Here is a 55620-nt window from a genome sequence, read left to right as displayed (position 1 = left end):
GCAACCGGCTGCAGACGGTGACGCTGCTGCGGGCGATCCGCGAGGGCGGCTTCGACGCCGTGTTCGGCGGCGCCCGCCGCGACGAGGAGAAGGCCCGCGCGAAGGAGCGCGTGTTCAGCTTCCGCGACGAGCACGGCCAGTGGGACCCGCGGGCGCAGCGCCCGGAGCTGTGGAACCTCTACAACGGGCGGCACCGCCGCGGCGAGCACATCCGCGTCTTCCCGCTGTCGAACTGGACCGAGCTGGACGTCTGGCAGTACATCCGCGACGAGCGGATCGCGCTGCCGCCGCTGTACTACGCGCACCGCCGTCCGGTGGTCCAGCGCGACGGCATGCTGCTCGCGGCCACCCGCTTCCTGTCCCTTGTGGACGGCGAGACCCCGTACGAAGCCACCGTGCGCTTCCGGACCGTCGGCGACGCCACCTGCACCGGCTGCGTCGAGTCCTCGGCGACGACTCCGTCCGAAGTGGTCGCCGAGGTGGCCGCCACCCGCGTCACCGAGCGCGGGGCCACGCGCGCCGACGACCGGATTTCCGAAGCAGGCATGGAAGACCGCAAGCGAGAGGGCTACTTCTGATGCAGCTGCTGCGGATCGCCACCGCCGGGAGCGTCGACGACGGCAAGTCGACGTTGATCGGGCGGCTGCTGTTCGACTCGAAGGCGATCTTCACCGACCAGCTCGCCGCCGTCGAACGCGCCAGCCGGGACCGCGGCGAGGACTACCCGGACCTCGCGCTGCTCACCGACGGGCTGCGGGCCGAGCGCGAGCAGGGCATCACGATCGACGTCGCCCACCGCTACTTCGCCACGCCCAAGCGCAAGTTCATCATCGCCGACACGCCGGGGCACCTGCAGTACACGCGGAACATGGTGACCGGCGCGTCCACCGCCGACCTGGCGCTGATCCTCGTCGACGCGCGCAAGGGCGTGCTGGAGCAGTCGCGACGGCACGCGTTCCTCGCCTCGCTGCTCGGGATCGGGCACCTCGTGGTGTGCGTGAACAAGATGGACCTCGTCGAGTGGTCCCAGGAGCGGTTCGACGAGATCCGCGAGGACTTCCGCCGGTTCGCGATGAAGCTCGACGTCGCCGACCTGACGTTCGTGCCGGTCTCGGCGCTGCACGGCGACAACGTCGTCCACCGCAGCGCGAGCATGCCGTGGTACGAAGGCACTTCGCTGCTGCACCAGCTGGAGGAGGTGCACGTCGCTTCCGACCGCAACCTCATCGACGCGCGGTTCCCGGTGCAGTACGTCATCCGCCGGTCCGACTTCCGCGGCTACGCGGGCACCATCGCGGGCGGGGTGTTCAAGCCGGGCGACGAGGTCGTGGCGCTGCCGTCGGGCTTCACGTCGAAGGTGCGCGCGGTCTGGGGACCCGGCGGGCAGCCCCTCGAAGAGGCGTTCACCGGGCAGGCGGTGGCCGTGGAGCTGGCCGACGACCTCGACCTCGGCCGCGGGGCGATGCTGTGCCGCCCCGGCAACCGCGCCGAGTCGGCCCGTGAGGTGGACGCGCTGGTCTGCTGGTTCTCCGAGCGGGCCGCCCTGACGCCGGGCGCGACCTACGCGGTGCGCCACACGACGACCGAGACGCGGGGCACGGTCGAGCGGCTGGAGTACCGCCTCGACGTCACCACCCTGCACCGCGACGAGACGGCGGAAGCGCTGTCCCTGAACGACATCGGCCGCATCCGGCTGCGCACCCGGTCGCCGCTGCTGTTCGACCCCTACCGCCGCAACCGGGCCACCGGCGGCTTCCTGCTGGTCGACGAGCACACCGGCGACACGGTCGCGGCGGGCATGATCACCGGCGCGGTCGCCTCCCCGGTCGTCTGGCACACCGCGGCGGTGCGGCGCGAGGACCGCCCGACCCGCGGCGCGACGGTGTGGCTCACCGGGCTGTCGGCGTCGGGCAAGTCGTCGGTGGCGGTCGAGCTGGAGCGCCGGCTGGTCGCGGCGGGCCGCCCGGCCTACCTGCTGGACGGCGACAACCTGCGGCACGGGCTCAACGCCGGGCTGGGGTTCAGCCCGGCGGACCGGGCGGAGAACGTCCGGCGGGTGGCGGAGGTGGCGCGGCTGTTCGCGGACGCCGGCGTGGTGGCGATCGCGTCGCTGATCAGCCCGTACTCGGAGGATCGCGCCCGGGCGCGGGCGATCCACGACGGGCTGCCGTTCGTGGAGGTCTTCGTCGACACGCCCCTGGAGGTGTGCGAGGCGCGTGACCCGAAGGGCATGTACGCGAAGGCTCGCGCCGGGGAGATCACCGGGTTCACCGGCATCGACGCGCCCTACGAGCGCCCGTCGTCACCCGATCTCGTGCTGCGACCCGGCGACGGCGACCCGGCGGCGATGGCGGCGGCGATCCAGGCCCTGCTCGACGACCTCGGCTGAATTCGGTTGCTCACGCCCCCTAGGGTGGGCCTCATGACGTCGGTCAGGCAGGTCCAGGTCACCTTCGACTGCGCGGATCCGGAGCGGGTCGCCCGGTTCTGGTGCGAGGTGCTCGGTTACGAGCTCCACAGCAGCGGCGTCGCCTGCACCGACCCGACCGGGGTGGGCCCGCGGCTGTACTTCCAGCAGGTACCCGAAGGCAAGGTCGTCAAGAACCGCGTGCACCTCGACGTCCGGGTCGGCACGGGGCTCGTCGGCGAAGAGCGGCTGGCGGCGCTGGAGGCCGAGTGCGCGCGGCTGGAGAAGCTCGGCGCGGTCCGCGGGCAGCTCCTGCTCGCCGACGAGGAAAACGAGTCGTGCCAGAACATGCAGGACGTCGAGGGCAACGAGTTCTGCCTCGACTGACGCCTACTCCGCTGCCAGGACGAAGAACAGGAAGCTCGGGAAGGTGTCGAGGATTTCGAAGTCGCCCGGGAACAGCTCCCGGGCGGCCGGCACCGGGTGCGGCTCGCTGATCACCGCGATCCGGAAGCCGGCCGCGGTGAAGGCGTCGGTCATCGCGTGCAGCGGCTTGTTCCAGAACGTCATGCGCGCCTTGTGGCCGCGCAGCTCGAACTCGTCGGTCCAGGTGTACTGCGCGAAGTAGTCCGGCCGGGGCCCTTCGTGGCGGTGCGTCAGGTTGACCATCATCGGGTGGTTGACCGAGGCGATCAGCCGGCCGCCGGGCTTCAGCACGCGCCGGAACTCGGCGAGCACCGGCTCCCAGTCGCGCAGGTAGTGCAGCACCAGCGACGCGACGACGTCGTCGAACTCGGCGTCGGGGAACGGCAGCGGGTCGGCCAGGTCGGCGACCCGCAGGTCCGCGTCCGCCCCCAGCAGCCGCCGGGCGTGCTCGATCATCCCGGCGCTCTGGTCGAACCCGCTGACGACCGCGCCCTTCGCCCGCAGCTCCGCGAACAGCGGCCCCGACCCGCAGCCGGCGTCGAGGATCCGGCGGCCCGCCACGTCACCGGCGAGCGCGAGGGTCGCGGGCCGCTCGTAGTAGGCGTTCATCAGGCTGGCTTCGTTCTCGGCCGTATAGGCCGCGGCGAACTCGTCGTAGGCGGCAGTCATGCCGACCATGCTGCCCGAATCAGCGGGCCGGTGCCACGAAGCCCGAGCCGTCCCGTCATCGCTCCACAATGGATAGTCCGCGCGGTGGGCGCCTTCCTCTTGCGGTGGAACCGGATGCGGCCTCCGGCGCCGGAGGCCGCATCCGGGTCAGCTCAGTGCGCGGTGCGAGTCTCGGCCGTCGCCGCCGTCAACCCGTTGACCCACAACGACTGCACCTTCGCCGCCTCGGCGGAGGACGGGTTCGCGTTCTTGCACGCCGTTCCCGGGCCGTGGCCCGACATCAGTTCCGTGCACGGGCCGCTGTAGTGGTCCGGGAGGCCCAGGTTGTGGCCCAGTTCGTGGGCCGCGATGCGGGTCGGGTCGAAGCCCTCCGCGACCTGGCTCGTGTCCAGGTAGATCTGGCCGCGGCCGTGGCCGTTCGTGTTCGTGTACGAGCCGCCGCTGTGGACCTCGTGGAACACGATCGTCGCGCTCGTGGTGCGCTTGACCAGCTTCACGTCGGTGACCGCCGCGTTCCAGTTGGCCGCGCCCTGGTCGATCTGCGCCAGGTAGTCCGGGGCACCCGAGGAGCTGTAGTACAGCGTCGTGACGGCGGCCGCCGAAGCAACCGGAGCCAGCACCAGCGGGGCCGCGACGGCCGTGGCCACCGCCACGATCCGGCCGAGCACGCGTCCGTTCATCGTGTCTCCTTTGTCGGATTAAGAGAGCACTTCACCGTGGTTCGCGCGATCAGGTTAGAAGGTCACCACCACCCCGGCCACGGCCGAAAGTCGGCCCCCTGCGGTGTTACCCGCCGCGCGGCCCGGACATGATCACCGCGACGAACACCCCGCCGTACGCGGCGAGGGTGCGGCCGAAGGGGGCGTCGGGCCGCAGGGTCGCCACGAACCCGTAGACACCCAGGGCCGGCACTCCGCCGATCTCGCACACCGCCGTGGCCAGGAACAGGACGATCGACCGCAGGACCACCCCGGGATACTGGCTCCCGTGCCGTTCACGCTCAGTCATCCCGCCGCCGTGCTGCCCTTCGCGAAACGGCCGCTGGTGCCCTCGGCGCTCGTCGCCGGGTCGGTCGCGCCGGACGTCTTCTGGTTCGTCCCGCGGCTGCTGCCCGACGTCGGCCTGAGCAAAACCCACGAATTCGCCTCGGCCCTCTGGCTCGACCCGCTCATCGCCCTGCTCCTGCTGGCCGTGTTCCACATCGTGTTCAAGCGGCCGCTGCTGGCGCTGGCGCCGAGACCGCTCGCCGAACGGCTCCCCCGCCACTTCGGCTGGAGGCGGCCCGGCTGGATCGCGCTGTCGCTCGTCCTCGGTGCTTTCACGCACGTCGGCTGGGACGCGTTCACCCACGAAAGCGGCGGGTTCGCGTTCCTCCGGGTCCCGCTGGTCACCGGCGTGGACGTCGGGCGGCTGATCCAACTGGTCAGCACGATCGCCGGTGCCGCGGTGCTCGCGTGGTGGCTGGTGCGCTGGTACCGCGGCGCGCCCACCCGCCCGGTCCCGCCGGGCACCCGCCACCGCACGGCCGTCACGGTGTCCCTGGCGGCCGGCGCGCTCGCCGGCGCCCTGGCGCAGGTGCTGCCGTTCCTGGCCCACCACGACCCGATGACCCGGGCCGGCGTGGCCGGGAACGCGACCTACCTGGCGGTCACCGGAGCCGGTAGCGGGTTCTTCGCCGCACTCACGCTCTACGCCGTCGCCTGGTATATGTCGTTATACGCGAAGCGGGCCACCCGGAAGGGTGACCCGCTCGGCGAAAAAGAAGAACTCAGACGGTGAAGCCGAGGGCGCGCAGCTGCTCGCGGCCGTCCTCGGTGATCTTTTCCGGGCCCCACGGCGGCATCCAGACCCAGTTGATCCGGAAGTCCTTGACCAGGCCGCCGCTGGTCAGCGCCGCCGACGTCTGGTCCTCGATGACGTCGGTCAGCGGGCAGGCCGCCGAGGTGAGCGTCATGTCGAGGGTCGCGGTGTTGTCCGGCTCGACGCGGATGTCGTAGACCAGGCCGAGGTCGACGACGTTGATGCCGAGCTCCGGGTCGACGACGTCGCGCATGGCCTCTTCGACGTCCTCGATCTTGGCGAGGTCGAGGTCCTGCTTCGCGGTGGTCTCGGCGTCGAGGTCGGCGGCGGTGCGCCCCTCACGAGTGGCGGTTTCTTCGGTCATGCCTGTTCAGCTCCACTGCTCGTCCGGGCGACGGCGTCCTTGAAAGCCATCCAGCCGAGGAGGGCGCACTTCACGCGGGCGGGGTACTTGGCGACGCCCGCGAAGGCGACCCCGTCCTCCAGCACGTCCTCGTCCGGCTCAACCTTTCCTTTGCCCTGCATCAATTCCACGAAGGCGTCCATGGTGGTGAACGCCTCCTCGATCGTGTGGCCGACGACGAGATCCGTCAAGACCGACGTCGACGCCTGGCTGATCGAACAGCCCTGGCCGTCGTAGGAGACGTCGGCGACCTTCCCGTCTTCGAGCTTGACCCGCAGCGTCACCTCGTCGCCGCAGGTCGGGTTGACCTGGAACGACTCGGCGTCGAACGGGTCGCGGAGGCCGCGCCCGTGCGGGTTCTTGTAGTGGTCCAGGATGATCTCCTGGTACATGCTCTCCAGGTTCACTGGCCCACCCCGAAGAACTTCTGCGCCTCGCGGATCCCGGCCACCAGCGCGTCCACTTCGGACAGGTCGTTGTAGAGGTAGAACGACGCGCGCACGGTCGCCTGCGCATTGCAGGCCCGGTGCAGCGGCCACGCGCAGTGGTGGCCGACGCGCACGGCGATGCCGAGGCTGTCGAGCACCTGGCCGGCGTCGTGCGGGTGCACGCCGTCGATCACGAACGACACGGTCGCGCCGCGGTCCTTCAGGTCGGTCGGCCCGATGATCCGGACACCCGGGATCGCGCCGATGCCCTCGATGGCGGCCGCGGCGAGCTGGTGCTCGTGCGCCGCGATCCGGTCCATGCCGATGGCCGAGAGGTAGTCGACGGCCGCGCCGAGGCCGATGGCCTGCGACGTCATCGGCACGCCGGCCTCGAACCGCTGCGGCGGCGGCGCGAAGGTCGAGCCCTCCATCCGCACCATCTCGATCATCGACCCGCCGGTGAGGAACGGCGGCATCGCTTCGAGCAGCTCGGTGCGGCCGTAGAGGACGCCGATGCCGGACGGGCCGAGCATCTTGTGGCCCGAGAACGCGGCGAAGTCGACGCCGAGGGCGTGGAAGTCGACCGCGAAGTGCGGCACCGACTGGCAGGCGTCCAGCACGGTGAACGCGCCGACGGCCTTGGCCTTCTCGACCAGGAGCGAGACCGGGTTGACCGTGCCGAGCACGTTCGACTGGTGCGCGAACGCGACCACCTTGGTGCGCGGCGTGATCAGCTCGTCCACATCGGACAGATCGAGGCGGCCCTCAGGGGTCACCTTGAACCACTTCAGCGTCGCCCCGGTGCGCTGGCACAGCTGCTGCCACGGCACGAGGTTCGCGTGGTGCTCCATCTCGGTGACGACGATCTCGTCACCCGGCCCGACCACAAACCGCGCGGCTTCGGGGCCCGCGGTGGCGGCGTTGCCGAACGAGTAGGCGACCAGGTTGATGCCCTCGGTGGCGTTCTTGGTGAACACCAGCTCCTCGGCGTCGGCGCCGACGAACTCGGCGATCTTCGCCCGGGCGGACTCGTACGCGTCGGTCGCTTCTTCCGACAGCTGGTGCGCGCCGCGGTGGACGGCCGCGTTCGACGTCACGACGTAGTCGCGTTCGGCGTCGAGCACCGCCGTCGGGCGTTGCGAAGTCGCCCCGGAGTCCAGGTACACCAAGGGTTTCCCGTCACGAACCGTGCGTGACAGGATGGGGAAGTCGGCCTTCAGGGCCGCCACGTCCAGTGGCAGAGAACCGGCCGAGGTGGTGGTCATCGGGCCGACTCCTCTCTTCTCGGTGTAGTACGGGAAAAAGTCAGAGCGCGGCGGGCTCGGGCTTGCCCACGTACTTGACGTAGCCGTTCTCCTCCAGCTCGTCGGCCAGCTCCTTGCCGCCCGACTCGACGATCTTGCCGCCGGCGAAGACGTGCACGAAGTCCGGCGTGATGTGCCGCAGGATCCGGGTGTAGTGCGTGATCAGCATGACGCCGACCTCGCTCGAAGCCTTGTACGCGTTGACACCCTCGGACACGACGCGCAGGGCGTCGACGTCGAGACCGGAGTCGGTCTCGTCGAGGATGGCGAACTTCGGCTTGAGCAGCGCCAGCTGCAGGATCTCGTGGCGCTTCTTCTCGCCGCCCGAGAAGCCCTCGTTGACCGAGCGCTCGGCGAACTCCTGCGAGATCTCGAGCTTGCCCATCTCCTCCTTGACCTCCTTGACCCAGTGGCGCAGCTTGGGGGCCTCGCCACGGACCGCGGTGGCCGCGGTGCGGAGGAAGTTGGACATGGACACGCCGGGCACCTCGACCGGGTACTGCATGGCCAGGAAGAGACCGGCGCGGGCACGCTCGTCGACGCTCATCTCGAGGACGTTCTCGCCGTCGAGGAGCACCTCGCCCGAGGTGACTTCGTACTTCGGGTGCCCGGCGATCGCGTAGGACAGCGTGGACTTGCCCGAGCCGTTCGGGCCCATGATCGCGTGCGTCTCGCCCGACTTGATGGTCAGGTTGACGCCCTTGAGGATCTCCTTGGCGCCCTCGTCGGTCGTGACCGAGGCGTGGAGGTCCTTGATTTCCAGGGTAGCCATTCTTCGTTTTCCTAAGTCAGAGAGGGCGGTCAGGCGCCAACGGCTTCAAGTTCGGCTTCGATCGCGGCTTCGAGGCGCTCACGCACCTCGGGCACGTCGATCTTCACCAGGATCTCGTGGAAGAACCCGCGCACGACCAGGCGCCGCGCGGCTTCTTCGGCGATCCCGCGCGACTGCAGGTAGAACAACTGCTCGTCGTCGAACCTTCCCGTCGCGCTCGCGTGGCCGGCGCCTTCGATCTCGCCGGTCTCGATCTCGAGGTTCGGCACCGAGTCCGCGCGGGCGCCCGGCGTGAGCACCAGGTTGCGGTTGAGCTCGTAGGTGTCGGTGGCCTCGGCAGCCGCGCGGATCAGGACGTCGCCGATCCACACCGTGTGCGCGTCTTCGCCCTGCAGCGCGCCCTTGTACATCACGCGCGAGCGGCAGTTCGGGACCGCGTGGTCGACGAAGAGGCGGTGCTCCTGGTGCTGGCCGGCGTCGGCGAAGTAGACACCGAGCATCTCGACGTCGCCGCCCTTGTCGGCGAAGGTCGCCGTCGGCGAGACGCGGACCAGGTCACCGCCCAGGGTGATCACGGTGTGCCGCAGCGCGGCGTCGCGGCCCAGCTTCAGGTGCTGCTCGGAGACGTGCACCGCGTCGTCGGCCCAGTCCTGGACGCTGACCACGGTGACCTTGGCGCCGTCGCCGATGACGAACTCGACGTTGTCGGCGTAGGTGCCGGAGCCGACGTGGTCGAGCACGATGACGGCTTCGGCGAAGGCCTCGGCGCGGACCTGCAGGTGCCCGTACGCGACCTGGCCCTCGCCCGGGCCGTGGATCCGCAGCACGGACGGCTTCGACGCCTTCGTCTCCTTCGGCACCGTCACGACGGTGGCCTTGGTGAAGGACGAGTACGCCTGCGCGGCGATCCGGTCGCTCGGGACGCCCGCGGCGCCCAGCCGCTCGTCGTCCCGGCCGACCGACTCGATCTTCAGCTCGGGCGCGGCCTCGGCTTCGAGGGTGATCTCGCCGGTGGCGACGGCGCTGCCGTCGTGCAAGCCGCGAAGGCGCTTCATCGGGGTGAAGCGCCAGTTCTCCTCACGACCACCGGGGACCTCGAAGGCCTCGACGTCGTAGGAGGTGAAGCGCTCCGCGCGGGAGGCCGCCGGAATGACGGCCCCCTCGCGAAGAGCTTCGGAAACGTTGTTCTCGGTAACCGACATGACTAGCCGACGGACCCTTCCATCTGGAGCTCGATCAGGCGGTTCAGCTCGAGCGCGTACTCCATCGGCAGCTCACGGGCGATCGGCTCGACGAAGCCGCGCACGATCATCGCCATCGCCTCGGCCTCGTCGAGGCCGCGCGACATCAGGTAGAACAGCTGGTCCTCGCTGACCTTGGACACCGTGGCCTCGTGGCCCATGGACACCTCGTCGTTGCGGATGTCCACGTACGGGTACGTGTCCGAGCGCGAGATGGTGTCCACCAGCAGCGCGTCGCAGACGACGCTGGAGCGCGAGTGGTGCGCCCGCTTCGCCACGCGGACCAGGCCGCGGTAGGAGGTGCGGCCGCCGCCGCGCGCCACCGACTTCGACACGATGGTCGAGGACGTGTGCGGCGCGAGGTGCTCCATCTTGGCGCCCGCGTCCTGGTGCTGGCCCTCGCCCGCGAACGCGACCGACAGGACCTCGCCCTTGGCGTGCTCGCCCATGAGGAACACCGACGGGTACTTCATCGTCACCTTGGAACCGATGTTGCCGTCGATCCATTCCATGGTCGCGCCCTCTTCGCACTTGGCGCGCTTGGTGACCAGGTTGTAGACGTTGTTCGACCAGTTCTGGATGGTCGTGTAGCGGCAGCGGGCGCCCTTCTTGACGATGATCTCCACGACCGCCGAGTGCAGCGAGTCGGACTGGTAGATCGGCGCCGTGCAACCCTCGACGTAGTGCACGTACGCACCTTCGTCGACGATGATCAGGGTGCGCTCGAACTGGCCCATGTTCTCGGTGTTGATCCGGAAGTAGGCCTGCAGCGGGATCTCGACGTGCACGCCCTTCGGCACGTAGATGAACGAGCCGCCGGACCACACCGCCGTGTTCAGCGCGGAGAACTTGTTGTCACCGGCCGGGATGACCGAGCCGAAGTACTCCTGGAACAGCTCGGGGTGCTCGCGCAGGCCCGAGTCGGTGTCCAGGAAGATCACGCCCTGCTCCTCCAGGTCCTCGCGGATCTGGTGGTAGACGACCTCGGACTCGTACTGCGCGGCGACCCCGGCGACGAGGCGCTGCTTCTCCGCCTCGGGGATGCCGAGCTTGTCGTAGGTGTTCTTGATGTCCTCGGGCAGTTCCTCCCAGGAGGTGGCCTGCTTCTCCGTGGACCGCACGAAGTACTTGATGTTGTCGAAGTCGATCCCGGAGAGGTCGGCCCCCCAGTTGGGCATGGGCTTCTTCTCGAAGAGCTTGAGCGCCTTCAGTCGCGCTTCGCGCATCCACTCCGGCTCGGACTTCTTCGAGGAGATGTCGGTGACGACGTCCTCGTTCAGCCCGCGACGGGCGCTGGCGCCCGCCTCGTCGGAGTCCGCCCAGCCGAACGCGTACTTGCCAAGGGACTCGATGGTCTCTTCCTGGCTCAGTGGCGCGGTGGTGGGAGTGCGCTGCTCGGCAGCGGCAGTCATGCGGGTTTCCCTCCATTCGGGATCCGTGCTGTGTGCCCCTCGGGGGACACCGTTCTCGCCGGCTCGGGATGGGCCGGCTGACCCGCCGTGACGGGTACGTGGGTGGTGCACGCGGAGTCCCCGCGCGCGATGGTCGCCAGCCGCTGGACGTGGGTGCCCAGCAGCTGCGCGAACGCCTCCGTCTCGGCCTCGCAGAGCTGCGGGAACTCCGCGGCCACGTGGGCGACCGGACAGTGGTGCTGGCAGAGCTGCGCGCCCACGTTCTGACCAGGAGCCGGGGCACCGACCTGGCGGGTCGACGCAGCGTAGCCTTCCCTGCTCAGCGCGGCCGCGAGGGCCTCCGCGCGCGCCGCGGGATCACCCGGTGCGGTGATCGCGGAGCGGTGCGGCCCGACCAGCTTCTCGATGCGCCGCTCGGCGAAGGCGCGCACGGCGTCCTCCCCGGCGTGCTCGGCCAGGAAGCGGATCGCGGAGACGGCCAGGTCGTCGTAGGCGTGCCCGAAGCGGGCGCGGCCCGGCTCGGTCAGCAGGAAGAGCTTCGCGGGCCGGCCCCGGCCCCGTGGCCCGCGGCGGGGTGCGTCGCGCGTCTCGGCTTCGCCATCCGCGAGAAGCGCGTCGAGGTGCCGCCGGACGGCGGTGGGGCTGATCCCGAGCTGCTCGGCGACCACGACGGCGGTCATGGGACCCTGTTCCAGCAGCAGCCGGGCGACCTCGTGCCGGGTCTTGCCCTCGGCGCTGACCTGCGACGGGACGTGCGGGTGTGCGGCGCGGGGCATGTCGCCGCCCGCCTGGTCACTCGCCTCCGTCTTTTTCACAACACAAGTGTGTCTTATTTCGGGGTGACCCGCAAAGGCGGGGTGTCCGGCAGTGATCCGACTCACTCGCCGGCGGGCCCGATACCCTGCACCCGTGGCAGTGGGTGAACAGGAGCAGCAAGTGGCACGGCTCGAAACCGGCAGTGCCCACCCCGTGACGCTCTCGCCCGTCCGCCCCCGCGAACCGCTTCCCCTGGAGGCCGACGAGCAGCGCGGGCTGAACGTCGTCCGCCGCTTCGGCACCGTCGGGTCGCTGTTCCTCGCGCTCGGCTCGCTCGGCGCGGGCGCGGCCCCGGTGATCAACCCGGTGCAGGAGATCCCGGTGCTGCGGCTGTTCACCCGGATCCCGACGGTGTCGCTCGCCATCGCCATCTCCGGGATGGGCATCCTGGTGCTGAGCTGGCTGATGCTCGGCCGGTTCGCCCAGCCCAGCCGGGAGCGGCTGGCGTCGCAGGGGCAGCTCGCGCGCACCATCGCGCTGTGGGTGCTGCCGCTGCTGGTCATCCCGCCGCTGTTCTCCCGGGACGTCTACAGCTACCTCGCGCAGAGCGAGATCGTGCACCGCGGGATGGACCCGTACGTCCTCGGCCCGGCGCAGGCGCTCGGCGTCGCGGACCCGTTCACCGCGGGCGTGTCGAACATGTGGCGCGAGACGCCCGCGCCGTACGGGCCACTGGTGCTGCGCCTCGGCGGCTGGCTGGCGCCCTTGGCGGGCAACAGCATCGCGGTCGGCGTGCTGCTGCAGCGGCTGCTCGCGCTCGCCGGCGTGGTGCTCATCGTCTGGGCGCTGCCCCGGCTGGCCCGCCGCTTCGGCGTCCAGCCCGCGACCGCGCTGTGGCTCGGCGCGCTGAACCCGCTGCTGATCTTCCACTTCGTGGCCGGTGCCCACAACGACTCGCTCGCCGTCGGCCTGATGCTCGCCGGGCTGGAGATCGGCATCCGGCGGCTGCCGATCCGGGTGAAGGGCGACACACCGCCCCCGCTGGCCCGCGGCGAGCTGCTCTACATCGGGCTCGGGGTCGCGATCATCACCCTCGGTGTGGCGGTGAAGCTGCCCGCGGTGTTCGCGCTGCCGTTCTTCGCGGTGATGGTGGCGCGGCGCTGGCACGGGCGGCTCAAGGACCTGTTCGTGGCCGGCGCCCCGATGGCGCTGTGGTTCGGCGTGGTGCTGGTCGTCGTCTGCTTCGGCACCGGGCTCGGCTTCGGCTGGGTCGGGGCGACGTTCAACACACCCGGGCTGGTCCGGTCCTGGATCTCCCCCACCGCGGAGCTGGCCAACCTCGCCGGCGTCCTCGGCATCGCGCTGGGCCTGGGCAACCACACGAACGCGCTGGTGCCGATCCTCGGCGCGCTCGGCTACCTCGTGGCGGTCGGGATCACCTTCAAGTTCCTCTGGGACAGCTTCAAGTGGCGCTACCGGCCGATCATCGGGCTCGGCGTCGCCCTGGGCGCGGTCATGCTCCTGCAGATCAACCTGCAGCCGTGGTACCTGCTGTGGGCGGTCATCCCGCTGGCCGCCGCGGCCGGGACGTCGAGGTTCCGGGTCGCCGCGACGGTGATCAGCGCGGCCCTGCCGTTCCTGCTCCCGCCGACCGGCAGCACCTTCGACGGCCGCCCGTACGTGCTGCCGTTCGCCTACGTCGCGGCGATCGTCGTCTGCGGCACCGGGATGCTGGTCGTGCGGCGGCTCGCTCCCGTGTTGCTCTCCAAGCCGTCCCCGCGGGTGCCCGAGCCGGTCGACGCCGTATCGTGACCCGATGTGAGTGCCCCTGCCGTCGAGATCACCGGGCTGGTCAAAAGCTACGGCTCCACCCGCGCGGTCGACGGTCTCGACCTGCGGATGGAGCGCGGCAGCCTGCTCGCCCTGCTCGGCCCGAACGGGGCCGGCAAGACCACCACCGTCGAGCTCTGCGAAGGGTTCTCGAAACCTGACGCGGGTTCGGTGCGCGTGCTCGGCCTCGACCCGGTCCGCGAGTCTTCGGCGCTGCGCCCCCGCGTCGGCATCATGCCCCAGGGCGGCGGCGCGTACCCGGGCGTCCGGGCGGACGAGATGCTCCGCCTGGTGGCCTCGTGCGCGGCGTCCCCGCTGGACCCGGCGTGGCTGCTGGACGTCCTCGGGCTGGCTTCGGTCCGCCGCACCCCGTTCAAGCGCCTGTCCGGTGGGCAGCAGCAGCGGCTGTCGCTGGCCTGCGCCCTGGTCGGGCGCCCGGAGCTGGTGTTCCTCGACGAGCCGACGGCGGGCATGGACCCCCAGGCCAGGCGCCTGGTGTGGGACCTGCTGGGCGCGCTGCGCGCCGACGGCGTCTCGGTGCTGCTGACCACGCACCTGATGGAGGAGGCCGAGGCGCTGGCGGACACGGTGGTGATCGTCGACCACGGCAAGGTGGTGGTCTCGGGGGCGCCACAGACGCTCACGGTGGACGAGACGGGCAACGCGGGCCTGCGCTTCAAGGCCCGCACGAGGCTCGACACGGCCCTGCTGGAGGCGGCGCTGCCGGAGGGTTACGCGGTGCGCGAGTCGGCACCGGGGACGTACGTGGTGGTGGGCTCGGTCGACCCGCAGGTGGTGTCGACGGTGACGGCGTGGTGCGCGCAGCAGGGCGTGCTGCCGGAGGAGCTGCAGGTGGGCAAGCGGACGCTGGAAGAGGTCTTCCTGGAGCTGACCGGACGGGAGCTGCGGGCATGACTTTCGCGCCTGGGACGTTCACCCCCGCACCCGGCCGGGGTTCGCTGGGCCGGATGCTGCGCACGCACGCGCGCGTCGAGGTCAGCTTGACGTTGCGCCACGGCGAGCAGGTGCTGCTGACGCTGCTGATCCCGCTGGCGCTGCTGATCGGCCTGTCCCTGCTGGACATCCTGCCGGCGTCGTCACTGGGCCCGGTTCCGCGCGTGGACTGGATCACGCCCCGGATCCTGGCCCTGGCGGTGATGTCCTCGGCGTTCACCGGCCAGGCGATCGCACTGGGCTTCGACCGGCGCTACGGAGTCCTGAAGCGCTTGTCGGCGACGGCGCTGCCCCGCTGGTTGCTGGTGGCGGGCCGTCTCGCGGCGGCGCTGGTGGTGGTGGCCCTGCAGTCGGTGATCATCGGCGTGGTGGCGGCGTTCCTGGGGTGGTCGCCGTCTCTCGCGGGTCTGCTGTCGGCCGTGGTGCTGCTGGTGCTCGGCACTTTGGCATTCGGCGCGCTGGGCGTGTTGCTGGGCGGAGCGTTGCGGGCCGAGGCGGTGCTGGCGCTGGCGAACATCGTGTGGTTCGTGCTGCTGCTGGCGGGCGGGATCCTGCTGGCGCCTTCGTCGTTGCCGTCGGGACTGGCCCGGGTGGTGGAGCTGCTGCCGTCGGGGGCACTGGCGGAGGGGATGCGGGCCGCTTTGGTGGACGGTTCGTTCGCTCCCGGGCCCATGCTCGTCTTGACGGTGTGGGCGGTGGTCGCGGGGGCGGTGGCCTCGCGGACCACGAAACTCACCTGAGTCCCGGTCTTCGCGTGACCTAGGTCCCTTGCGGCCGTCCCCGCGCTCTGAGCGTCCGGACCTGCCGGAAGCGTGATTTCCGCGCGCTCTACCATCGATGCCGTGCCGTTCACCAGCCTCGTCGCCCGTCTGCCGTTTCCCTCCGCCGCCGTGCAGCGGGCCGTCGGGATTGCCGCCGTCGTCGCGCAGGCGCTGATCGGCGTCACCGGGTCCATCGTGCGCGTCACCGGGTCCGGGCTCGGCTGCCCGACCTGGCCGCAGTGCGTGGCCGGCAGCCTCGTCCCGAAGCACGACTCCGGGATCGACGCGCTCAACCAGTGGATCGAGTTCGGCAACCGGCTGCTGACCTTCGTCGTCGTCCTGGTCGCCGCCGTCGCGGTCGTCACCGCGTGGCGCGTGCAGATCGACCACCCGGAGCGCAAGCGCCTGGTCAAGCTGGCCTGGACGATGCCCGGCGGCGTCGTGCTGCAGGCCGTCGTCGGCGGCCTGACCGTGCTGGCGAAGCTGGAGTGGTGGACGGTCGCGATCCACTTCCTGGCGACGACCCCGCTCGTCTGGCTGGCGGTCCTGCTGCTGCACGCGTTCCGCGAAGGCGACGAGACCCCGCGCCTGCTGGTCCCGCCGGCCGGCCGCACGATCCTGGTCCTGCTCGCCGCCGTGATGTGGCTGGTGCTGGCGGCGGGCACCACGGTGACCGGCGCGGGCCCGCACAGCGGCGACATCAACACCCACCGCCTCGACGCCCCGGTCGAGGCGCTGGCCCAGGTCCACGGCGGGCTGCTGGTGCTGTACTTGCTGCTGCTGGCGGTGTTCGGGCTGCAGCTGCTGCGCATCGGCGCCCCGAAGAGCCTCTGGCGGCGCTACACGGTGGTCTGGGTGGTCGCCGTCGCGCAGGGTGGGCTGGGATCGCTGCAGTACGCGCTGGGCGTGCCGGAGGCGATGGTGTCGTTCCACGTGCTGGGCGCAATGGCGGTCATCATCGCGACGGCATCGCTGTGGACGGGCAGCCGCGACCGCGGCCCGGTGACCTCGCTGACAGCGGCGCCTCGCGAACTCACGGCCGCCTGACGTCAACGCGGCCTTAACTCCGCGTCGGCGTGGCCGTCCGGCGCGTGAGCTACTGTTCGCGCCATGACGTCGCGCACCGCGCCCAAGCCGCTGATCTCCCACCGCCGCGGCACCGGCGAGATGATCGTGCTCAAGACCTTCCTGCTGGTGCCGTTCGCGGCGCTCCTGATCGCGGTCCCCCTGGTGTGGGGCTGGGGCATGACCTGGATCGACCTGATCCTCGCGGCGGCGTTCTACGTGTTCGCCACCCTCGGCGTAACGGTCGGTTTCCACCGCTACTTCACCCACGGCGCGTTCAAGGCGTCCCGGCCGCTGCGGGTGGTCCTGGCGATCGCGGGCAGCATGGCGGTCCAGGGGTCGGTGATCTTCTGGGTGGCCAGCCACCGCAGGCACCACGCCTTCGCCGACCGCGAGGGCGACCCGCACTCGCCGTGGCTGTTCGGCACGTCCCCGTCGGCGCTGGCGCGCGGCTTCTGGCACGCGCACATGGGGTGGATGTTCGGCCGCGAGGTGACGAACGCGGACCGCTTCGCGCCGGATCTCGTGGCGGACTCGGACGTGCGGTGGGTGAACCGGTACTTCTGGCTGTGGATCACGTTGAGCTTGGCGCTGCCTGCTGTGTTGGGCGGACTGATTTCGTGGTCCTGGTGGGGCGTGGTGACGGCGTTCTTCTGGGCGGGGTTGGTGCGGATCGCGTTCCTGCACCACGTGACGTGGTCGGTGAACTCGGTGTGCCACCTGATCGGGGAGAGGCCTTTTGCCAGCCGCGACAAGGCGGCGAACTTCTGGCCGTTGGCGTTGTTGTCGATGGGTGAGTCTTGGCACAACTCTCACCACGCGGATCCGACTTGTGCGCGGCATGGGGTGTTGCGGGGGCAGGTGGATGTTTCGGCTCGGGTGATCTGGGCTTTCGAGCGGTTCGGGTGGGCGACGAACGTGCGGTGGCCGCGGATGGAGAAGCTGGCCGCCAAGCGCAGCCAGGCGGTCGAAAGCTAACGACGATCCACGTCGGGGCAGCCGCATCGCACTTCGTGACCGCTCACTCGCGTGGCCACTTGAACGCAATTCCGTAGCTCCCACCCGGTTGACATCGCTCCGCGAAAGTGTGTTCCACGAAGCCGTCGCCAACCTCGAGTACGCGGGGGTCACCAGCCGCCGGCGGAACTATCCTTTCGATCTCGGTCTGCTCTACGTACCACCAGCAAGCCTGCGGTAGGCAATGCTCCTCGAAGGCCACCTGCATGGTCAGCCCGGCGATCGGTCGACCGTCGCCATCGACGATTCCCGGAGCGATGCCTTGGTGGTCTACATCCACGTTGATCCAACATCGCCGTTCTTCTAGCTCGTCGTCCCAGGTCTCGGAGACGAACGAGTACCGGTCACCACGGCGGAGCACTTTCCGGAATCGCAGCCGCGCCGCGGTGGGATCATCGGATCCGGCAGCACGCCGGAGTACGAGACGGCAAGCCCAGATCGCCTTCACCGGCAGTTTGGTCGGGTCAGCAGCCCATCCTGTCGCAGCGAGGGCATCGAACGCGTCGACACCGTCCTCGCAAGCGATGATGTCGCGTTCTGTGGTCCGACGCAGCACCGTCGTGCGGTGCATGACGACCCGGACGAGCATGCGCTCGACGAACACCTGTTGCGCCTCAGGGGCCGGTGCCCGATACCCTGATCCGAAACCGAGGTGCCGATCGCGAGACGGCTGCCCGGTGCTTCCCCTGCCGATCTCGACGTAGTTCTGCCAACCACGACCATCCTGCCGAAGCATCTCTATTTTCTGCAGTACGTGACTTGCCAGCTTGCCGACCGCCCGCCGCCACGCTTTGTGCATGGGCGTCGTCGTGATGGGTGGAGGATCACCGAAGACCTTCCTCAGATCGATCAACTGGCGGAATCGGTCGTCAAGCGTGGATTTCCACGCGGTCTCGCCACCGGGGACCGGCAGCAGCCGGAACGCCGCCATCAACGTGTTCCGGCGGCGCGATTCGTCGGTCGAACCCAGCTTCCCGATCTCGTCGACGATCAGTCCCCATACTGCGAAGGCGCGCATCTCCGGCGTTGATGCCAGCAGCGACCCGGTCGGTTCGACCAAACAGCCGAGCGAGCGAGCCGACTCACTCGTGGGATCATCGACTGCATACCGCAGAAACCTCAGTGGTTTGCCGTCCTTGCGGACAGCGAGCCACCTGAGCGCCCGCTCGATCTCCGCCCACGCCGGTGGCTCGTCTCCCGCGGTGCCGTCCATCCCGATGGTCACGGAGTTTCCTCCACTTCGTCGCGGTGTCCGACAATGATCGACAAATCCCGACAAGGACAGACAATGGCGGGAACAGCGACCACGCCGGTCCGACAACGAAAGACATCTGGCGGACACGAATGACCATGCCCAGAACCGCATTCGTTCGGCCATCATCTGCTCAAGGAGTACTAGTACACCACGAACGGGTGACAAAATGGCCACTGACCGGACGCGGAAGCCTGCCGACCATCAGCCACTGCGAGACACGCGCAGGTCGATTAAAGCCGGCCTGACTGGGATCGGCGGCCTCTACCTGGTTACCGGGTCACTGGCCGTGACCTTGATCGGCGCGGTCGTCGCGATCGCGCTCGCCGCCGTGCAGCGAGGCCGCCGGTGAAGCTACGCCAGCTGCTGCCGCACCGCGGAAGCGAAGCGCATCGCCGCCGCCGGGTCCGTCTGGCGGAACCCCAGCGAAGGCTCAGTCAGCTCCAGCTCCAGCAGCAACGGCTTCCCGCCCACCCCGCGCACCACGTCCACCCGCGCGTACAACAGCTCGGCCCGCAGAATCCCCAGCAACGCCGAAGCCCCATCCAGGACATCCTCAGCCAGTGCCACCGCATCAGCCGGCGGCGAAGCCGGCGCCAGCGACTCCGCCAGGTACAACCCCGAATCATCCATTGTGGACCCCAGCATCGCGCCCTTGGTGAACGCGTGCGAATAGACCCCGCCCAGGTACACCAGAGCCAGCTCACCGGAAGCGTCCACACTGGACTGATAAGGCTGGATCAACGCCGTATGGCCCTCGGCGTGCAACCCGGCCACGTGCGCAGAAGCAGCAGAAGCATCCCCGGCGAACCGAGCCGCACCCCGCGAACCCGCCCCCACCGAAGGCTTCACCACGAAATCACCAGCAGGAAAAGACCCCGAGGCACCCGGCGGGACCAGCGAAGTCGGCACCACGGGCAGCCCCGCGTCCAGCAGCTCCACCAGGTACGACTTGTCCGTGTTCCACCGCACCACGTCAGCCGAGTTGAACAGCGACGGCACCGCCGAACACCACGAAAGGAACTCCGAGCGACGGGAAGCGTAATCCCAGGTCGCCCGCAGGATCACCGCGTCCGCCGAGGCGAAGTCGAACGACGAATCCCACGGTGCCCACGAGACCGAAAAGCCCAGCGACGACAACGCCGGCAGCAAAGCATCGTCGTCGCCGTCGCCCGACGGGAGCTCCGCGCAGCTGACCAGGACCGCCGTGGGGCTCACTTGCCCGCCATCTTGCGGCGGTGCTCCGGGCCGATCTTCGTGGCCTGGACCGTCTCCGCGTCCCACGTCGCCGGGGTCAGGTCCTCGACCGCCTCGATCAGCGCCTCGCCCGTCGCCACCGACGGCACCACCACGTCACCGAGGGCGCCGTCCGCTCCGACCAGGACCACGCGGGCGCCCGCGCGGCCGATGTTCTCCACCACCGCCCGGGACGGCTTGCCGTGCGCCTTCACGAACTTGCGGGCCGCGCCCAGCTGCGCGCTGGTCGGCGAAACGGTCTCTTCCGAAGTCACGCTCCGAACCATAACCAAGAACCGGCCGGAACGCGGAACAGCGTGGCCTCGGCCATAGTTGCACCGGATGAACCCGATCCGAGGAGGACCCATGCCCACCGCAGTGCAGGTGACGAAGACCGGCGGCCCGGAAGTGCTCGAACCGGCCGAAGTGGACGTCCGCGCCCCGGAGGCCGGCGAGCTCCTGGTCGACGTCGCCGCGGCCGGGGTCAACTACATCGACACCTACCAGCGCCAGGGCATCTACCCGATGGAGCTGCCGTTCGTGCCCGGCCTCGAAGGCGCCGGCACGGTCGTCGAAGCCGCACCCGGGTTCGAACCCGGCGACCGCGTCGCCTGGCAGGGGTCGATCGGCAGCTACGCGGCCCGCAAGCTCGTCCCGGCGTCGGTCGCCGTGAAGGTCCCCGAAGGCGTCTCCCTGGAGACCGCCGCCGCGACCATGCTGCAGGGCATCACCGCGCACTACCTGGTCGCCTCGACCTTCGAGGTCAAGCCCGGCCACGACGTGCTCGTGCACGCGGCCGCCGGTGGCGTCGGCCTGCTCCTGGTGCAGCTGGCGAAGGCGCGCGGCGCCCGCGTCATCGGCACCGTGTCGACCGAAGAGAAGGAAAAGCTCGCCCGCGAAGCCGGCGCCGACGAGGTCATCCGGTACGACCGCGACGACTTCGCCAAACTCACCCGCGAACTGACGAACGGCGAAGGTGTCGACGTCGTGTACGACGGGGTCGGCAAGGACACCGTCGACGGCAGCCTGGCCAGCCTGAAGGTCCGCGGCCTGCTGGCGCTCTTCGGCGCCTCCAGCGGCCCGGTGCCGCCCCTGGACCCGCAGCGCCTCAACGCCGGCGGCTCGCTGTACCTGACCCGCCCGACGTCCGTGCACTACACGCGCACGCGCGAGGAGATCGAGTGGCGCTCGAAGGAGCTGTTCGACGCCATCCTCGCGGGTGAGCTGACCGTCCGCATCGGCGGCAAGTACCCCCTGGCCGACGCCCGCAAGGCCCACGAAGACCTGCAGGGCCGCCGCACCACCGGCAAGCTCCTGCTCATCCCCTGACACGGGTGAAGGCCGCCCGGAGAATTCCCAGGCGGCCTTTCTTCACCCTTGTCAGGCGGCGCCGACGGCCACGGCGTCGGTGACGAACACCAGCGTCTCGTTCGGCTTCATGCCGTTGCCGCCCGCGCCGTAGGCGAGGTCCGGCGGGATGATCAGCAGCCGGCGGCCGCCCTGCTTGATGCCGGCCAGGCCCTGGTCCCAGCCGGGGATGACCTCGCCGGCGCCCAGGTTCAGGTCGAACGTCTTGCCGCGGTCGAAGGAGCTGTCCAGCTTCTGCTTGTCCGACCACGTCACCAGCAGGTAGTTCATGCTGAGCTTCTGCCCGGCCTTGGCGGGGTCGCCGGTGCCGTCGGACAGGTCCTTGGTGACCAGCTTCTTCGGCGGGTCGCAGTCGTCCGGGATGGTGATCGTCGGCACTTCACCGAACTTGCCCGTCGTCTTGACGTCGTCCGCGGTGCACTCGCGGCCCTTGCTCTGGGGCGTCTGCGCGGCGGTCGCCGACGGGACGGGCGGGCCCGCCGGAGCGGCCTGCTGGGGCTTGGCGTCCTGGCCGCACGCGGCCAGCGACAGCGCCGCCGCGGCGGCGACCACGATCTTCCCGATCTTCTGCATGCGAGGCACCCTAGCCAAGCACGGAGAGTGCCGGGACGTCGTCACCGGTGGTGACCACGCCGAGCCGCCGGGTCGCCCGCGTCAGGGCCACGTACAGGTCGTTGAGGCCCCGCGGCGAACCCGCGACGACCTCGTCCGGCGCGACCAGTACCACCGAGTCGAACTCCAGGCCCTTCGACCGCTCGACCGTCAGCACGCTCAGCCGTTCGTCGTGCTCCGAAAGCAGCGCCGAGACCTCGTCGAACCGGCCGCCGGGCACCAGCACGGCCACCGTGCCGCCGTCCGCTTCGGACAGCTCGCGGGTCACCAGGCCGGGCAGCTCCGCGGACAGCGACGCCGGCCGCACCGACCACGGCGGCACGCCGGTCTCCCGCACCGAAGACGGCGCCGAAAGCCCTGGCGAGACCTCCGCGAGCACTCGCGCCGCGACGGCCATGATCTCGGCGGGCGTGCGGTAGTTCACGGTCAGCTGCTCCAGCCGCCACCGGTCCTCGACGTACGGCGAGAGCACCTCGCCCCACGACCGCGCCCCACCCGCCGCGCCGGTCTGGGCGACGTCGCCGACCAGCGTCATCGACCGGTTCGGCGTGCGCCGCATGAGCAGCCGCCAGTCCATCGCCGACAGCTCCTGGGCCTCGTCGACGATCACGTGCCCGAACGTCCAGGTCCGGTCCTGCGCGGCCCGCTGGGCGGCGGTCAGCTCGCTGCGCGCCTGCTGGCGCTCGGCGAACAGCTCGGCGTCCAGTACGTCGGAAACGCGCAGCAGCTCCTCGTCGATGATCTCTTCGTCCTGCTCGAGGATGTCGAGCACGCCCTCGGCGTACGCGCGGTCCTCGCGCTCACGGCGTTTGCGCTCGACGCGCGCTTCGGTGTCGTCGACGCCGATCAGCTCGGCGAGCTCGTCGAGCAGCGGGACGTCCGCGGGCGTCCAGCGCGCGTCGCGGGGGCTCTCCAGCAGGGCGCGGTCTTCGGCGGACAGCAGCTTGCCGGCGGCCTGCGCGAGGCGTTCGCGGTCGGCGAACAGGTCGTCGAGCACGCCTTCCGGGGTCAGCACGGGCCACAGCGAGTCGAGCGCGGCGGCCACGTTCTCGTCGGCGGCGAGCTCGGCGCGGATGTCGGCGAGGTCCTGCCCGTCGAGGAGGTCCTCCCCCAGCTTGCGGGCGGCCTGGCGGGTCAGCGCGTCGAGGACGTCGGAGACGAACAGGCGCCGCGCCGGGTTGTGCGGGCGCCGCGAGCGGCGGGCGCGGGTGCGGGCTTCGGCGCACGTCTTGCGGTCCAGCCGCAGCACGTCGTGCTCGTATTCGACCTCCATGACCGGCTCGGGCACGCGCTGGCGGTCGCGGACGGCGTTGGCCAGCACTTCGGCCAGCACCAGCCGCCCCTTGACCTCGGTCGCTTCGCGCGGCTCGGTGCCGTCCGCGCTCAGGCCGGGGTAGAGCTGGCCGATGGTGGCCAGCAGCACGCCGGTCTCGCCGAGGGAAGGCAGCACCTGGCCGATGTAGCGCAGGAACGTGCTGTTCGGGCCGACGACGAGCACGCCGCGCGTGGTGAGCTGCTGGCGGTGCGTGTAGAGCAGGTAGGCCGCGCGGTGCAGCGCGACGGCGGTCTTGCCGGTGCCGGGCCCGCCCTGCACGACCATGACGCCGCCGAGCGGGGCGCGGATGATGCGATCCTGCTCGGCCTGGATGGTGGCGACGATGTCGCTCATCTCGCCGGTGCGCCGCTGCTCCAGCGCGGCCAGCAGCGCGGCTTCGCCGGCCAGCCCGAGGTCCTGGCCCTGGTCGGCGGCCGTGAGGTCGAGGACCTCGTCGTCGAAGCCGGTGACCTTGCGGCTCAGCGACCGCAGGTGCCGCCGCCGGCGCACCCCTTCGGGTGAGGCCGCGGTGGCGAGGTAGAACGGCCGCGCGACCGGCGCCCGCCAGTCGACCAGCAGCGGCTGGTAGTCGTCGTCTTCGTCGAACAGCCCGAGCCGGCCGATGTAGGTGGTTTCCTCGGCGCTCTCGGGGACGAAGTCGAGCCGCCCGAAGGCGAGCCCCTGCTCGACCGAGCCGAGCTGGGCGAGCCGGTCGGTGTAGAGGGTGGTGGCGACGTCCCGCTGGGTGCGGGCCTGCGGGGTGCCGCCGGTCTGCCGCAGCGTCTCGTCGAGGCGGCGCTGGGCTTCGAGGCGCTCGGCGTCGAGCTTCGCGTAGAGCGTGGTGACGTACGCCTGCTCGCGGGCGAGCTCGGCGCCGAAGTCGGTGGGGTCGTCCGAAGACAAAGATCCTGCTTTCGCCTCAGGGAAAAAGAGCCAACGAAGTCTAACGGCCGCCGCCGCGCGATCATTCCGTCTCGAGGGCGCAGTACGGGTGGACCTCGGCGGCGGAGACGGCCGCGGGCAGCAGCTTCTCCCCCGGCGCGCACGACACGGCCGACGGCGGCAGCTGCTCCCCACCGGTGATTCGCCCGTCCGGGGCACGGAACAGCACCGCGGCGCCCCGGCTGGTCAGCGCCCGGCAGTTGTCGGAGCGGTAGCGGATCCCGCCCGCCACCACCGCGGCCGTGACGGGTGTGAAGCCGCCCAGGGCCTCGGGAGCGAGCCAGATCACCGGGCCGACGGCGGGGTGGTCGAGCACGACCCCGATCCGCCCGCCGGGCAGGAGCACCGGCACCTCGACGGTCCGGGAGCCGGACGTGACGACGATCCGGTACGCGGCGAGCGTGCCGGTGTTCTCGAGGACCGCGGCACCCGGGCCCTGCTCGGCGACGCGGACGGCGCCGCCATCGGGGGCCGCACCGGGGAGGGCGGTGATCTTGGCCGGGATGGCGCAGCCGGTGCCGAGCAGCCGGTCCTGGTCGAGGTCGAACCGGCCGCGGCCGAGCAGCACCAGCAGGCCCAGGGCGACGACCGCGGTGACCGCGGTCCCGGCCCGTCTCAGAGCCGGAGTCAGAACGGCAGGCCGAGGGTGGGCAGGCCGATCGCCGAGTCGACGGCCAAGGCCACGAACACGATCATCAGGTACGTGTTCGACCGGTGGAACAGCGCCATCGGCTTGGTCTCCTCGCCCCGCCGCACGGCCGCCTGCAGGCTGTGCGCGTAGAAGAGGAACCAGCCGCCGGCCAGGATCGCGAACGTGCCGTACAGCCAGGACGTCACCGGGAGCAGCAGCAGCGTCCACGCCACCATCACCCACGAGTAGATGACGATCTGGCGGGCGACGTGCTGGGCGGTGGCGACCACCGGCAGCATCGGGACGCCGGCGCGCTCGTAGTCATCGCGGTACTTCATGCCCAGCGCCCACGTGTGCGGGGGCGTCCAGAAGAAGATGACGCCGAACATCACGAACGCCGGCCACTGCACGGTGCCGGTGACGGCCGCCCAGCCGATGACCACCGGCATGCAGCCCGCCGCGCCGCCCCAGACCACGTTCTGTGACGTGCGCCGCTTGAGGCCGAGCGTGTAGACGAAGATGTAGAAGAGGATCGTCGCGATCGCCAGGATCGCCGAGAGCAGGTTCACCGTGAGGTACAGCACGGCGAACGAGGCGACGCCCATGACGAGGCCGAAGATCAGCGCGCCGCGGCGCGGCACCGAGTCCTTGACCAGCGGACGGCGCTTCGTGCGGTTCATCACCTTGTCGATGTCCGCGTCGATCACGCAGTTGAGCGCGTTCGCGCTGCCCGCGGCCATCGTCCCGCCGACCAGCGTGGCCAGCACCAGCCACGGCGAGGGGATCTGACGGCCGGCGAGGAACATCGCCGGGATGGTGGTCACCAGCAGGAGCTCGATCACCCGCGGCTTGGCCAGCGCGGCGTAGGCGCCGACGACCCGGCGGAGGCTTCGCCGGTCACCGTGCGGTCGCTCACCGGTCGGGTGCACGGCGCTGGTGTCTTCACTGCGTCCGTGCGCAGCGTTCACCAACGACATTTCACTCCCTGCGTCAGGTTCGGGCGGGACCAGTCCGGGTAGCCGAAGAACCAGCCCTACTGAACCCTCGAACGATGTTAGACGTGGTGAATCCCGTGGGTGATCGCGGGTCCTCGACTCCCCGAAGCACTAGGCTGGCCGCGACGGGCCGCGATTGCCCCTGCGCATGGCCGCGAGCAGGAATATCGTCCCTTCGGGATCGATTGAGATAGGTAGCCGCGCGCACGGGTAACCGGAACGAGCAAGACCAGCCGCAACCATCATGACCGGGAGTTGGAGTTCAGTGTCCGAAACCGCCACTACCAGCGAGAACAACCCACTCCTCCGGCGCAACGTGCCCGCCGACTGGACCGACACCGACACCCGCGCCGTGGACACCGTCCGGGTCCTGGCCGCCGACGCGGTCGAAAACTGTGGCAGTGGCCACCCCGGCACGGCGATGAGCCTCGCGCCGCTGGCCTACACGCTGTTCCAGCGCACGCTGCGTCACGACCCGAACGACCAGCACTGGCCGGGCCGCGACCGCTTCGTCCTCTCGGCCGGGCACTCCAGCCTGACCCTCTACATCCAGCTGTTCCTCGCCGGCTACGGCCTCGAGCTCGAGGACCTCAAGCAGCTGCGCAAGTGGGGCTCGAAGACCCCGGGTCACCCGGAGTACCGCCACACCGACGGCGTCGAGACCACCACCGGCCCGCTGGGCCAGGGCCTGGCGAACGCCGTGGGCATGGCGATGGCCGCCCGCCGCGAGCGCGGCCTGCTCGACCCGGACGCCGCGCCCGGCGAGAGCATCTTCGACCACCACATCTACGTGATCGCCTCCGACGGCGACATCGAAGAGGGCGTCACCTCCGAGGCCTCGTCCATCGCGGGCCGCCAGGAGCTGGGCAACCTGATCGTCTTCTACGACGACAACAAGATCTCGATCGAGGACGACACCAACATCGCGCTGTCCGAGGACACCGTGAAGCGCTACGAGGCCTACGGGTGGCACACCCAGGTCGTCGAGGGCGGCGAGGACGTCGTCGCGATCGAGGAGGCCATCAAGGCCGCCAAGGCCGAGACGCAGCGGCCGTCGTTCATCGCGCTGCGGACCGTCATCGGCTACCCGGCCCCGAAGAAGATGGGCACCGGCAAGGCGCACGGCGCCGCGCTGGGCGGCGAAGAGGTCGCCGCGGTGAAGAAGATCCTCGGCTTCGACCCGGAGCAGTCGTTCCAGGTCGAGGACGACGTGCTCAAGCACACCCGCCAGGCGCTGGAGCGCGGCAAGGCCGCCCACGCCGAATGGCAGGAGAAGTACGAGGCCTGGGCCAAGGCCAACCCGGAGCGCAAGAAGCTCGGCGACCGGATGGCCACCCGCACGCTGCCGGAGGGCTTCGCCGACAACCTGCCGCACTGGGAGCCGGACGCCAAGGGCATCGCCACCCGCAAGGCCTCCGGTGAGGTGCTCAACGCCCTCGCCGAGCCGCTGCCGGAGCTGTGGGGCGGCTCGGCCGACCTGGCCGAGAGCAACAACACGACGATGAAGGGCGCCGACTCGTTCGGTCCCGAGAAGGCCGCCACCGACATGTGGCAGGCCAACCCGTACGGCCGGACGCTGCACTTCGGTGTCCGCGAGCACGCCATGGGCTCGATCCTCAACGGGATCGCGCTGCACGGCGGCACCCGCCCGTACGGCGCGACGTTCCTCATCTTCTCCGACTACATGCGCCCGCCGGTCCGGCTGGCCGCGCTGATGAAGGCGCCGGTCACCTACGTGTGGACGCACGACTCGATCGGCCTCGGCGAGGACGGGCCGACGCACCAGCCGATCGAGCAGCTCTCCGCGCTGCGCGCGATCCCGGGCCTCAACGTCGTCCGCCCGGCGGACGCCAACGAGACCGCGTACGCCTGGAAGGCCGTGCTGGAGGACACCGAGCACCCGTCCGGGCTGGCGCTGACCCGCCAGAACGTGCCGGTGCTCGAGGGCACCAGCGCCGAGGGCGTCGCCAAGGGCGGCTACGTCCTGGCCGACTTCGGCAAGGCGGAGGACGAGCACGTGGTGCTCATCGCCACCGGCTCCGAGGTCCAGCTCGCCGTCGAGGCCGGCAAGAAGCTGGCCGATGAGGGGATCGCCGCCCGGGTCGTCTCGATGCCGTGCGTCGAGTGGTTCGACGCGCAGGACCAGGCGTACCGCGACTCGGTCATCCCGCCGTCGGTGAAGGCCCGCGTGTCCGTCGAGGCGGGCATCGCCCAGTCGTGGCACCGCTTCACCGGTGACGCCGGGGTGAACGTTTCGATCGAGCACTTCGGTGCCTCCGCCGACGCGGCCACACTGTTCCGTGAGTTCGGGTTCACCGCGGAAGCCGTCGTCGAGGCCGCCCGCCGCTCGATCCAGAACACCAAGAACTCCTGAAGGGGATGACAGTAATGAGCAACGACAAGCTCGCGGCGCTGTCCGAGGCCGGTGTATCGATCTGGCTCGACGACCTCTCCCGTGAACGCCTGAACACCGGCAACCTGGCCGGCCTGATCCGCGACAAGCACGTCGTGGGCGTGACGACCAACCCGACGATCTTCGCCAACGCGATGTCGAAGGGCGACGCCTACGACGAGCGGACCCGCGAACTCGCCGCCCAGGGCGCCGACGTCGAGGCCACCATCCGCGACCTGACCACGACCGACGTGCGCAACGCCGCGGACCTGTTCCGCGACGTCTACACCGCGACCAACGGGGTCGACGGCCGCGTGTCGATCGAGGTCGACCCGCGCCTGGCCAAGGACACCGACAAGACGGTGGTCGAGGCGCAGGACCTGTGGAAGACCGTGGACCGGCCGAACGTGCTGATCAAGATCCCGGCCACCGAAGAGGGCCTGCCGGCCATCACGAAGACCCTGGCCGAGGGCATCAGCGTCAACGTCACGCTGATCTTCTCCGTCGAGCGGTACAAGAAGGTCATCGAAGCCTACTTCGCGGGCCTGGAGCAGGCGAAGGCCAACGGCCACGACCTGCGCGGCATCCACTCGGTGGCGTCGTTCTTCGTCTCGCGCGTGGACACCGAGATCGACAAGCGCCTGGAGGCCATCGGCACCGACGAGGCGCTGGCCCTGCGCGGCAAGGCCGCCGTCGCCAACGCGCGCCTCGCCTACGCGGCCTTCGAGGAGCTGTTCTCCTCCGACCGCTGGAAGGCCCTCGCGGCCGACGGCGCCAACGCGCAGCGTCCGCTGTGGGCCTCGACCGGCGTGAAGAACCCGGACTACTCCCCCACGCTCTACGTCGACGACCTCGTGGTGAAGGACACCGTCAACACGATGCCGGAGAAGACCCTCGACGCGGTCGCGGAGCACTCCGAGCTCAAGGGTGACCAGGTGACCGGCCGCGCGGCCGAGGCACAGGAGGTCTTCGACAAGCTCGAGGCCGTCGGCATCGACATCCGCGACGTGTTCCTGACGCTGGAGAACGAGGGCGTCGAGAAGTTCGAGAAGTCGTGGACCGAGCTTCTGGAGACCGTGCAAGGGCAGCTCGAGCAGGCGAAGGGCTGAAGCACGACATGACGACAGGTGAGAAGACCGGCGTCGAGATCGTGGACGCCGCACTGGCGGAGCGTGCCGCGCCGCTGGCCGAACAGCTGGTCGCCGACCAAGCTGCTTCGAAGCTGGCGGCGCAGGACGCGACGCTCTGGGGGCCGGAGGCCGAATCCGAGGCATCGATCCGGCTGTCGTGGACGACGCTGCACAAGTCGTCGCGGCCGCTGATCGGCGAGATCGAGGCGCTGCGCACCGAACTGCGGTCCGAGGGCGTCGACCGCGTCGTGCTGGCCGGCATGGGCGGCTCGTCGCTGGCGCCGGAGGTGATCACCGCGACCGACGGCGTCGCGCTGACCGTCCTCGACACCACCGACCCCGGCCAGGTCGCGGACGCCCTCGCGGGTGACCTCGAGCGCACGGTGATCGTGGTGTCGTCGAAGTCGGGCGGCACCGTCGAGACCGACAGCCACCGGCGGATCTTCGCGAAAGCGTTCGCCGACGCCGGGATCGACGCGGCACGGCGGATCGTGGTCGTCACCGACCCGGGCTCGCCGTTCCAGGCGCTGTCCGAAAAGGAGGGTTACCGCAAGACCTTCCTCGCCGACCCGCACGTCGGCGGCCGCTACTCGGCGCTGACCGCGTTCGGGCTCGTCCCGGCCGGGCTGGCCGGCGCCGACGTCGCCCGGCTGCTCGATCAGGCCGCTTCGGTGGCCGAGCAGCTCGCCGCGGACTCGGCGGACAACCCGGCGGTCAAGCTGGCCGCCGCCTGGGCCGCCGCGCACGAAGCCGGCGCCGAGAAGGTCGTCCTCGCGGACACCGGTTCCGGCATCAAGGGCTTCCCGGACTGGGCCGAGCAGCTGATCGCGGAGTCGACCGGCAAGCAGGGCACCGGCCTGCTGCCGGTCGCGGTCGAGGGCCCGGAGGCGCCCGGGTTCGTGGACGCGAAGTCCGACGCCACGCCCACCGCGGTCGGCGGCCCGCAGGGTGCGGCGAAGATCGCCGTCACCGGCTCGCTCGGCGCGCAGTTCCTGCTCTGGGAGTTCGCCACCGCGCTGGCCGGGCGGTTGCTCGGGATCAACCCGTTCGACCAGCCCGACGTGGAAGCGGCCAAGAAGGCGGCGCGCGCGCTGCTGGACGACCCGGAGAAGCTGAAGGGCGGCGAAGAGCCGTCCAACGTGGACGGGCCGGTCGAGGTCTTCGGCAGCGAAGGTGTTTCCACCGACGGCAGCCTGAAGGACGTGCTCACCGCGTTCTTCGCTTCGGCGCCGGAGGCCGGCTACATCGCGGTGCAGGCCTACCTCGACCGCCTCGACGACGCGTCGACGTCCCTGCTGCGCGGCGAGATCGCCAAGCGCACCGGGCTGCAGACGACGTTCGGCTGGGGCCCGCGGTTCCTGCACTCCACCGGGCAGTACCACAAGGGCGGCCACCAGAACGGCGTGTTCCTGCAGCTCACCGGCGCCGTCGAGCAGGACCTCGACGTCCCGGACCGGCCGTACACCCTCGGCCAGCTGCAGCACGCCCAGGCACTGGGCGACGGGCAGGTGCTCGCCGAGCACGGCCGCCCGGTGCTGCGCCTGCACCTGACCGACCGGGCCGCGGGCCTCGCGGCCGTCGTCCGCGCGGTACAGGAGGGCTGAGCATGACCTGGAGCAACCCGCTGCGCGATCCCCGGGACAAGCGGCTCCCGCGGATCGCCGGGCCGTCCAGCCTGGTGATCTTCGGCGTCACCGGCGACCTGGCCCGCAAGAAGCTGATGCCCGCCATCTACGACCTGGCCAACCGCGGGCTCCTGCCCGCCGGCTTCTCGCTCGTCGGGTTCGCCCGCCGCGACTGGGAGCACCAGGACTTCGGCGAGCTCGTGCACGATTCGGTCAAGGAGCACGCGCGGACGCCGTTCAAGGAGTCGGTGTGGAACCGGCTCGCCGAAGGCATCCGGTTCGTGCAGGGCACCTTCGACGACGACGAGGCGTTCGACCGGCTCGCGAAGACGGTCCGCGACCTCGACGAGGAACGCGGCACCGGCGGCAACACCGCGTTCTACCTGTCGATCCCGCCGAGCGCCTTCCCGGTGGTGACCAAGCAGCTGGCCCGCTCCGGGCTGGCGAACGCCGACGAGAACACCTGGCGGCGAGTGGTCATCGAGAAGCCGTTCGGGCACGACCTGAAGAGCGCCGAAGAGCTGAACGCGATCGTCAACGACGTCTTCCCCGAGGAGTCGGTGTTCCGCATCGACCACTACCTCGGCAAAGAGACGGTGCAGAACATCCTGGCGCTGCGCTTCGCGAACCAGCTGTTCGAGCCGATCTGGAACGCCAACTACGTCGACCACGTGCAGATCACCATGGCCGAGGACATCGGCCTCGGCGGCCGCGCGGGGTACTACGACGGCATCGGCGCCGCCCGGGACGTCATCCAGAACCACCTGCTGCAGCTGCTCGCCTTCACCGCGATGGAAGAGCCGCTGTCGTTCGAGCCGCGGGCGCTGCGTGCGGAGAAGATCAAGGTGCTTTCGGGCACCAAACCGGTCGAGCCGCTGAGCAAGACCACCGCCCGCGGGCAGTACGCCGGCGGCTGGCAGGGCGGCAAGAAGGTGCCCGGCCTGCTGCAGGAAGAGGGCTTCGCCAAGGACTCGAAAACCGAGACCTACGCGGCGGTGACGCTCGAGGTGCAGAGCCGTCGCTGGGCCGGGGTGCCGTTCTACCTGCGCACCGGCAAGCGGCTCGGCCGCCGGGTCACCGAGATCGCCGTGGTGTTCAAGCGGGCGCCGCACCTGCCGTTCGACTCGACGTCGACCGAGGAGCTGGGGCAGAACGCCCTGGTCATCCGGGTCCAGCCGGACGAGGGCATCACGCTGCGGTTCGGCTCCAAGGTGCCGGGGACCACGATGGAGGTCCGCGACGTCACGATGGACTTCGGCTACGGCCACGCGTTCACCGAGTCCTCCCCCGAGGCCTACGAGCGGCTGATCCTGGACGTCCTGCTCGGCGAGCCGTCGCTGTTCCCGGTGAACGAAGAGGTCGAGCTCTCCTGGAAGATCCTCGACCCGATCCTGGAGCACTGGGCGAAGGAAGGCGCGCCGGAGCAGTACGCGCCGGGCACCTGGGGCCCGCCGTCCGCCGACGAAATGCTGAAGCGCACCGGCCGGAATTGGAGGCGCCCGTGATCATCGATCTGCCGTCCACCACGACCTCGGCACTCAACAAGAAGCTCGTGGAGATCCGCGAACAGGGCGGGCAAGTCGCGCTCGGCCGGGTCCTGACGCTGGTGATCGTGGCCGACGACGACGCCAACCTCGAGGAAGCCATCGAGGCGGCCAACGGCGCCAGCCGCGAGCACCCGTCGCGGGTGATCGTGGTGGCCAAGGGCGCCCGCACGGCGGCCCCGCGCATCGACGGCCAGATCCGGGTCGGCGGCGACGCCGGCGCGAGCGAGGTCATCGTGCTGCGCCTGTACGGCGCGCTGGCCGCGCAGGGCCAGAGCGCGGTGGTGCCGCTGCTGCTGCCGGACGCGCCGATCGTCTGCTGGTGGCCCGGGGCCGGCCCGAAGGACCCGGACAAGGACCCGCTCGGCGAGCTGGCCCAGCGCCGGATCACCGACTCGGCCGCGGAGAAGAACCCGGTCAAGGCGCTGACCGCGCGGGCGAAGGCGTACACCGAGGGCGACACCGACCTGGCCTGGACGCGCCTGACGCACTGGCGCGCCCAGCTCGTGTCGGCGCTGGACCTGCCGCCGTACGAGAAGATCACCGCGGCGACGGTGACCGGCGAGGCCGACTCGCCGTCCACCGAGCTGCTGGCCGCCTGGCTGGCCGAGTACCTGAAGGTGCCGGTCAAGCGGGTCAAGAGCTCGGGCGCGGCCGGGATCATCTCGGTGACACTGGACCGGAAGTCGGGCCCGGTGGAGCTGCACCGCCCGGACGGCCGGGTGGGCACGCTGACCCAGCCGGGCCAGCCGACCCGCCGGATCGCCTTGCAGCGGCGCAGCACGCAGGACTGCCTGATCGAGGAGCTCCGCCGGCTCGACCCGGACGAGGTCTACGAAGCGGCCCTGCACGGTCTGGGCAAGATCACGTCGGGCACGAACGGCAAGCCGGGCACGCCGCCGAAGGCCGACGTCACCTCGCCGGCGGCCGCGGCTGCGGCCGGGGCCAAGAAATGAGCAAGACGGAAGTCGTCGTCTACGCGAACCAGGACCTGCTGGCCGCCGCGGCGGCGGCCCGGCTGGTCACGCGGCTGGTCGACGTCCAGGCGGCCAAGGGCTCGGCTTCGCTGGTGCTGACCGGCGGCGGAACGGGCATCGCGGTCCTTTCGGAGCTGCGGGCGTCCTCGGCGCGCGACGCGATCGACTGGTCGCGGTTGGACATCTACTGGGGCGACGAGCGGTTCGTCCCGGCGGATTCGGACGAGCGGAACGAAAAGCAGGCGCGCGAAGCGTTGCTGGACCACGTCCCGCTGGATCCGAAGCGCGTCCACGCCATGGCCCCCTCGGACGGCGAGTTCGGGTCGGATGTGGACGCTGCGGCGGAGGCGTACGCTTCGGTTCTGGCGTCCCAGGCGGGCCCGGAGGACCACGGCGACGTGCCGTCGTTCGACATCATGCTGCTGGGCCTCGGCGGCGAGGGCCACACGGCCTCGGTGTTCCCGGAGTCCCCGGCGGTGTACGAGACCGAGCGTTCGGTGGTGGCGGTCCGGAACTGCCCGAAGCCGCCCCCGACACGCATTTCGCTGACCCTCCCGGCAATCCGCCGGGCCCGCGACGTGTGGCTGATGACGGCGGGCGAGGCGAAGGCGGACGCGGTGGCGTTGGCCTTGGCCGGTGCTGGGGAAGTCCAGCTGCCGGTGGCCGGGGCGCGCGGGCACCGCCGGACGTTGTGGCTGCTGGACCGGGCTGCGGCGGGCAAGCTGACGAAGGTGTACCAGCCGCCCACGGCTTGAGTGGTTGCTTGGGTGAGGGCCCTCTGCTTCGGCAGGGGGCCTTCATTCGTTGGCGCGTTCTCTCCAGTACGCGAGGTTGGATTCGGTGATCGCTGTTTGCATGTGGTCCGCACCGAGCACCCGACGCCGGTCGATCAAGAGCTCTTCAAGCTCGGCGACCGCCCCGGCCGGATCCCCTGCCAGCCCTCGCCAGGAGGCGAGGTTGGAGCGGGCAATGAGAGTTTCCGGACTGTCGGGGCCAAGGACCCGAAGGCGATCGGCAACGACTTCCCCGTAGGCCGCTACAGCTCCGACCGGATCCCCGGCATCCCCGCGATATCGGGCGAGATTGGACCGGATCGTCAAGGTGAAACGGTGGTCAGGGCCGAGCACCCGGAGCTGGTGGGCTAGGAGTTCTTCGAGAGCGGTGACTGCTCCCTTCCGATCACCGGCTTCCCCACGCCAGAAAGCGAGATTGTGACGGTCGGTGAGGGTTTCCAAGGCATCAGGACCGAGCACCCGAAGGCGATCGGCGACGACTTCCTCATAGGCGGCAACAGCTCCGGCCGGATCCCCGGCGAACCCCCGATACCGGGCAAGATTGGCTCGAGTCGTGAGAACGGCCGGATGGTCGGGACCGAGCAGCCGAGTCCGGTCGGTGAGAAGATCCTCCAGAGCAGCGATCGCTCCTGCGGGGTCACCGGCTTGGCCGCCCCAGTAAGCGAGCTGGTGCCGACAAGTCAGGGTAGCCGCGTGGTCCGGGCCTAGTGCCCTTTCGGTGATTTCGTGCAGGCGGTGGAAGTAGTCGGTGGCCCGGCCGACCAATCCGCTGTCACCAAGGCTGTTGCCCGCCTGGAACAGCAACGGATGGACTTCGGAGGACCACAGGTGCTCTCCGGCGAGCACGGTCAGGGTTTCAGCATTGGTCCTCATTACTTGTCCGAGGGCGACATCCCGCTCGATATCGGGCCATGCGGCCAGTAGCGCATCCGCGGCACTTTTCGCGAAAGCGGGCATGTCAGCTTCCGGAATCTGGTCGCGTACCGCGCGCTGCACCAAGGCGTGCACGCGGACCGAGCGCGCGTTCGACGTGGGATCGAACGTGATCAGGCTCAGCCGGTGCAGGCAGCTCAAACCGTCACGGGCCTCCTCCGGCGTCGCGTCCAGCAGCTCGGCGACCGGGTCCGTCATGAAGACCGCAAGCGGGATGCCGTTCGGGTCGAGCAGGGAGGCGATCTCCAGCAGCGGACGAGCCAGCCCGACCGGGTCGAGGCTGTCGGCCAGCTCGATGGACATGGCCCACGTCGTGGCGACCGTCTGCTGGTGGCTGCCCAACGTCCGGCGGCGGTCGGTGAACCTCGCCAGGTACTCGCGGCAGGTCAGCACCCGGTCGAGGGCGTAGGCCGTCGCCTGGCCGAGGGCCAGTGGGAGGAAGCCCAGCTCGGCGGCGAGTTCTGCGGCGCCGTCGAGTGCCTCGGGGCGGTCGGCGAACGAGGCGGCCAAGTACGCGTGGGCCTCCTCCGGGGTGAAGACGTCCACGTCGACGATCCGGCGGTGCCGTCCCCTCAGCGCGGCGTCGCGGCGGCGGGTCGTGACCAGCACCTGGCCGTTCTGCGGCGGCCAGAGGTTCTCGAGGTGCTGGGGGTCCTGGAGGTCGTCGAGGACCACCAGCCAGGGGGCCGTCGTCGCGCGCAGCCACTCGAGGAGCCGGCGGGCGCCTTCTTCGGGGTCGTCGATCGTGCTGCCCGTGACCGCTTCGGCGACCTTCGCGTAGGTCGAAACGATCGCTTCGCGCGAGCCCGCCGTCACCCACACGAGGAGTTCGACCCGGCGGGCCGCCCACAGCGTCTCGGCGTGGTTGACCGCCAGCTGCGTCTTGCCGACGCCGCCGAGGCCGGACAGGACCTTCGTCGGCTCCGAGGTCAGGATGACCGCGTCGCCGTCCGCGACCGCCTCGTGCACCAGCCGCATCGCCGCCCGGCTCTGGAACGCGGGCGCCGCCGGCGGCATCAGCCCGGCCAGGTAGGGCAGCTCGACCGGCTGCCGCGCCGGCAGGACGTAGGTGTTGTTGACGTCCCGTCCGGCCTGCTGCACGCGGCCGTGCCCGGACGCGGTCGCGTCCTGGGTCAGCGGGGCGGGTTGATGTCCCGGCCCGCCTGCTGGATCGTCGCGTTGCCCGAGGCCGTCGCGTGCTGGGTGATCGCCGGGGGTGCGCCGGAAGACTGCAGCCAGACGCTCACCCCAGCGCTGATCACCGTCAGAACCGCCACCGCCGCCCATGCCCACCAAGCGTCCTTCAGATCGGTGGCGATGTTGATCGCCACGCCCAGGCCGGAGGTGACCACCGCCGCCCCCAGAGCCCACGCCCACTGTCTCCCGCTCACAGTGACTGGGTACGCCCGACGGTGGCCCGGCGTTGCCGGGACACGCCCGCCATCACCCGGACGGAGCAGGCCGCCAGCCCCGCTCCAACCTCGAGAAGATCTCCTCCGCCGCACGCTTCGGGTCCGGATGCCCGAGAACCAGCTCCCGCGACGCCAGCGCGAACCGCGCCAAGGCCGCGCAGGCGATGTCGTCCTCCGGGGCGCCCGACTCCTCGGCTATCGCCCGGGCCAGGGCCGTCTCGTGGCGCATCCACATCCGCCTCGCGTAGTCGCGCAGGTCCGGGGTGCTCTCGATCAGCCTGATGAACTCCTCGCTCGGGCCGCCGTCGACGCCGACGTGCAGCATGTGCTCGCGCAGCGCGTCCACGATCGTGTGCCCCGGCGGGCGGCCGCGCACCGCCTGGACCAGGGCCGTCTCGATGTCGTCGTCCTGGTCGAACAACAGGGCTTCCTTGCTCGGGAAGTGCTTGAACAACGTCGTCACCGAGACGTCGGCGGCGTCCGCGACCTCCTTCACCCCGACCTGGTCGTAGCCGCGCTCCAGGAACAGCGCGAGCGCCGCGTCGGCCAAGGCCTGGCGGGTCTGGGCCTTCTTGCGCTCGCGGCGCCCGATCACTTCCGTCATGGCCACCAGCCTACGTGATAGTGGACTCACTTCGAAAGTTGAGTCATTGCACTTTTGTAGTCACTATGGTTTTCTCGGGTCAGGCCCCGGGCGAGCCGGGGCCCCGAACCTCCAGGGGGAAGCCATGAACTCCATCGCGATCGTCGGCGCCGGTCTCGGCGGGCTCGCCTGTGCGCGGGTCCTGCAGCTCCACGGCCTCGACGTCACCGTCTTCGAACAAGAAGCCTCGGCCGGCGCCCGCCCCCAGGGCGGCACCCTCGACCTGCACGGCGACACCGGCCAGGTCGCCCTCCGCACCGCCGGGCTGCACGAACAGTTCCGCAGCTTGGCCCGGCCCGAGGGCCAGCGGATGCGCGGGCTCGACCCGCACACCGCCGAAGCCGTCCTCGACGAGCTCCCCGCCGAGGGCGACGACTTCCGGCCCGAGATCGACCGCGGCCAGCTCCGCGGGATCCTGCTGGACTCCCTCGCCCCCGGCACGGTCCGGTGGGGGCGTCCGGTCGCCGGCGTCACCAAGTCCGGCGAGCTGACGTTCGCCGACGGCGTCACCGAGGACTTCGACCTGGTCGTCGGCGCGGACGGCGCGTGGTCCCGCGTCCGGCACGCCCTCACCGGCGTCCGGCCGGTGTACAGCGGCGTCACGTTCGTCGAGTTCGGCCTCGACGACGCCGACCGCCGTCATCCGGCTCTGGCCGCACTGACCGGGCAGGGGACGATGATGACCAAGGTCGGCGGGAAGGCGCTCTTCGCCCAGCGCACCAGCACCGGCCACATCCGCTGCTACGCGACCTTCTACGCGCCGGAGGACTGGGCCGCCGGCCTCGACTTCGCCGACCCGGACGCGGTGCTGGAGCACCTGCTCGAGCGCTACGCCGGCTGGCACCCGGACCTGCTCGCGTATCTGCGCGAGCAGGACGGCGGGTTCACGCACCGGCCGCTGCACGTCCTGCCGGTCCCCCACGCCTGGACGACCACCCCCGGCCTCACCCTGCTCGGCGACGCCGCACACCTGATGCCGCCGCTCGGCGTCGGCGCGAACCTCGCCCTGCTGGACGGCACCGAGCTCGCGACCGCACTGGCCACGGCACCGAGCGTCGAGGAAGCGGTCCGGACGTATGAGGCCGGCATGCTGCCGCGGTCGATCGAGACGGCGAAGGCCTGCTCGTCCGGCCTGCACGACCTGCTGAGCGACGACCTCCGGTCCATGGCCGCCTGAGAACTATCGCCGGACGACCACACGTGGGTAACATGATTCCCACGATGTGGTCGTCTTGGCACACGCTGGGAAACAGAACTCCCACTCTGGGTAGCACCCTTCGCCGACTATCCCCCGGACGGCCCACCCGATTACGGAATTCGGACGCCGGAGCACCGACCGCGGGTGAAACTAACCGTCTCTGTACACCACCTCGTTAGCATCCGCACATTTGTCTGAGGCCGCGCGTCCCGATCGGGCCCTGAGCGCCTCTCACCAACAAGTCCACAAGACGAATGGGGTCGCCAGCGATGAGTACAGAGGGACTCTCGATTCCAGGCATCTCGATCGCGAGCTCGGGGCCGTCGGCCGCCGAGCGGGTGCGGAAGCGGGGGCTGAGCGTGTTCGGCTCGGTGCCGCGCCCCGCTTTGGTCACCTTCGCCATCGAGGCGGCCGCGGTGCTCCTGGCCGTCCTCGACGTCTGGCTGGTCATTCCGGAGAAGGCCCAGCCGTACTCGATCTACCTGTCCGGCGCCGCCTGCCTCGCGGTGGTGTTCCGGCGGAAGTTCCCGTTCCTCGCCGTGCTCGTCGCGGTGCCCGGCTTCCTGGCCGGCTGGGCGCAGCTCGCGTCGATGATCACCCTCGGCATGCTCGCCACCCGCCGCCAGCTGCACTGGCAGACGTGGGTCGGCGCCGCGCTGGTGTGGATGTGCCGGTTCGTGCAGTGGCCGCTGGAGGACTTCGCCGAGCTCAGCTGGCGCGAGCACATCCTCGACGGCATCTACGGCGTCCTGGTGGCCGGCATGCCGATCGCGATCGGCCTGCTCGTCGGCGCGCGCACCGAGATCTCGAACAAGCTCGCCGAGCTGGCCACGAGCCGCGACCGCGAGCGCCGCTTCCACGCCGACGCCGTCCGCGCCGAGGAGCGCGCCCGGCTGGCCCGCGAGATGCACGACGTCGTCTCCCACCAGATCACGCTGATCGCCATGCAGGCGGGCGCACTGCAGGCCCAGACCACCGACGACCGCGCGCAGGAGACCGCGCAGGTCATCCGCACGCTGTCCAAGCGGACGCTCGAGGAGCTGCGGTCGCTGGTCAGCGTCCTGCGCGCCGGCTCGGACGACGACGGCCCGCGGGCCGGGATCAACGAGCTCGACCGGCTGATCCGCACGTCCGACGTCCCGGTGCACCTGACGGTGGAGCACCTGCCGGAGGTCCTGCCCAACCAGGTGTCGGCGGCGGCGTACCGGACGGTGCAGGAGTGCTTGACCAACGTCCACAAACACGCCCCGGGCGCGACGGCGACGATCCGCATCCAGGGTGAGCACGGTGCACTCAAGATCGAGGTGCGCAACGAGCGGGCCAGCCGCCCGGCGGAGGGGTTGCCCTCGGGTGGCCACGGCCTGACGGGCCTGGCCGAGCGCGCCCGCCTGCTGGGCGGAAGCTTCGAGACGTCGGGAACGGAGGACGGCGGCTTCCGCGTGCGGGCGCGGTATCCGCTGGACCGCTGACCTCCGGCCCCCGGTATCCAGTTTACCGGCGGGCACCGACGGTTCCGGGCCGTCTCGGGCTGCGAACGGCGGATTTCGGACGGAAACGGCCCGGAATCCACCGTTCGCGAGGCTTCCGGCCCCGGAATTGTCGGTCCCCGCCGGTAGCCTGGAAATCGGGGGCTGCTCAGCCGGCCCGTTTGAGCACGGGTGATGCCGGGCCGAGCGCACGAAAAGCCACCCCAGGGGGACCCAGGGCTGCTCAGCCCGCCCCTTCGAGCACGAGTCATGCCTCGCCGGGCGCACGAAAAGCCACCCCGAGGGGTCCCGGGGTGGCGTTCGACTGGAGAAACCTAGAGGATTTCCCGGCGCTTGCGCAGGCGGTCGAGCGCCTCCGCCAGGATGGCCTCGCCGTCGGCGTCGCTGCGCCGCTCCTTCACGTACGCGAGGTGGGTCTTGTACGGCTCGGTCCGCGGTGCGGCCGGCGGGTTCTTCTCGTCCTGCCCGCCCGGCAGCCCGCAGCGGGGGCAGTCCCACTCGTCGGGAATTTCCGCGTCGAGCGCGAACGACGGCCGAGCCTCGTGCCCGTTGGCACACCAGTAGGAGATGCGGCGGCGCGGCGCCGACTCTCCCCGTTCCGATTCGCCCGTAGGACCGGCACCCACCCGGGTGCCCCGAATCGCGTTACCGCCAACCATGAATCCTCACACCTAGGAATCGGCGGCGCGCCCCCCAATAGGCACGCCGAATCGCTGCGCCCCGCCGTCTCGACCCGGTCGCGGCCGACGACGGAACGCCGGACGCCTCACACCTTGAGCAGCAGACCCAGGCCCACGATGCTGATCAGCCAGACCGCGCCCAGCAGCAGGGTGATCCGGTCGAGGTTCTTCTCGGCCACGCTCGACCCGGCCAGGCTCGACTGCATCCCACCGCCGAACAGCGACGACAGGCCACCGCCCCGGCCGCGGTGCAGCAGCACGGCGACCACCAGCAGGACGCTGGAGACGATCAACAGGATTTGCAGGAACAGCTTCATGTCATCCTCTGGGCTCTAGGAGAATGCAGGGGTACGGCATGGTCGTTTCCGACCACCACCGTACCCCTGGACTCGTCCACTGCTGTGTGACGGACCGGATACACAGGCTACCCGGTCGTGGCCTCGATCAGGGCAGCGGCCCGCCCGCGGCGAGTGCGCAGAGTTTCGTGAACTCTTCACCGTCGAGGCTCGCTCCGCCGACCAGGGCACCGTCGATGTTCTCGCAGCCCACCAGCTCGCTGATGTTGCCCGATTTGACCGATCCCCCGTAGAGCACCCGGACGGACGAAGCGACCTCGTCGCCGTACTTCTCCTGGAGGGTCGCCCGGATGGCCTTGCAGACCTCTTCGGCGTCCGCGGACGAGGCGACCTTGCCGGTGCCGATCGCCCAGACCGGCTCGTACGCGATCACCACGTCTTTGACCTGCTCGGCCTTGAGGCCCTTCAGGCCCTCGATCAGCTGCGTCGTGGTGTGGTGGATGTGCTCGCCGGCCTCGCGGACCTCGAGCTTCTCCCCGATGCAGAGGATCGGCGTGATGCCGTGCTTGAGCGCGGCCTTGACCTTCTTGTTGACCAGTTCGTCGGACTCGGCGTGGTATTCGCGCCGCTCCGAGTGCCCGACCGTGACGAACTTGCAGCCCAGCTTGGCCAGCATCGGACCCGAGATGTCGCCGGTGTAGGCACCCGAATCCTGCGGCGCGAGGTCCTGCGCGCCGTAGGTGAGCGACAGCTTGTCGCCGTCGACCAGGGTCTGCACGCTGCGGATGTCGGTGAACGGCGGCAGCACCGCCACGTCGACCTTCGCGTAGTACTTCTCCGGCAGCGCGAAGGCGATCTTCTGCACCAGCGCGATCGCCTCGAGGTGGTTCTGGTTCATCTTCCAGTTGCCGGCGATGAACGGCTTGCGTGCCACTAGTTCTTCTCCTCCAGGGCGACCACGCCCGGCAGTTCCTTGCCTTCGAGGTACTCCAGGGAGGCACCGCCGCCGGTGGAGATGTGCGAGAAGCCGTCCTCGGGCAGGCCGAGCTGCCGCACCGCGGCCGCCGAGTCACCGCCGCCGACCACGGTGAACGCGTCGCTCTTCACGAGCGCCTCGGCGACGGCACGGGTGCCGCCGGAGAACGCCTCGAACTCGAACACGCCCATCGGGCCGTTCCAGAAGACCGTCTGCGCGTCGGCCAGCTTGCTCGCGAACAGCTCACGCGAACGCGGGCCGATGTCGAGGCCCTGGCGGTCGGCCGGGATGGCGGTGGCGTCGACGGCTTCGTGCTCGGCGTCGGCCGAGAACTCCGTCGCGGCCAGCACGTCCACCGGCAGCACCAGTTCGACGCCGCGCTTCTCTGCCTCGGCGAGGAAACCCTTCACCTGGTCGAGCTGGTCGGCCTGCAGCAGCGACTGGCCGACCTCGTGGCCCTGGGCCTTGAGGAACGTGTACGCCATGCCGCCGCCGACGATCAGCCGGTCGACCTTGGTCAGCAGGTTCGCGATGACGCCGAGCTTGTCGGACACCTTCGCGCCGCCGAGCACGACCACGTACGGCCGCCGGACGTCTTCGGTGAGCTTCTTCAGCACGTCCAGCTCGGCCAGCACCAGGCCGCCCGCGTACGCCGGCAGGACCGACGCGACCTCGTAGACCGAGGCCTGCTTGCGGTGGACGACGCCGAAGCCGTCGGAGACGAACGCGCCGCCCGGGACGAGCGCGCCCAGCTCGGCGGCCAGCTCGGAGCGGTCCGCGGCGTCCTTGCTGGTCTCGCGCGCGTCGAAGCGCACGTTCTCCAGCAGGACGACGGCGCCGCCAGCCAGGCCGCCGGTCAGCGCCTTCGCGGACTCGCCGACCAGGTCACCGGCCAGCGCGACCTCGGCGCCGAGCAGCTCGGAAAGCCGCTTCGCGACGGGCGCGAGGGTGTACTTCGGGTCCGGCTCGCCCTTCGGGCGGCCGAGGTGCGCGGTGACGACGACCTTCGCGCCCGCGTCGGCGAGCTTCTTGATCGTCGGCAGCGCCGCGCGGACCCGGCCGTCGTCGGTGATGCGGTCCCCGTCGAGCGGGACGTTCAGGTCGCTGCGCACCAGCACATAGCGGCCCTGAACGCCCTCGCCCAGCAGGTCGTCGAGGTTCTTGACGCTCATCTGCTTCAGGACAGCTTCGAACCGACGAGCTTGACCAGGTCGGCGAGGCGGTTGGAGTAGCCCCACTCGTTGTCGTACCAGCCGACGACCTTGACCTGGTTGCCGATGACCTTGGTCAGCGGCGCGTCGTAGATGCAGGACGCCGGGTCGGTGACGATGTCCGCCGAGACGATCGGGTCCTCGTTGTAGCGCAGGATGCCGGCCAGCGGGCCCTCGGCGGCGGCCTTGTAGGCGGCGTTGATCTCCTCGACCGTGGCGGCCTTGGACAGCGTGACGGTGAGGTCGGTGGCCGAGCCGGTCGGGACCGGGACGCGCAGCGCGTAGCCGTCGAGCTTGCCCTGCAGCTCCGGCAGGACCAGGCCGATGGCCTTGGCGGCACCGGTCGAGGTCGGGACGACGCTCAGGGCGGCGGCGCGGGCGCGGCGCAGGTCCTTGTGCGGGGCGTCCTGCAGGTTCTGGTCCTGGGTGTACGCGTGGACCGTGGTCATCAGGCCCTGCTCGATGCCGAAGGCGTCGTTGAGGACCTTGGCCAGCGGGCCGAGGCAGTTGGTGGTGCAGGACGCGTTCGAGATGATGACCTGCGAGCCGTCGTACTTGTCGTCGTTGACGCCGAGCACGATGGTCAGGTCCTCGCCCTTGGCGGGCGCGGAGATGATGACCTTCTTGGCCCCACCGGCGATGTGCGCCTTGGCGGCGTCGGCGTTGGTGAAGAAGCCGGTCGACTCGAGGACGACGTCGACGTTCAGCTCGCCCCACGGCAGGTTGGCCGGGTCGCGCTCGGCGAGGGCCTTGATGGTCTTGCCGTCGACGACGATGCCTTCGTCGCTGACGCTGACCTCACCCGGGAACCGGCCCAGGATGGAGTCGTACTTCAGCAGGTGGGCCATGGTGGCGACGTCGCCGAGGTCGTTGAAGGCGACGACCTCGATGTCCTGGCCGCTGGCCTGCACGGCGCGGAAGAAGTTGCGGCCGATGCGGCCGAAGCCGTTGACACCTACGCGAACGGTCACTGCTGCCACTCCTTTGAGGGTCGGCCGGCACTCCGGCCGTGACTTGCGGGCTCGCGGCCACCCTAGCGTGCGGGCATGCGCGTCCCTGACTGCCCTGACGAGACTTCCACCACTTGGCGAACGGGTCAAGAATCGATTAAGAAGCCGGTGCGCCACCCGGGGTGCCCGGAGGGCGGACCACGGCGGACCGCCCGGGGCCGGAGGTGCGGCCGCCGGGACCGGTTCCGGCTGATCGTGTGGGGTGCGCGACCGCCCGCGCGAGCACCGGCCGCGACCGCTAAACCTCGACTTGACCGATTCAGCCCTGCGGTCGCCCCGAGCGGTCTTCGGCGGTGGCCCGGAAGCGGGACGTGAGGTCGGTGACTCGACCGATCCAGCGACCCCCGGCCACCCCGGAACGCGGCTCCGGGGCCGACCCCGCCACCCGCCCCCGTGGCGCTCGCCCGCCACGGGGGGAACCCATCCGCGCCCAGGTCCATCAGGCAGTCAGCTCCCGTTCCAGCGGCGTGCGGAACCGCGGCGTCGGCCGGGCCTCACCGAACCACTTCGCGCACTTCTCCGCCTCCGCTTCCACCATCGCGCGAGTTTCCGCTCCGGTGTCCTCCAGCAGCCTGAACACCACCTCCCCCGAAGCCCGCTGGGCCCAGCCGCCGACCACGCGGCCGGATGCCCACACCGTCGGGCCGATGTTGCCGCTGCGGTCGAACAGCGCCGCCCGGTGCGGGCCGAGGAACCAGCCGCGGTCCTGCCAGCCCATCGGGGTCGGGTCCAACGCCGGCAGGAACGCCACCCACGGCGGTGGCAGCGGCACCGGATCCACGTCGTCGGCCGGCACCACGCCCGGCACGCCGTCGAGGTCCACCTCCGCCGGCGACAGCGCTGCCAGCGCCTTCTTCGTCTGGGCCGCCGTCCAGCCCGTCCACCAGCGCAGGTCGGACACCGGGGCCGGGCCGTACGCGCGCAGCCACCGCCGGGCCAGCTCCACCCGGGCCTCGTCCGCGCTCCACGGTGGCAGGCCGCCCGGGACCCACTCGTCCAGCGGGTGCCAGACGTACTGGCTGCTCAGCCAGCTGCCCCGCGGCCGTCCGCGGGCGATCCGGCCGCCCGCCGCCAGCAGGAACAGCACCCGGCTCGTCACGTTGCCGATCGCCTCGTACGGCTTGCCCGCCGCCATCAGCAGCTGCTGGCGCAGGCGTGGCTCGTCTTCGCTCAGCTGCTGCGCCGTCGCCGAACCGCGGGCCCGCAACGCCGCCTCGACCGACGCCTCGACCTCCTTCAGCCACGCCGCCGGCTCCGGCACGTTCTCCGGATGCCCCTGCTGCCCCAGGTGCTGTTCGAGCAGCTTCCGCTGTTTGACCGCGATGTCCGCCGAGCAGCCCGCCTGCACGAGCGCTGCGGTGTCCAGGTCCGTCACGAACACCGTGCGCCGCATGCCGAGCAGGCGCAGCAAGGTCCGGTCCTCGTAAAGAGCCTGCTCGACGTCGGCGACCGCCGGCGCGGCGAGCCGGGCGGAGGCGGACAGGTGGACGGTCGCCGGGTCCGTGGCGTGCAGCGCGACGACCCCGGCGACGGCTTCGGTCACCGAGGCCGCGGGCGCGGCGAGGTGGTGGCGGACGGCGAGGCGGGCCCGGCGCTGCTCGGCGCCGATTTCGGGGCGGCTGGTCTTCGGAGGCACCCGGTTTTCCTACCACCCGGCACCGACAAAACCGCCTGGTCATCCCGCGCGACCAGGCGATAGCCTCGCGAAATGGTGTCCGGTACGCACTTGGCGGCCTTCGCCGCGCTGACGTTCCTCATGGTCGTGGTTCCCGGGCCGAGCGTGCTCTTCACGATCAGCCGCGCGCTCACCGTCGGGCGGCGGGACGCGCTGCTCACCGTCCTGGGCAACGCCGTGGGCGTGTACACGCAGGTCGTCGCGGTCGCGTTCGGCCTCGGCGCGCTGGTGACGACGTCCGCGGCGGTGTTCACCGGGATCAAGGTCGCCGGCGCGGTCTACCTGGTGTACCTGGGGATCCAGGCGGTTCGCCACCGCCGGAAGCTGACCGACGCGATGGCCGCGAAGGTGCGCGCCACGCCGGGCCGCGTGCTGACCGTGCTGCGCGACGGCTTCGTCGTCGGCTTCGCGAACCCGAAGTCGATCGTGTTCCTGGCCGCGCTGCTGCCGCAGTTCGTCGACCCCGTGGCCGGCTCGGTGCCTGCCCAGATGCTCGTCCTGGGCCTGTGCCTGCCGGCGATCGCGCTGGCCACCGACAGCGCGTGGGCGCTGGTCGCCGGCACCGCCCGCGCGTGGTTCGCCCGCTCGCCGAAGCGCCTCGAGATGGTCGGCGGCACCGGCGGCCTGGTCATGATCGGCCTGGGCACCGGCCTGGCCTTCACCGGCCGGGGTGACTGAGCACCAGGTCGAGCAGGCCCGGGAAGGAAGCGTCGAATTCGGGGCGCCGCAAGCGGTTCAGCCGCCGCGGGCCTTCGTCGCGCTGTTCGATCAGGCCAGCCGCGCGCAGCACGGCGAAGTGGTGGCTGCGGGTCGCCTTGGCCACCGGCAGGTCGAAGGTGCCGCACGCCTTCGTCCACTCGGGCACGGCGGCGAGTTCGCGCAGGATGCTGCGCCGCACCGGGTCGGCGACCGCGGCGAGGGCGTCCTGCAGCGAAACGGCCGCCGGGGGCGCGTGCGTCAGCCCCCGGGACCGGGCCGACGTCACCGCACCGCCTTCACCAGCTCCGGCCACCACTCCCGCGGCAGGCCGTCGAGCGGCACGACCACCTGGTCGGCACCCGCGGCCCGGTACTCCCGCAGGCGCGCCACGACCGCGTCGAAGTCGCCCCACACGGTGAGGCCGTCGACCAGCCGGCCGGACCGGTCCGCGATGTCGGCGTCGGTGAAGCCCATCCGCCGGAAGTTGGCCGCATAGCCCGGCATCCCGGCCAGGAACCCCAGCGAACCGCCGCGCACGGCTTCGCGCACGCGGGCCACGTCGGTCTCCGCGACCACGTTGAGCAGCACCGCGAGCTGCCGGTCCGCGCCCAGGATCTCCCGCGCCGAGGCGACGTAGTCCGTCGTCACCAGGTACGGGTACGCGCCCGAAGCGCGGTCGCGCGCCAGCTCGAGCATCCGCGGCCCGAGCGCCGACAGGATCCGCGCGGACCGCGGCACGACGTCCTCGATCTCGTCGAGGTAGTCGCCGAGCGTGGCCAGCGGGCGCGGGCCGTGCGCTCCGCCGAGGCCGACGACGAACCGCCCGGCGGGCAGGTCCGCGTATCCCGCGGTCACGGCCGCCGACGGCACCCGGTCCACCGACAGGATCCCGCTCGCCACCTTGATCCGCGCGGTGTGCCGGACGACCTCGGTGATCTGCGGCAGGATGTTGCCCTGCCCGCCGGCCAGCCAGAGCGTGTCGTAGCCCAGCTCCTCGAGCTCGGCCGCCACGGCCGTGTCGGTCCCCAGTGCGGTGTGGGTGGCCCCCAGCGGCCCCGGTTTCGTCATGCGCCCGGCAACCACGGAACCCGGGAAGATGTTCCCGTCAGGCGGTCTGTTCGTCCTCAGCGGAATCGGCTTCTTCGGCCGCTCGCGTGAACATCCGGGTCGCCGACAGCCGCGCCACGCCGTCGGGCTCGCCCAGGTCCTCCAGGGAGTTCCGGATCGTCGAGTCCACCGACAGGTACTTCCGGCCCGCCCGCAGGTCGGCGTCGTTGCGCAGGCGCACGATCAGCGGGAACTCCGAGAGCGCGCCCGCGTCGAACAGGCCCGTCGTGTAGATCAGCTGCACGCCCAGCGCTTCGGCCACCGCCCGCTGCAGTTCCAGGAGGTACCCGGCCGACGCGCGGCCGATCGGGTTGTCCAGGAACAGCACGCCCGAGTGCCGGTTGCGGACCTTGCCGCGGTTGTTGGCCCGCAGCGCGGCGAGGGTGCAGTACAGGATGATCGCCGCGGTCAGCTGCTGGCCGCCGGAGAAGACGTCCCGGATCTCCGACACACGCTGGCGTTCGGTGCGCAGCACCGAGTCCGGTTTGAGCATGTCGACGCGGAAGCCCTTGGGCGCCGCGGCCCGGACTCCGCGCAGCACCAGGGAAAGCCCGTCGCGCTTGACGTCGCGGCCGTCCGCCGTCTTGCCCACCGCGGCCTCGTCGACGACCTCGCCGAGCTTCTCGGTGAGCGCGTTGTCCTCCAGCTCGGTGAAGCGGATGCGGAGGAACTCCTGCCCGGACCAGTCGCCGAGGCCGTCCGGCAGCCGGGAGACGCGCTGGGCCGAGCGCAACGTCCGGAGCGCGCCGTCGACCATGCCCTGCAGGCGGGTGATGATGCCGCCGCGGTGCCGGTCGATCTGGGCGAGGTCGTCGGTGAGCGACCGCAGGCGCGGCCGCAGCGCTTCGGCCCACTCGGCGGCGTGCGCCGGGAGCTGGTCGCGCTTGACCGAGATGACCTGCTGCCGCACCGGCGTGCTCAGCTTCTCGAACCGCTTTTCCGTCGCGTACTGCGCGAGCTGGTCCGCGGCCGCGCGCACCCGCCGGTCGCCCGCGTCGGCGGCTTCCTGTGCCTGGTTGAAGGTCGCGTTCAGCCGCGCGTGCTGGGCGCGCGCGGTGTCGACGTCGCCGTCGTAGGCGTCCGCGTCCGTGTCGGTGACCAGGTGCGCCATCGACTCGGCAAGCAGCGCGAAGCCGGACGCCGAGTTGCGAGCGGATTCGAGGGTCGCTTCCGCCGCGGCCCGGCGTTCCTGCAGCTCTTCCCACTTGCGGGCGGCCGCGGACGCCTCCAGCCCGGCCGCGTCGATCAGTTCCAGGCCGTGCTCGATGTCCCGCGGTTTCTCGCCGTTGACGCCGTTCTGCAGCGGCAGCGCGTCCAGCTCCGCACGCCGGGTCGAGACGAGCCCGATCGCTTCGGTGCGTTCGTCTTCGAGGCCGTCGACGACCCGGCGGGCGCGCGCCAACGCGGCCGCGCGGGCCGACGCGTCGGAGCCGTCGGGGGTTTCCAGGAGTTCGGCGGCCCGGGCCCGGACGGCCTCGTCCAGGGATTCGACGGCCGAGCCCGCGGCGGCTTCCGCCGACTCCGCCTGTTCCAGTTCGCTCCGCAGGTCGCTGCCGACCTCGACCTTCGCGTACGCCTCCGAAGCCGAGGCGAACGTCCGCCGCAGCGCATCGACCGGCTCCGACGGCGCCGGGCCGTCCGCGGCGTCGGCCGCTCCGGGCACCTCGGCCAGTTCGGCGCGCGCGGTGGTCGCGGTCCGGCGGTGGCCGTCGGCGGTGCGCTGCTCCTCCCCCGCCTGCTCGCGCAGCCGCGCCGCTTTGCCCGCCGCGTCGGACGCCTGGAGGTCGGCGCGTTCGGCGATCTCGGTCGCCCGCTCGGCCTCTTCGGACCACTGGGCGATCCGGGCGCTGCGCACGCCCAGCTCACCGAGCCGCCGGGCGTTCTCCTCGGCCTCGGCGGCGGCCGCCCGCAGCTCGGGGACGCGCTCGCGCAGGGACGCGGCCTTTTCGCTCAACCGGGCGAATTCCGCGTCGGCCTGCTCGAGTGCGGTGCGCGCGGTCTCCCGCGCGGTCCGGGCCGCCTGGGCCTGCTCGGCGAGGGTCGCGACGGCGCCGGCCGGGTAGTCCTCGCGCCACGTCGTGAGCTTCCACGTCAGAGCGCCGTCCGCGGACAGCTTGGCCGACAGCGCTTCGAGCCGCCGCTGCCGCTCGGTGTGCCGCCGCGCGACGGCCTCCCGCTCGGCGTCGGCGGCTTCTTCGTCGTACATCGCGGGGTTCGGCGGCACGAGGAACTCGACGCCGGGCGCGGACGGCGCCGGCGCTTGCAGTGCCTCGGTCGTGCCGACGGCGATGACCGCGCTCGGCAGGAGCCGCCTCTTGGTCAACACCTCGCGGGCGCGATCGGCGTGCGCGGGGTCGTTGAGCAGCACGCCGGACACCAGCTGCGGCAGGCTTTCCAGCACCTCGGCCCGCCGGGGAGCGTCCAGTTTGGACAGGTAGCGCCAGCCGGACCAGGCGGTGATCCCGGCCTCTTCCAAGGCGTCCAGGGCGGCCTGGACGTCCTCGGGCGGCGGCAGCAGCCCGCCGGAGCCCAGCGCGGCCAGCGCCCGCTCGTCGGCGGACTCCTCCATCCGCAGCGCGGTCTGCTCCTTCTCGACGGCCGCGCTCGCCTCGCGCAACCGCTCCAGCAGCACCGGGAGGTCGCTCTCCAGGCTGACGTCGTCGGCGCCGAGCAGCTCGATCAGGCGTCCCTCGGCGGCGAGGGCGTCGGTCCGGCGGTGCGCCCTGTCGAGGTCCTCGGTGGCGCGTTCCAGGCGGTCCTGCGTGGTGCCGGCGAGCTGGTGGGCCTCGTTCACGGCCCGTTGCGCCGCTTGGAGGTCCGTCGCGACGCGGTCCAGTTCCTGCTCGCGGCGGGCCAGTTCCGCGGTGGCCTGCTCGGCCGCGGCACGAGCGGCGCGCGAAGCTTCGGCGACGTCGGCGCCCGAAGGCAGCAACCCGGCGCGGACGGCGGCTTGGACCTCTTCACGCAGTTCGGTGATCCGCGTGGTCAGCCCGCGCGCTTCGGCCCGGCGCGCGGCCGCGAGGTTCGCGGCTTCGTCACGTTCGGTCTGCGCCTTCTCGGCTTCGGCACGCAACGCGCCCGCGTGCGCTTCGGCCTTGTCGGCCTGCCGTTGCGCGTCCTGCGCCAGGGCGTGCAACCCGCGTGCGAGCGCCGAAGCGGCGTCGTTGCGCGCCTTCAGAGCGGGACGCGCCTTCTCTTCCCGGCTGCCGACGAGCTCTCGCAGGTCCTTCGCTTTGCGCGCCGCGTTCAACGAATTCAGCACGGTCGCCGTCTCGCGCCAGGCTTCCGCCTCGGTCTTCGCCGACGCCAGTTCGGCGTCGACGCGCTTGCGGGCTTCCTGGGCTTCGTCCAGCCGCAGCACGGCAACCAGGCGGCGCAGCTCCGTCACCCCCGCGGCGAGCCGCCGGTGGTCGCCCTCGGCGAGCTTCTCCGCGGACTTGACCTCGGTGACGTGGTCTTCGAGCCCGGACAGCCGCGCGTTCTCGAGCTCGTTGCGCGCGACGACCCGCCCCGCCAGCGAAGCCATGTCGGCCTTCGCGGACTCCGCGATCTTCCGCGACTCGGCGGCGACCCCTTCCTCGGCGGCCAACGGCCCGAGCAGGTCCAGCGCACCCGCGACGAAGTCGCGTTCGGCCAGGAGATCCCCGCGCTGGGCCAGGTTGTGCGCGTAGGTCGCGACGACCTCGGCGAGGTCCTTCGGCTCCTCCTCGGAGATGACCGCACGCAGCAGGAACTCGACGAAGGCGTCGTCGGTGCCGAAGGCGAACGCGTCCGCCGCCTCACCTTCGCCGGCGTTCATCGCGCGCTGGTAGCGGAACAGCTCGGTGTCGAGGCCGAGGCCGTCCAGGCGGCCGGTCCACTCGTGGTGGCGGCGGGTCCAGGACAGCTCCAGCTCGGGTTCGGCCAGCTGGGCCGCGGTGAGCTTGTCGTGGAAGCCGGACATGGTGAGCAGCCGGCCGTCCTGGGTCATCGGCAGGGAATCGAGCCCCAGCGCCGCGGTCGGGCGGAAGCAGTACCAGGAGTCGACGAGGTTCTCGGAGTCGGCGGAGACCACGTGCCCGCGCCATTCGGAGACCTTGCCGGTGATGATCCGGTGCCCGCTCTCGACGTGCAGCCACTCCAGCACGACGTGCGAGACGTCCTTGGCGGCGACGAACTTCTCCAGCACCTTGGTGCTGGTGGTGCCGACGACCTGGCGGCGGCCGGGCAGCATCACCGAGAAGATCAGCTTGATGAGCACGGACTTGCCGCCGCCGTTCTCGAGGAACAGCACGCTCGCCGGCGACGGGCGGCGCAGCTCGGCCGGGCCGGTCGCGTGGATGCCCGCGCTGAACAGCGCGTCCTGCTTGGGCGCGGTGATCTTGGCGCCGACGCCGCTGAAGTCGAGCACGACGTTCTGGTAGCGGGCACCCGCCGGGCCCACCGAATGCAGGCGGACCCGCGAAAGCTCGTACATCGGTTCCCCTCTTAGAGCGTGTCCGAGGCGGCCGCGCGCAGCGTGCCCCCGGCGGTCGCGACGGCCACGACGTCGAGCGCGAGCAGGTCGTCGAAGGCGGCGTCGGCGGCGAGTTCGCGGACCTGGATCTGGTAGCGCGGCGTGGTCCGGTAGGTGCCGCCCTGCTCGTCGCTCACCGGGACCAGGAAGCCCTGGTCGGCGAGGAACCGCAGGGCCCGGCTGACCATGCCGCGGGTGGTGTCGGCGGCCAGCCGCCCGTCCTTGGTGGCCGCGGCCGCGGGACGGCGCGTGTAGGCACGCCACGCCTGTTCGAGCTCGGGCGCGTCGGCCAGCGGGTCGTTGTTGGCCTCGGCCTGTGCGGCGCGTTCGTCGAGCATCCGCGCGGCTTCGCGGACCATCGCGTCGACCTGCTCGACGCTGACGCGGCCGATGTAGGTGTCGTTGGCCAGGTCGTCGGGACGCGGGTAGCCCAGCGCCGCGGTGGCGAGGTGGATCAGGCCGTGCAGCACCTTCTCCGTGTCCCGGCGCTCGCGGATCTTGGCCTGGCGCGCGTAGGAGTCCATCTTGATTTCGAAGACGGATTCGTCCGTGGCCGCGAGGACCGCGCCGGCCTGCTGGTTGACCTCCAGCACCATGAGGCCGAGCCCGGCGGCGACGGCGTGGGTGAGGGCCTTGAACGCGTTGTCCTCGCCGTAGCGGCGCACGAGGTCGCCGTACACGACGTCACGCGCGGGCAGCTGCTTCGGCCGCATGCCGAAGGCGACCAGCCGGGCCGCGGCCTCGGCGTCCACGCTGCTGTGGGACAGCGCCATTACGCGACCTCTTCTTCTTCGTCGGCTCGCTCTACGGCGGCGGTGGACAGGAGCAGGTCGGCGCCGCCGAACTCCGGGTCGTCCAGGAGCGTGCCGTCGTCGACGGCGACCAGCACCTGCCGGTCGCCCTGGCGGCGGGCCGCGCCGATCCCGGGACTGTAGGCGTGCACCGCGCGCAGCGCGACCAGGGCGGCGAGCCCGGGCTGGCGGCTGCGGCGGGCTTCTTCGAGCAGCCCGGACAGCCGCCGCGGCACTTCGGGCAGGTCGAGCAGTTCGTCGGCGCGCCGCCAGACGTCGTCGCCGAACTTGTCGCTGACCTCGGCGGGCATCAGCTCGGGTTCCGGGATCTCGCCGACCAGCTGGTCGCGCTCGGGCGCGGGGCGCAACAGCAGCGAGACCAGGGAGGACAGCGACGGCACGACCGGCGCGGTGATCCCGGCGGCGGCGTGGAAGAAGTGCTCGACCGGGGCGACGGCGTCGGCCAGCGGGAGGCCGAGGGTGGGGACCAGGAGCTGGCCGAAGAGGTCCAACGTCGCCCGTTGGGGCGGGCCGGAGAACTGCTGGCGGTCCTGCTCGGCGCGGAACACCGCGCCCGCGTCGGCCAGGCGGGACTGCAGGCGGGTGTGGCGGCGGATGCAGTCGCCGACGATGTCGACGAGCTCGGCGGCGCGGCGCTTCTTGTCGAGGTCCTCGGTCTCGTCGCGGGCGGTGGTGATGTTCTTGAGGATGGCGTTCTCGGCGCGGAAGCGGGCCTCGATGTGGCTCAGCGCGCTGTCGAGCAGCTCCGGGACCTCGCGCTCCCAGTCGACCGACCGGACGTCGCGGCGGGTCGCGTCGAGCTTCGCGCGCAGCGTCTCGCCGTACTGGACGGTCCGGTAGCGCGCCTGCTCGGCGGCGAGCTTGGCGTCGGCGAGGCGGCCGCGGTTGATCAGGTTCTCGAGCTTGACCTCGGCGGCGATCTGCGCGGACTCGACGTCGGTGTCGAGCGCGCCGACCAGCACGTTGATCGCCTCGTCGGTGGCGCGCAGGTAGACCTCGCCGTCGCGGGCGGCCAGCTCCACCAGCAGCTTGAAGTCGAACTGGCGCCGCTGGTAGCCGCCCGGCCCGATCGAGCCGTAGACGCGCCGGAAGCCGCGGTCGGTGGTGCCGACGTTGATGAGGTTGTCCAGCACCCACTTGGCCACCCGGACGTGCTCTTCGGGCATCCGCGAGGGCGCCTGCTGGGCGATGAACGGCAGCAGCCGGTCGATGACCTCGTCGTGGCCGGCGCCGGTGTCGAAGTCCATCGCGATGGTGACCTGGTCGATCGTGTGCAGCGCGATCTCGGCCATCTGGTAGATCGTGGCGTCGGCCCAGTCGAGCTTCGCCTTCCGCGCGTCGAGGTCGTGCAGCGGCGCGGTGCAGGCCAGCGCCTTGAGGCGGCGCGTCAGCCCCTCGTCGGCCAGGCCCGTCATCCCGGTGTCGTCGTCTCGCACAGCAGGCCAGGCTAGTCGGCCACCCTCTGCGCACGCGCGGGTGACGGGCTAACGTCCCTCTCATGCGTGAGATGAGCCGTGACGAGTGGTGGCAGTTCGCTTCGGAAGGCACGCGGACGGGCATGTTGGGCCTGGTCAGGAAGGACGGCTCCCCGATCGTGACGCCGATCTGGTTCCTGCTCAACGAGGGCCCGGACGGCGACGAGCTGATCTTCACCACCGGCACCGAGACGCTCAAGGGCAAGGCCATCGCCCGCGACGGGCGCATCTCCCTCGCCGTCGACGACCAGAAGCCGCCGTTCTCCTACGTCCAGTTCACCGCCGAAGCGCGGCTGACCCACGACCTGGACGAGATGCTGGCGTGGGCGACGAAGCTCGGCGGCCGGTACATGGGTGCCGAGCAGGCCGAGGCGTACGGCAAGCGCAACGCCGTCCCCGAGGAATCCCTCGTCCGGGCGAAAATCACCAAGGTGATCGCGCGCGCCGACATCGCCGGCTGACCCCGGTTCGCTGGTAATCTGCCCCCGGGGGTGGGGGTATGCCTTCAGGGGACAGACGCGACGCCGTCAAGGCGATCGTCAGCGCGGGCCAGCGGGAGCTGGTGGCCGAGCTGGAACGCCTCGACGGCGGCGGCCGCTTCGGCCGGTCCGGCCGCACGCGGCGGCTGGAGAACGGTGACGTCTTCGAGCGCGCGGTCGTCAGCGCGGCCTTCTCCGACGAGTTCTTCGCGGCCGGGCTCTCGGTGGTGCTGCACCCGCGCAACCCGTACGTCCCGGCGTTCCAGGCGCACTTCCGCTACCGCGAAACCGCGGACGCGTGGTGGTTCGGCGGCAGCGTCGACCTCCTCCCCTGCTACGGCTTCGCCGCGGACGCGACGCACTTCCACCGGGTGCTGAAGAACTACTGCGACACGCTCGACCCGGCGTTCCACGCGCAGGCGAAACGCGCGTGCGACGACCGCTTCCGGCTCCCGCACCGCGACGAGGCCCGCGGCATCGGCGGCATCCTGTTCGACCACCTCCGCCTCCCGGGCCCGGACGGCTGGCGCCGATCGGCGGCGTTCACGGCGGCGGGCATCGCCGCGATCGCCCCGGCGTACTTCCCGATCGTGCGGCGGCGCAAGGACGTGCCGTACGGAGAGCGCGAGCGGCAGTGGCAGCTTTACCGCCGCGGCCGGTACGTGGAGTTCACCCTGGTCCACGACGCGGCCACGGCGGTCCAGGCCGACGCCGACGCGATCCTCGCGGCCCTGCCGCCCTTGGCGCGGTGGGAGTCGGAGTTCACGCCCGCGCCGGGCAGCGCGGAGGCGGAGCTGGCGTCGTTCCTGGTCCCGCGCGACTGGGCGGCCGAAACTGTCGGTGCTCGCCGGTAGAGTCGAAAACGGGGGGCGCCCCGCTGCCCCGCTGCCCCGCTGCCCCGCTGCCCCGCTGCCCCGCTGCCCCGCTGCCCCGCTGCCCCGCTGCCCCGCTGCCCCGCTGCCCCGCTGCCCCGC

General features: G+C 71.0%; 52 protein-coding genes and 1 pseudogene (1 of these 53 only partly in view). 22 read left to right on the top strand and 31 right to left on the bottom strand.

The window, feature by feature from the left end; genetic code table 11:
- The 3 genes in view from cysD to ACWEGE_RS43815 are tightly spaced (at most 33 nt apart) and all read left to right on the top strand, a layout consistent with a single transcriptional unit that may run on beyond the window.
- Positions 1 to 578 carry the 3' portion of a sulfate adenylyltransferase subunit CysD gene (gene cysD / locus ACWEGE_RS43825; RefSeq protein ID WP_449666430.1) on the top strand. The gene continues 355 nt to the left of window position 1, outside the view, so 578 of the gene's 933 nt are visible here — the last part of the coding sequence; its start codon lies beyond the left edge, outside the window; it ends in the stop codon at positions 576 to 578.
- Positions 578 to 2389: an adenylyl-sulfate kinase gene (cysC, locus tag ACWEGE_RS43820; RefSeq protein ID WP_449666429.1), complete on the top strand. Its 1812-nt coding sequence runs from the start codon at positions 578 to 580 to the stop codon at positions 2387 to 2389. The genes cysD and cysC overlap by 1 nt, the downstream gene beginning before the upstream one ends.
- Positions 2390 to 2422: 33 nt before the next feature.
- On the top strand, positions 2423 to 2794 hold the full coding sequence (locus ACWEGE_RS43815) for a VOC family protein (RefSeq protein WP_449666428.1): 372 nt from the start codon (positions 2423 to 2425) through the stop codon (positions 2792 to 2794).
- Positions 2795 to 2797: 3 nt separating this feature from the next.
- Here ACWEGE_RS43815 and ACWEGE_RS43810 read toward each other — a convergent pair whose 3' ends face one another.
- The 3 genes and pseudogenes from ACWEGE_RS43810 to ACWEGE_RS43800 all read right to left on the bottom strand — a co-directional run.
- Positions 2798 to 3502: a class I SAM-dependent methyltransferase gene (locus ACWEGE_RS43810; RefSeq protein WP_449666427.1), complete on the bottom strand. Its 705-nt coding sequence runs from the start codon at positions 3500 to 3502 to the stop codon at positions 2798 to 2800.
- Between the two features lie 152 nt (positions 3503 to 3654).
- On the bottom strand, positions 3655 to 4182 hold the full coding sequence (locus tag ACWEGE_RS43805) for a snapalysin family zinc-dependent metalloprotease (protein WP_449666426.1): 528 nt from the start codon (positions 4180 to 4182) through the stop codon (positions 3655 to 3657).
- 136 nt (positions 4183 to 4318) lie between these two features.
- Positions 4319 to 4510: pseudogene (locus ACWEGE_RS43800) on the bottom strand (hypothetical protein); the annotation flags it as partial.
- On the opposite strand from ACWEGE_RS43800, the gene ACWEGE_RS43795 reads away from it, so the two are divergent.
- Positions 4490 to 5281, top strand: a complete 792-nt coding sequence (locus ACWEGE_RS43795) for a DUF4184 family protein (RefSeq protein ID WP_449666425.1) — start codon at positions 4490 to 4492, stop codon at positions 5279 to 5281. The pseudogene ACWEGE_RS43800 and the gene ACWEGE_RS43795 overlap by 21 nt on opposite strands.
- Here ACWEGE_RS43795 and ACWEGE_RS43790 read toward each other — a convergent pair.
- Genes ACWEGE_RS43790 through ACWEGE_RS43760 form a run of 7 tightly spaced genes read right to left on the bottom strand, consistent with a single transcriptional unit; the run spans position 5271 to position 11677 of the window.
- Positions 5271 to 5666 carry a metal-sulfur cluster assembly factor gene (locus ACWEGE_RS43790; RefSeq protein ID WP_449666424.1) on the bottom strand — a complete coding sequence of 132 codons (396 nt, stop codon included), beginning with the start codon at positions 5664 to 5666 and terminating at the stop codon, positions 5271 to 5273. The genes ACWEGE_RS43795 and ACWEGE_RS43790 overlap by 11 nt on opposite strands.
- Entirely contained in the window at positions 5663 to 6112 is a 450-nt protein-coding gene (gene sufU, locus ACWEGE_RS43785) for a Fe-S cluster assembly sulfur transfer protein SufU (RefSeq protein WP_449666423.1), read from the bottom strand. Before sufU ends, ACWEGE_RS43790 begins: the two co-directional genes overlap by 4 nt.
- Positions 6109 to 7398 (bottom strand): cysteine desulfurase, encoded by a 1290-nt coding sequence (locus tag ACWEGE_RS43780; RefSeq protein ID WP_449666422.1) that lies wholly within the window; start codon positions 7396 to 7398, stop codon positions 6109 to 6111. Before ACWEGE_RS43780 ends, sufU begins: the two co-directional genes overlap by 4 nt.
- Before the next feature lie 40 nt (positions 7399 to 7438).
- Entirely contained in the window at positions 7439 to 8209 is a 771-nt protein-coding gene (gene sufC, locus ACWEGE_RS43775; protein WP_361102571.1) for a Fe-S cluster assembly ATPase SufC, read from the bottom strand.
- 29 nt (positions 8210 to 8238) lie between these two features.
- Positions 8239 to 9411, bottom strand: a complete 1173-nt coding sequence (sufD, locus tag ACWEGE_RS43770; RefSeq protein ID WP_449666421.1) for a Fe-S cluster assembly protein SufD — start codon at positions 9409 to 9411, stop codon at positions 8239 to 8241.
- Between the two features lie 2 nt (positions 9412 to 9413).
- Positions 9414 to 10862, bottom strand: coding sequence for a Fe-S cluster assembly protein SufB (gene sufB, locus ACWEGE_RS43765; protein ID WP_003071399.1), 1449 nt, complete (start codon positions 10860 to 10862; stop codon positions 9414 to 9416).
- Positions 10859 to 11677, bottom strand: a complete 819-nt coding sequence (locus ACWEGE_RS43760; protein ID WP_449666420.1) for a helix-turn-helix transcriptional regulator — start codon at positions 11675 to 11677, stop codon at positions 10859 to 10861. The genes sufB and ACWEGE_RS43760 overlap by 4 nt, the downstream gene beginning before the upstream one ends.
- A gap of 121 nt (positions 11678 to 11798) precedes the next feature.
- Between ACWEGE_RS43760 and mptB the strand changes: the two genes are divergently transcribed.
- From mptB to ACWEGE_RS43735, 5 genes are all read left to right on the top strand, one after another.
- Positions 11799 to 13430 (top strand): polyprenol phosphomannose-dependent alpha 1,6 mannosyltransferase MptB, encoded by a 1632-nt coding sequence (mptB, locus tag ACWEGE_RS43755; protein ID WP_449666419.1) that lies wholly within the window; start codon positions 11799 to 11801, stop codon positions 13428 to 13430.
- Between the two features lie 6 nt (positions 13431 to 13436).
- Positions 13437 to 14363 (top strand): ABC transporter ATP-binding protein, encoded by a 927-nt coding sequence (locus tag ACWEGE_RS43750; protein WP_449666418.1) that lies wholly within the window; start codon positions 13437 to 13439, stop codon positions 14361 to 14363.
- Positions 14360 to 15142, top strand: a complete 783-nt coding sequence (locus tag ACWEGE_RS43745; RefSeq protein ID WP_449666417.1) for an ABC transporter permease — start codon at positions 14360 to 14362, stop codon at positions 15140 to 15142. Before ACWEGE_RS43750 ends, ACWEGE_RS43745 begins: the two co-directional genes overlap by 4 nt.
- Positions 15143 to 15244: 102 nt before the next feature.
- Positions 15245 to 16210 (top strand): COX15/CtaA family protein, encoded by a 966-nt coding sequence (locus ACWEGE_RS43740; RefSeq protein ID WP_449666416.1) that lies wholly within the window; start codon positions 15245 to 15247, stop codon positions 16208 to 16210.
- A gap of 63 nt (positions 16211 to 16273) precedes the next feature.
- The gene (locus ACWEGE_RS43735; RefSeq protein WP_449666415.1) at positions 16274 to 17206 is read left to right on the top strand and encodes an acyl-CoA desaturase; all 933 of its coding nucleotides are present in this window, start codon (positions 16274 to 16276) and stop codon (positions 17204 to 17206) included.
- A 43-nt stretch (positions 17207 to 17249) separates the two neighbouring features.
- On the opposite strand, the gene ACWEGE_RS43730 is transcribed toward ACWEGE_RS43735, so the two are convergent.
- A complete protein-coding gene (locus ACWEGE_RS43730) occupies positions 17250 to 18470 on the bottom strand; it encodes a hypothetical protein (protein ID WP_449666414.1) in 1221 nt (406 codons plus the stop codon).
- A 196-nt stretch (positions 18471 to 18666) separates the two neighbouring features.
- Here ACWEGE_RS43730 and ACWEGE_RS43725 point away from each other — a divergent pair, with 196 nt between their 5' ends.
- Complete coding sequence (locus tag ACWEGE_RS43725) at positions 18667 to 18849, top strand: hypothetical protein (RefSeq protein ID WP_449666413.1); 183 nt, start codon at positions 18667 to 18669, stop codon at positions 18847 to 18849.
- 2 nt (positions 18850 to 18851) lie between these two features.
- Here the strand turns inward: ACWEGE_RS43725 and ACWEGE_RS43720 are convergent, their stop codons facing one another.
- The gene (locus ACWEGE_RS43720; protein WP_449666412.1) at positions 18852 to 19715 is read right to left on the bottom strand and encodes an ATP-grasp domain-containing protein; all 864 of its coding nucleotides are present in this window, start codon (positions 19713 to 19715) and stop codon (positions 18852 to 18854) included.
- Positions 19712 to 20020 carry a hypothetical protein gene (locus ACWEGE_RS43715; RefSeq protein WP_310975159.1) on the bottom strand — a complete coding sequence of 103 codons (309 nt, stop codon included), beginning with the start codon at positions 20018 to 20020 and terminating at the stop codon, positions 19712 to 19714. Before ACWEGE_RS43715 ends, ACWEGE_RS43720 begins: the two co-directional genes overlap by 4 nt.
- Before the next feature lie 79 nt (positions 20021 to 20099).
- Here ACWEGE_RS43715 and ACWEGE_RS43710 point away from each other — a divergent pair, with 79 nt between their 5' ends.
- Positions 20100 to 21062 (top strand): quinone oxidoreductase family protein, encoded by a 963-nt coding sequence (locus ACWEGE_RS43710; protein ID WP_449666411.1) that lies wholly within the window; start codon positions 20100 to 20102, stop codon positions 21060 to 21062.
- Positions 21063 to 21113: 51 nt separating this feature from the next.
- Here ACWEGE_RS43710 and ACWEGE_RS43705 read toward each other — a convergent pair whose 3' ends face one another.
- The 4 genes from ACWEGE_RS43705 to ACWEGE_RS43690 all read right to left on the bottom strand — a co-directional run bounded on the left by ACWEGE_RS43705 (position 21114) and on the right by ACWEGE_RS43690 (position 25578).
- Positions 21114 to 21674: an FKBP-type peptidyl-prolyl cis-trans isomerase gene (locus ACWEGE_RS43705; RefSeq protein WP_449666410.1), complete on the bottom strand. Its 561-nt coding sequence runs from the start codon at positions 21672 to 21674 to the stop codon at positions 21114 to 21116.
- Between the two features lie 10 nt (positions 21675 to 21684).
- Positions 21685 to 23931, bottom strand: coding sequence for a HelD family protein (locus tag ACWEGE_RS43700; RefSeq protein WP_449666409.1), 2247 nt, complete (start codon positions 23929 to 23931; stop codon positions 21685 to 21687).
- Positions 23932 to 23992: 61 nt separating this feature from the next.
- A complete protein-coding gene (locus tag ACWEGE_RS43695) occupies positions 23993 to 24538 on the bottom strand; it encodes a hypothetical protein (RefSeq protein WP_449666408.1) in 546 nt (181 codons plus the stop codon).
- 59 nt (positions 24539 to 24597) lie between these two features.
- Positions 24598 to 25578, bottom strand: coding sequence for a heme o synthase (locus ACWEGE_RS43690; RefSeq protein WP_449666407.1), 981 nt, complete (start codon positions 25576 to 25578; stop codon positions 24598 to 24600).
- A 283-nt stretch (positions 25579 to 25861) separates the two neighbouring features.
- Between ACWEGE_RS43690 and tkt the strand changes: the two genes are divergently transcribed.
- Genes tkt through pgl form a run of 6 tightly spaced genes read left to right on the top strand, consistent with a single transcriptional unit; the run spans position 25862 to position 34019 of the window.
- A complete protein-coding gene (gene tkt / locus ACWEGE_RS43685) occupies positions 25862 to 27970 on the top strand; it encodes a transketolase (protein ID WP_449666406.1) in 2109 nt (702 codons plus the stop codon).
- Between the two features lie 14 nt (positions 27971 to 27984).
- Positions 27985 to 29097, top strand: a complete 1113-nt coding sequence (gene tal / locus ACWEGE_RS43680; protein WP_449666405.1) for a transaldolase — start codon at positions 27985 to 27987, stop codon at positions 29095 to 29097.
- A gap of 8 nt (positions 29098 to 29105) precedes the next feature.
- A complete protein-coding gene (locus ACWEGE_RS43675) occupies positions 29106 to 30722 on the top strand; it encodes a glucose-6-phosphate isomerase (protein WP_449666404.1) in 1617 nt (538 codons plus the stop codon).
- 2 nt (positions 30723 to 30724) lie between these two features.
- A complete protein-coding gene (gene zwf / locus ACWEGE_RS43670) occupies positions 30725 to 32248 on the top strand; it encodes a glucose-6-phosphate dehydrogenase (protein WP_449666403.1) in 1524 nt (507 codons plus the stop codon).
- Complete coding sequence (opcA, locus tag ACWEGE_RS43665) at positions 32245 to 33243, top strand: glucose-6-phosphate dehydrogenase assembly protein OpcA (RefSeq protein ID WP_449666402.1); 999 nt, start codon at positions 32245 to 32247, stop codon at positions 33241 to 33243. The genes zwf and opcA overlap by 4 nt, the downstream gene beginning before the upstream one ends.
- Entirely contained in the window at positions 33240 to 34019 is a 780-nt protein-coding gene (gene pgl / locus ACWEGE_RS43660; protein ID WP_449666401.1) for a 6-phosphogluconolactonase, read from the top strand. Before opcA ends, pgl begins: the two co-directional genes overlap by 4 nt.
- 42 nt (positions 34020 to 34061) lie before the next feature.
- Here pgl and ACWEGE_RS43655 read toward each other — a convergent pair whose 3' ends face one another.
- From ACWEGE_RS43655 to ACWEGE_RS43645, 3 genes are read right to left on the bottom strand one after another with little or no spacing between them, the layout of a single operon-like run.
- Complete coding sequence (locus tag ACWEGE_RS43655; protein WP_449666400.1) at positions 34062 to 36092, bottom strand: tetratricopeptide repeat protein; 2031 nt, start codon at positions 36090 to 36092, stop codon at positions 34062 to 34064.
- 32 nt (positions 36093 to 36124) lie between these two features.
- Complete coding sequence (locus ACWEGE_RS43650; RefSeq protein ID WP_449666399.1) at positions 36125 to 36382, bottom strand: hypothetical protein; 258 nt, start codon at positions 36380 to 36382, stop codon at positions 36125 to 36127.
- 52 nt (positions 36383 to 36434) lie between these two features.
- Entirely contained in the window at positions 36435 to 37007 is a 573-nt protein-coding gene (locus ACWEGE_RS43645; protein WP_449666398.1) for a TetR/AcrR family transcriptional regulator, read from the bottom strand.
- Between the two features lie 124 nt (positions 37008 to 37131).
- Between ACWEGE_RS43645 and ACWEGE_RS43640 the strand changes: the two genes are divergently transcribed.
- Together ACWEGE_RS43640 and ACWEGE_RS43635 are read left to right on the top strand one after the other, a co-directional pair.
- On the top strand, positions 37132 to 38223 hold the full coding sequence (locus tag ACWEGE_RS43640) for an FAD-dependent oxidoreductase (protein ID WP_449666397.1): 1092 nt from the start codon (positions 37132 to 37134) through the stop codon (positions 38221 to 38223).
- Positions 38224 to 38513: 290 nt separating this feature from the next.
- On the top strand, positions 38514 to 39713 hold the full coding sequence (locus ACWEGE_RS43635) for a sensor histidine kinase (protein ID WP_449666396.1): 1200 nt from the start codon (positions 38514 to 38516) through the stop codon (positions 39711 to 39713).
- A 332-nt stretch (positions 39714 to 40045) separates the two neighbouring features.
- On the opposite strand, the gene ACWEGE_RS43630 is transcribed toward ACWEGE_RS43635, so the two are convergent.
- The 6 genes from ACWEGE_RS43630 to ACWEGE_RS43605 form a co-directional block, all read right to left on the bottom strand.
- Positions 40046 to 40390, bottom strand: a complete 345-nt coding sequence (locus tag ACWEGE_RS43630; RefSeq protein ID WP_043788280.1) for an RNA polymerase-binding protein RbpA — start codon at positions 40388 to 40390, stop codon at positions 40046 to 40048.
- 107 nt (positions 40391 to 40497) lie between these two features.
- The gene (secG, locus tag ACWEGE_RS43625) at positions 40498 to 40728 is read right to left on the bottom strand and encodes a preprotein translocase subunit SecG (protein WP_003071471.1); all 231 of its coding nucleotides are present in this window, start codon (positions 40726 to 40728) and stop codon (positions 40498 to 40500) included.
- Between the two features lie 127 nt (positions 40729 to 40855).
- Entirely contained in the window at positions 40856 to 41641 is a 786-nt protein-coding gene (gene tpiA / locus ACWEGE_RS43620; RefSeq protein ID WP_449666395.1) for a triose-phosphate isomerase, read from the bottom strand.
- Complete coding sequence (locus ACWEGE_RS43615) at positions 41641 to 42855, bottom strand: phosphoglycerate kinase (protein ID WP_449666394.1); 1215 nt, start codon at positions 42853 to 42855, stop codon at positions 41641 to 41643. The genes tpiA and ACWEGE_RS43615 overlap by 1 nt, the downstream gene beginning before the upstream one ends.
- Positions 42856 to 42860: 5 nt before the next feature.
- Positions 42861 to 43865 carry a type I glyceraldehyde-3-phosphate dehydrogenase gene (gene gap, locus ACWEGE_RS43610; RefSeq protein ID WP_176176271.1) on the bottom strand — a complete coding sequence of 335 codons (1005 nt, stop codon included), beginning with the start codon at positions 43863 to 43865 and terminating at the stop codon, positions 42861 to 42863.
- A gap of 478 nt (positions 43866 to 44343) precedes the next feature.
- Positions 44344 to 45540, bottom strand: coding sequence for a winged helix DNA-binding domain-containing protein (locus tag ACWEGE_RS43605; protein ID WP_449666393.1), 1197 nt, complete (start codon positions 45538 to 45540; stop codon positions 44344 to 44346).
- A gap of 72 nt (positions 45541 to 45612) precedes the next feature.
- Between ACWEGE_RS43605 and ACWEGE_RS43600 the strand changes: the two genes are divergently transcribed.
- A complete protein-coding gene (locus tag ACWEGE_RS43600; protein WP_449666392.1) occupies positions 45613 to 46257 on the top strand; it encodes a LysE family translocator in 645 nt (214 codons plus the stop codon).
- Here ACWEGE_RS43600 and ACWEGE_RS43595 read toward each other — a convergent pair.
- From ACWEGE_RS43595 to ACWEGE_RS43575, 5 genes are read right to left on the bottom strand one after another with little or no spacing between them, the layout of a single operon-like run.
- Complete coding sequence (locus ACWEGE_RS43595) at positions 46238 to 46564, bottom strand: ArsR/SmtB family transcription factor (protein ID WP_449666391.1); 327 nt, start codon at positions 46562 to 46564, stop codon at positions 46238 to 46240. The two genes, ACWEGE_RS43600 and ACWEGE_RS43595, sit on opposite strands and share 20 nt — an antisense overlap.
- Positions 46561 to 47346, bottom strand: a complete 786-nt coding sequence (locus ACWEGE_RS43590) for a TIGR03620 family F420-dependent LLM class oxidoreductase (protein WP_449666390.1) — start codon at positions 47344 to 47346, stop codon at positions 46561 to 46563. The genes ACWEGE_RS43595 and ACWEGE_RS43590 overlap by 4 nt, the downstream gene beginning before the upstream one ends.
- 37 nt (positions 47347 to 47383) lie before the next feature.
- Positions 47384 to 51841, bottom strand: coding sequence for a hypothetical protein (locus ACWEGE_RS43585; protein WP_449666389.1), 4458 nt, complete (start codon positions 51839 to 51841; stop codon positions 47384 to 47386).
- An 11-nt stretch (positions 51842 to 51852) separates the two neighbouring features.
- The gene (locus tag ACWEGE_RS43580; RefSeq protein ID WP_310975116.1) at positions 51853 to 52653 is read right to left on the bottom strand and encodes a hypothetical protein; all 801 of its coding nucleotides are present in this window, start codon (positions 52651 to 52653) and stop codon (positions 51853 to 51855) included.
- Positions 52653 to 54107 carry a hypothetical protein gene (locus ACWEGE_RS43575; protein WP_449666435.1) on the bottom strand — a complete coding sequence of 485 codons (1455 nt, stop codon included), beginning with the start codon at positions 54105 to 54107 and terminating at the stop codon, positions 52653 to 52655. Before ACWEGE_RS43575 ends, ACWEGE_RS43580 begins: the two co-directional genes overlap by 1 nt.
- A gap of 83 nt (positions 54108 to 54190) precedes the next feature.
- Here ACWEGE_RS43575 and ACWEGE_RS43570 point away from each other — a divergent pair, with 83 nt between their 5' ends.
- Entirely contained in the window at positions 54191 to 54628 is a 438-nt protein-coding gene (locus ACWEGE_RS43570; protein WP_449666388.1) for a PPOX class F420-dependent oxidoreductase, read from the top strand.
- Between the two features lie 38 nt (positions 54629 to 54666).
- A complete protein-coding gene (locus tag ACWEGE_RS43565; protein ID WP_449666387.1) occupies positions 54667 to 55500 on the top strand; it encodes a coproporphyrinogen III oxidase in 834 nt (277 codons plus the stop codon).
- The last annotated feature ends 120 nt before the right edge of the window (positions 55501 to 55620 follow it).

Source organism: Amycolatopsis sp. NPDC004747, from assembly GCF_053601335.1.
The sequence above is the reverse complement of the archived record's forward strand: the minus strand, read 5'-3'. Positions and strand labels throughout refer to the sequence as shown.

Excerpts from the sequence above, each read along its gene's own strand:
- cysC (WP_449666429.1), top strand. The coding sequence starts at position 578 with ATGCAGCTGCTGCGGATCGCCACCGCCGGGAGCGTCGACGACGGCAAG.
- ACWEGE_RS43815 (WP_449666428.1), top strand. The coding sequence starts at position 2,423 with ATGACGTCGGTCAGGCAGGTCCAGGTCACCTTCGACTGCGCGGATCCG.
- ACWEGE_RS43810 (WP_449666427.1), bottom strand. The coding sequence starts at position 3,502 with ATGACTGCCGCCTACGACGAGTTCGCCGCGGCCTATACGGCCGAGAAC.
- ACWEGE_RS43805 (WP_449666426.1), bottom strand. The coding sequence starts at position 4,182 with ATGAACGGACGCGTGCTCGGCCGGATCGTGGCGGTGGCCACGGCCGTC.
- ACWEGE_RS43790 (WP_449666424.1), bottom strand. The coding sequence starts at position 5,666 with ATGACCGAAGAAACCGCCACTCGTGAGGGGCGCACCGCCGCCGACCTC.
- ACWEGE_RS43780 (WP_449666422.1), bottom strand. The coding sequence starts at position 7,398 with ATGACCACCACCTCGGCCGGTTCTCTGCCACTGGACGTGGCGGCCCTG.
- sufC (WP_361102571.1), bottom strand. The coding sequence starts at position 8,209 with ATGGCTACCCTGGAAATCAAGGACCTCCACGCCTCGGTCACGACCGAC.
- sufD (WP_449666421.1), bottom strand. The coding sequence starts at position 9,411 with ATGTCGGTTACCGAGAACAACGTTTCCGAAGCTCTTCGCGAGGGGGCC.
- sufB (WP_003071399.1), bottom strand. The coding sequence starts at position 10,862 with ATGACTGCCGCTGCCGAGCAGCGCACTCCCACCACCGCGCCACTGAGC.
- ACWEGE_RS43745 (WP_449666417.1), top strand. The coding sequence starts at position 14,360 with ATGACTTTCGCGCCTGGGACGTTCACCCCCGCACCCGGCCGGGGTTCG.
- ACWEGE_RS43735 (WP_449666415.1), top strand. The coding sequence starts at position 16,274 with ATGACGTCGCGCACCGCGCCCAAGCCGCTGATCTCCCACCGCCGCGGC.
- ACWEGE_RS43725 (WP_449666413.1), top strand. The coding sequence starts at position 18,667 with ATGGCCACTGACCGGACGCGGAAGCCTGCCGACCATCAGCCACTGCGA.
- ACWEGE_RS43715 (WP_310975159.1), bottom strand. The coding sequence starts at position 20,020 with ATGGTTCGGAGCGTGACTTCGGAAGAGACCGTTTCGCCGACCAGCGCG.
- ACWEGE_RS43710 (WP_449666411.1), top strand. The coding sequence starts at position 20,100 with ATGCCCACCGCAGTGCAGGTGACGAAGACCGGCGGCCCGGAAGTGCTC.
- ACWEGE_RS43705 (WP_449666410.1), bottom strand. The coding sequence starts at position 21,674 with ATGCAGAAGATCGGGAAGATCGTGGTCGCCGCCGCGGCGGCGCTGTCG.
- ACWEGE_RS43690 (WP_449666407.1), bottom strand. The coding sequence starts at position 25,578 with ATGTCGTTGGTGAACGCTGCGCACGGACGCAGTGAAGACACCAGCGCC.
- tal (WP_449666405.1), top strand. The coding sequence starts at position 27,985 with ATGAGCAACGACAAGCTCGCGGCGCTGTCCGAGGCCGGTGTATCGATC.
- ACWEGE_RS43675 (WP_449666404.1), top strand. The coding sequence starts at position 29,106 with ATGACGACAGGTGAGAAGACCGGCGTCGAGATCGTGGACGCCGCACTG.
- zwf (WP_449666403.1), top strand. The coding sequence starts at position 30,725 with ATGACCTGGAGCAACCCGCTGCGCGATCCCCGGGACAAGCGGCTCCCG.
- pgl (WP_449666401.1), top strand. The coding sequence starts at position 33,240 with ATGAGCAAGACGGAAGTCGTCGTCTACGCGAACCAGGACCTGCTGGCC.
- ACWEGE_RS43645 (WP_449666398.1), bottom strand. The coding sequence starts at position 37,007 with ATGACGGAAGTGATCGGGCGCCGCGAGCGCAAGAAGGCCCAGACCCGC.
- ACWEGE_RS43640 (WP_449666397.1), top strand. The coding sequence starts at position 37,132 with ATGAACTCCATCGCGATCGTCGGCGCCGGTCTCGGCGGGCTCGCCTGT.
- ACWEGE_RS43635 (WP_449666396.1), top strand. The coding sequence starts at position 38,514 with ATGAGTACAGAGGGACTCTCGATTCCAGGCATCTCGATCGCGAGCTCG.
- ACWEGE_RS43630 (WP_043788280.1), bottom strand. The coding sequence starts at position 40,390 with ATGGTTGGCGGTAACGCGATTCGGGGCACCCGGGTGGGTGCCGGTCCT.
- secG (WP_003071471.1), bottom strand. The coding sequence starts at position 40,728 with ATGAAGCTGTTCCTGCAAATCCTGTTGATCGTCTCCAGCGTCCTGCTG.
- ACWEGE_RS43615 (WP_449666394.1), bottom strand. The coding sequence starts at position 42,855 with ATGAGCGTCAAGAACCTCGACGACCTGCTGGGCGAGGGCGTTCAGGGC.
- ACWEGE_RS43600 (WP_449666392.1), top strand. The coding sequence starts at position 45,613 with ATGGTGTCCGGTACGCACTTGGCGGCCTTCGCCGCGCTGACGTTCCTC.
- ACWEGE_RS43590 (WP_449666390.1), bottom strand. The coding sequence starts at position 47,346 with ATGACGAAACCGGGGCCGCTGGGGGCCACCCACACCGCACTGGGGACC.
- ACWEGE_RS43585 (WP_449666389.1), bottom strand. The coding sequence starts at position 51,841 with ATGTACGAGCTTTCGCGGGTCCGCCTGCATTCGGTGGGCCCGGCGGGT.
- ACWEGE_RS43580 (WP_310975116.1), bottom strand. The coding sequence starts at position 52,653 with ATGGCGCTGTCCCACAGCAGCGTGGACGCCGAGGCCGCGGCCCGGCTG.
- ACWEGE_RS43575 (WP_449666435.1), bottom strand. The coding sequence starts at position 54,107 with ATGACGGGCCTGGCCGACGAGGGGCTGACGCGCCGCCTCAAGGCGCTG.
- ACWEGE_RS43570 (WP_449666388.1), top strand. The coding sequence starts at position 54,191 with ATGCGTGAGATGAGCCGTGACGAGTGGTGGCAGTTCGCTTCGGAAGGC.
- ACWEGE_RS43565 (WP_449666387.1), top strand. The coding sequence starts at position 54,667 with ATGCCTTCAGGGGACAGACGCGACGCCGTCAAGGCGATCGTCAGCGCG.